This window comes from Vibrio sp. S9_S30 (genome assembly GCF_014694455.1).
GTDB lineage: Bacteria > Pseudomonadota > Gammaproteobacteria > Enterobacterales > Vibrionaceae > Vibrio.
Genome location: NZ_JAAUWT010000017.1, coordinates 57,672 through 115,342, shown reverse-complemented (window position 1 = coordinate 115,342; position 57,671 = coordinate 57,672). Strand labels below are relative to the sequence as shown.

Annotated in this window: 51 protein-coding genes (2 of these 51 cut by a window edge); 27 read left to right on the top strand and 24 right to left on the bottom strand. The window is 46.6% G+C overall.

What is annotated here, in order from left to right:
* The 25 genes from csrD to tldD form a co-directional block, all read left to right on the top strand.
* On the top strand, positions 1-10 hold the end of the coding sequence (gene csrD / locus HC752_RS18740; RefSeq protein WP_190336705.1) for an RNase E specificity factor CsrD. Its footprint begins 1,976 nt before the window's first position; only the last 10 of its 1,986 coding nucleotides appear in the window; its start codon lies beyond the left edge, outside the window; the stop codon is at positions 8-10.
* A 10-nt stretch (positions 11-20) separates the two neighbouring features.
* Positions 21-1,451, top strand: coding sequence for an MSHA biogenesis protein MshI (locus HC752_RS18735; RefSeq protein ID WP_190336704.1), 1,431 nt, complete (start codon positions 21-23; stop codon positions 1,449-1,451).
* A gap of 2 nt (positions 1,452-1,453) precedes the next feature.
* Complete coding sequence (gene pilO / locus HC752_RS18730) at positions 1,454-2,098, top strand: type 4a pilus biogenesis protein PilO (RefSeq protein ID WP_190336703.1); 645 nt, start codon at positions 1,454-1,456, stop codon at positions 2,096-2,098.
* Position 2,099: 1 nt separating this feature from the next.
* The gene (locus HC752_RS18725) at positions 2,100-2,420 is read left to right on the top strand and encodes an MSHA biogenesis protein MshK (protein WP_190336702.1); all 321 of its coding nucleotides are present in this window, start codon (positions 2,100-2,102) and stop codon (positions 2,418-2,420) included.
* A 15-nt stretch (positions 2,421-2,435) separates the two neighbouring features.
* Positions 2,436-4,055: a pilus (MSHA type) biogenesis protein MshL gene (gene mshL / locus HC752_RS18720; protein WP_190336701.1), complete on the top strand. Its 1,620-nt coding sequence runs from the start codon at positions 2,436-2,438 to the stop codon at positions 4,053-4,055.
* A 2-nt stretch (positions 4,056-4,057) separates the two neighbouring features.
* Positions 4,058-4,903: an ExeA family protein gene (locus HC752_RS18715; protein WP_190336700.1), complete on the top strand. Its 846-nt coding sequence runs from the start codon at positions 4,058-4,060 to the stop codon at positions 4,901-4,903.
* Entirely contained in the window at positions 4,900-6,222 is a 1,323-nt protein-coding gene (locus HC752_RS18710) for a tetratricopeptide repeat protein (RefSeq protein ID WP_190336699.1), read from the top strand. The genes HC752_RS18715 and HC752_RS18710 overlap by 4 nt, the downstream gene beginning before the upstream one ends.
* Complete coding sequence (locus tag HC752_RS18705; RefSeq protein ID WP_190336698.1) at positions 6,212-7,939, top strand: GspE/PulE family protein; 1,728 nt, start codon at positions 6,212-6,214, stop codon at positions 7,937-7,939. Before HC752_RS18710 ends, HC752_RS18705 begins: the two co-directional genes overlap by 11 nt.
* Positions 7,940-7,948: 9 nt before the next feature.
* Positions 7,949-9,172 (top strand): type II secretion system F family protein, encoded by a 1,224-nt coding sequence (locus HC752_RS18700; protein WP_190336697.1) that lies wholly within the window; start codon positions 7,949-7,951, stop codon positions 9,170-9,172.
* A gap of 14 nt (positions 9,173-9,186) precedes the next feature.
* On the top strand, positions 9,187-9,633 hold the full coding sequence (locus HC752_RS18695) for a hypothetical protein (RefSeq protein ID WP_190336696.1): 447 nt from the start codon (positions 9,187-9,189) through the stop codon (positions 9,631-9,633).
* An 89-nt stretch (positions 9,634-9,722) separates the two neighbouring features.
* Positions 9,723-10,292, top strand: coding sequence for a prepilin-type N-terminal cleavage/methylation domain-containing protein (locus HC752_RS18690; protein ID WP_190336695.1), 570 nt, complete (start codon positions 9,723-9,725; stop codon positions 10,290-10,292).
* Positions 10,293-10,338: 46 nt separating this feature from the next.
* Entirely contained in the window at positions 10,339-10,794 is a 456-nt protein-coding gene (locus tag HC752_RS18685; protein ID WP_190336694.1) for a type II secretion system protein, read from the top strand.
* A 53-nt stretch (positions 10,795-10,847) separates the two neighbouring features.
* Complete coding sequence (locus tag HC752_RS18680) at positions 10,848-11,396, top strand: prepilin-type N-terminal cleavage/methylation domain-containing protein (protein ID WP_190336693.1); 549 nt, start codon at positions 10,848-10,850, stop codon at positions 11,394-11,396.
* Positions 11,386-11,952, top strand: a complete 567-nt coding sequence (locus tag HC752_RS18675) for a type IV pilus modification PilV family protein (RefSeq protein WP_190336692.1) — start codon at positions 11,386-11,388, stop codon at positions 11,950-11,952. Before HC752_RS18680 ends, HC752_RS18675 begins: the two co-directional genes overlap by 11 nt.
* Complete coding sequence (locus tag HC752_RS18670; RefSeq protein WP_190336691.1) at positions 11,952-12,695, top strand: PilW family protein; 744 nt, start codon at positions 11,952-11,954, stop codon at positions 12,693-12,695. The genes HC752_RS18675 and HC752_RS18670 overlap by 1 nt, the downstream gene beginning before the upstream one ends.
* Complete coding sequence (locus HC752_RS18665) at positions 12,685-13,131, top strand: hypothetical protein (RefSeq protein ID WP_190336690.1); 447 nt, start codon at positions 12,685-12,687, stop codon at positions 13,129-13,131. The genes HC752_RS18670 and HC752_RS18665 overlap by 11 nt, the downstream gene beginning before the upstream one ends.
* Positions 13,132-13,136: 5 nt before the next feature.
* Entirely contained in the window at positions 13,137-17,135 is a 3,999-nt protein-coding gene (locus HC752_RS18660) for a DUF6701 domain-containing protein (RefSeq protein WP_190336689.1), read from the top strand.
* 172 nt (positions 17,136-17,307) lie between these two features.
* The gene (locus tag HC752_RS18655) at positions 17,308-18,351 is read left to right on the top strand and encodes a rod shape-determining protein (RefSeq protein ID WP_190336688.1); all 1,044 of its coding nucleotides are present in this window, start codon (positions 17,308-17,310) and stop codon (positions 18,349-18,351) included.
* Between the two features lie 32 nt (positions 18,352-18,383).
* Positions 18,384-19,277: a rod shape-determining protein MreC gene (gene mreC / locus HC752_RS18650; RefSeq protein WP_190336687.1), complete on the top strand. Its 894-nt coding sequence runs from the start codon at positions 18,384-18,386 to the stop codon at positions 19,275-19,277.
* Positions 19,267-19,755 (top strand): rod shape-determining protein MreD, encoded by a 489-nt coding sequence (gene mreD, locus HC752_RS18645; RefSeq protein ID WP_190336686.1) that lies wholly within the window; start codon positions 19,267-19,269, stop codon positions 19,753-19,755. The genes mreC and mreD overlap by 11 nt, the downstream gene beginning before the upstream one ends.
* A gap of 17 nt (positions 19,756-19,772) precedes the next feature.
* Positions 19,773-20,345 carry a Maf family protein gene (locus HC752_RS18640; protein ID WP_238930562.1) on the top strand — a complete coding sequence of 191 codons (573 nt, stop codon included), beginning with the start codon at positions 19,773-19,775 and terminating at the stop codon, positions 20,343-20,345.
* 19 nt (positions 20,346-20,364) lie between these two features.
* Positions 20,365-21,834, top strand: a complete 1,470-nt coding sequence (rng, locus tag HC752_RS18635) for a ribonuclease G (RefSeq protein WP_190336684.1) — start codon at positions 20,365-20,367, stop codon at positions 21,832-21,834.
* An 11-nt stretch (positions 21,835-21,845) separates the two neighbouring features.
* A complete protein-coding gene (locus HC752_RS18630) occupies positions 21,846-25,718 on the top strand; it encodes a YhdP family protein (RefSeq protein WP_342029492.1) in 3,873 nt (1,290 codons plus the stop codon).
* Positions 25,719-25,755: 37 nt separating this feature from the next.
* The gene (locus HC752_RS18625) at positions 25,756-26,583 is read left to right on the top strand and encodes a carbon-nitrogen hydrolase family protein (RefSeq protein WP_190336683.1); all 828 of its coding nucleotides are present in this window, start codon (positions 25,756-25,758) and stop codon (positions 26,581-26,583) included.
* Positions 26,580-28,025: a metalloprotease TldD gene (tldD, locus tag HC752_RS18620; RefSeq protein WP_190336682.1), complete on the top strand. Its 1,446-nt coding sequence runs from the start codon at positions 26,580-26,582 to the stop codon at positions 28,023-28,025. Before HC752_RS18625 ends, tldD begins: the two co-directional genes overlap by 4 nt.
* A gap of 49 nt (positions 28,026-28,074) precedes the next feature.
* On the opposite strand, the gene yjgA is transcribed toward tldD, so the two are convergent.
* Positions 28,075-28,602: a ribosome biogenesis factor YjgA gene (gene yjgA, locus HC752_RS18615; protein WP_190336681.1), complete on the bottom strand. Its 528-nt coding sequence runs from the start codon at positions 28,600-28,602 to the stop codon at positions 28,075-28,077.
* Between the two features lie 120 nt (positions 28,603-28,722).
* Between yjgA and pmbA the strand changes: the two genes are divergently transcribed.
* Both pmbA and HC752_RS18605 read left to right on the top strand, forming a co-directional pair.
* Positions 28,723-30,066, top strand: a complete 1,344-nt coding sequence (gene pmbA / locus HC752_RS18610; RefSeq protein ID WP_190336712.1) for a metalloprotease PmbA — start codon at positions 28,723-28,725, stop codon at positions 30,064-30,066.
* Between the two features lie 202 nt (positions 30,067-30,268).
* On the top strand, positions 30,269-31,279 hold the full coding sequence (locus HC752_RS18605; RefSeq protein ID WP_190336680.1) for a DNA cytosine methyltransferase: 1,011 nt from the start codon (positions 30,269-30,271) through the stop codon (positions 31,277-31,279).
* Positions 31,280-31,405: 126 nt separating this feature from the next.
* Here the strand turns inward: HC752_RS18605 and HC752_RS18600 are convergent, their stop codons facing one another.
* From HC752_RS18600 to HC752_RS18495, 23 genes are all read right to left on the bottom strand, one after another.
* Positions 31,406-32,221, bottom strand: coding sequence for a hypothetical protein (locus tag HC752_RS18600; protein WP_190336679.1), 816 nt, complete (start codon positions 32,219-32,221; stop codon positions 31,406-31,408).
* Positions 32,222-32,642: 421 nt separating this feature from the next.
* Complete coding sequence (locus tag HC752_RS18595; protein WP_190336678.1) at positions 32,643-33,056, bottom strand: hypothetical protein; 414 nt, start codon at positions 33,054-33,056, stop codon at positions 32,643-32,645.
* Entirely contained in the window at positions 33,046-33,966 is a 921-nt protein-coding gene (locus HC752_RS18590; protein WP_190336677.1) for a hypothetical protein, read from the bottom strand. Before HC752_RS18590 ends, HC752_RS18595 begins: the two co-directional genes overlap by 11 nt.
* A gap of 144 nt (positions 33,967-34,110) precedes the next feature.
* Positions 34,111-35,019 carry a pseudouridine-5'-phosphate glycosidase gene (locus HC752_RS18585; protein WP_190336676.1) on the bottom strand — a complete coding sequence of 303 codons (909 nt, stop codon included), beginning with the start codon at positions 35,017-35,019 and terminating at the stop codon, positions 34,111-34,113.
* Positions 35,020-35,029: 10 nt separating this feature from the next.
* Complete coding sequence (locus HC752_RS18580; RefSeq protein ID WP_190336675.1) at positions 35,030-36,121, bottom strand: PfkB family carbohydrate kinase; 1,092 nt, start codon at positions 36,119-36,121, stop codon at positions 35,030-35,032.
* A gap of 110 nt (positions 36,122-36,231) precedes the next feature.
* Positions 36,232-37,683, bottom strand: coding sequence for a molybdate ABC transporter ATP-binding protein ModF (modF, locus tag HC752_RS18575; RefSeq protein WP_190336674.1), 1,452 nt, complete (start codon positions 37,681-37,683; stop codon positions 36,232-36,234).
* Between the two features lie 102 nt (positions 37,684-37,785).
* The gene (locus HC752_RS18570; protein ID WP_190336673.1) at positions 37,786-38,796 is read right to left on the bottom strand and encodes a hypothetical protein; all 1,011 of its coding nucleotides are present in this window, start codon (positions 38,794-38,796) and stop codon (positions 37,786-37,788) included.
* Between the two features lie 134 nt (positions 38,797-38,930).
* Positions 38,931-39,974 carry a lactonase family protein gene (locus HC752_RS18565; RefSeq protein WP_190336672.1) on the bottom strand — a complete coding sequence of 348 codons (1,044 nt, stop codon included), beginning with the start codon at positions 39,972-39,974 and terminating at the stop codon, positions 38,931-38,933.
* 8 nt (positions 39,975-39,982) lie between these two features.
* Positions 39,983-40,666, bottom strand: coding sequence for an RraA family protein (locus HC752_RS18560; protein ID WP_190336671.1), 684 nt, complete (start codon positions 40,664-40,666; stop codon positions 39,983-39,985).
* A 106-nt stretch (positions 40,667-40,772) separates the two neighbouring features.
* Complete coding sequence (locus HC752_RS18555; protein ID WP_190336670.1) at positions 40,773-41,534, bottom strand: IclR family transcriptional regulator; 762 nt, start codon at positions 41,532-41,534, stop codon at positions 40,773-40,775.
* Between the two features lie 29 nt (positions 41,535-41,563).
* Positions 41,564-43,318 (bottom strand): CoA-transferase, encoded by a 1,755-nt coding sequence (locus HC752_RS18550; protein WP_190336669.1) that lies wholly within the window; start codon positions 43,316-43,318, stop codon positions 41,564-41,566.
* Positions 43,319-43,345: 27 nt separating this feature from the next.
* Positions 43,346-44,140, bottom strand: a complete 795-nt coding sequence (locus HC752_RS18545) for an SDR family NAD(P)-dependent oxidoreductase (RefSeq protein ID WP_190336668.1) — start codon at positions 44,138-44,140, stop codon at positions 43,346-43,348.
* An 8-nt stretch (positions 44,141-44,148) separates the two neighbouring features.
* Positions 44,149-45,123 carry an ABC transporter permease gene (locus HC752_RS18540; protein WP_190336667.1) on the bottom strand — a complete coding sequence of 325 codons (975 nt, stop codon included), beginning with the start codon at positions 45,121-45,123 and terminating at the stop codon, positions 44,149-44,151.
* Positions 45,107-46,597 carry a sugar ABC transporter ATP-binding protein gene (locus tag HC752_RS18535; RefSeq protein WP_190336666.1) on the bottom strand — a complete coding sequence of 497 codons (1,491 nt, stop codon included), beginning with the start codon at positions 46,595-46,597 and terminating at the stop codon, positions 45,107-45,109. The genes HC752_RS18540 and HC752_RS18535 overlap by 17 nt, the downstream gene beginning before the upstream one ends.
* Positions 46,590-47,558 (bottom strand): ABC transporter permease, encoded by a 969-nt coding sequence (locus tag HC752_RS18530; protein ID WP_190336665.1) that lies wholly within the window; start codon positions 47,556-47,558, stop codon positions 46,590-46,592. Before HC752_RS18530 ends, HC752_RS18535 begins: the two co-directional genes overlap by 8 nt.
* A 74-nt stretch (positions 47,559-47,632) precedes the next feature.
* The gene (locus tag HC752_RS18525) at positions 47,633-48,667 is read right to left on the bottom strand and encodes a sugar ABC transporter substrate-binding protein (protein WP_190336664.1); all 1,035 of its coding nucleotides are present in this window, start codon (positions 48,665-48,667) and stop codon (positions 47,633-47,635) included.
* Between the two features lie 124 nt (positions 48,668-48,791).
* Positions 48,792-50,012 carry a CaiB/BaiF CoA transferase family protein gene (locus HC752_RS18520; RefSeq protein WP_190336663.1) on the bottom strand — a complete coding sequence of 407 codons (1,221 nt, stop codon included), beginning with the start codon at positions 50,010-50,012 and terminating at the stop codon, positions 48,792-48,794.
* Positions 50,009-51,211 carry an ABC transporter substrate-binding protein gene (locus HC752_RS18515; protein WP_190336662.1) on the bottom strand — a complete coding sequence of 401 codons (1,203 nt, stop codon included), beginning with the start codon at positions 51,209-51,211 and terminating at the stop codon, positions 50,009-50,011. Before HC752_RS18515 ends, HC752_RS18520 begins: the two co-directional genes overlap by 4 nt.
* Positions 51,212-51,471: 260 nt before the next feature.
* Complete coding sequence (ovoA, locus tag HC752_RS18510; protein WP_190336661.1) at positions 51,472-53,586, bottom strand: 5-histidylcysteine sulfoxide synthase; 2,115 nt, start codon at positions 53,584-53,586, stop codon at positions 51,472-51,474.
* A 224-nt stretch (positions 53,587-53,810) separates the two neighbouring features.
* On the bottom strand, positions 53,811-53,939 hold the full coding sequence (locus HC752_RS25150; protein WP_274602151.1) for a hypothetical protein: 129 nt from the start codon (positions 53,937-53,939) through the stop codon (positions 53,811-53,813).
* A 13-nt stretch (positions 53,940-53,952) separates the two neighbouring features.
* Positions 53,953-55,167: an aromatic amino acid transporter gene (locus HC752_RS18505; protein WP_190336660.1), complete on the bottom strand. Its 1,215-nt coding sequence runs from the start codon at positions 55,165-55,167 to the stop codon at positions 53,953-53,955.
* 107 nt (positions 55,168-55,274) lie between these two features.
* Positions 55,275-56,735, bottom strand: coding sequence for a tryptophanase (tnaA, locus tag HC752_RS18500; protein ID WP_190336659.1), 1,461 nt, complete (start codon positions 56,733-56,735; stop codon positions 55,275-55,277).
* A gap of 692 nt (positions 56,736-57,427) precedes the next feature.
* Positions 57,428-57,671: the 3' portion of a flavodoxin family protein gene (locus HC752_RS18495; RefSeq protein ID WP_190336658.1), read on the bottom strand. Its footprint extends 323 nt past the window's final position; 244 of the gene's 567 nt are visible here — the last part of the coding sequence; its start codon lies beyond the right edge, outside the window — the gene reads right to left on this strand; it ends in the stop codon at positions 57,428-57,430.

The window sequence follows — 57,671 nt, the reverse complement described above, 5'->3', positions numbered from 1 at the left end:
GAAAATATGAGCAGTAAGTAATGAATAAAATGGTTTCTTTGCTAGAACGCTGTAAAGGAAAAAGTTCCAGTACAAAAAAGGTGAGTCTAGCTCTCCTTGAAGATGCCGTTTACTGCTTATTAGATAATAAGGTCGAATCATACTCAGTCAAAGAGACCGGCTGGGAAAAAACGCTTCTCAAGCTTTTGGCTGAAGAGCAATATGTGAATTCCAGTGTCGTGATTGTATTGGGTTCTCATCATTATCAAACGTATCAGATTGAACGACCTGAGCTACCCGCAGAAGAATGGTCGGTTGCCCTTCCTTTTTTACTCAAAGACCTGATCACAGAGCGAATATCAGACATCGTGGCTGATGGTATCGCTTTACCCAATAGTAATAAGATTCAAGCGTACGTACTGAGTAAGAGAACGTTGACGCCTTTGCTGACCATACTAGAAAAATGCCAAGTGAAGCTGGAAAGAATTCTGCCTGAAGATGAAGTTTGGGGGCAGACTCATCAGCAAGCAGAAGATTTTTTGTTACTCCATCAAAGTGCACAAAGCAACTTTAAAATCAATGCCTATGTTGGAAGAAATATATGTTTTCACCGGACCATTCGTGGCGTGTCGGCTCCTCTTACTGGGCCTCAAGCGAGCAGCCTTCAGGTTGATGGTCTTGCATTGGAAATGCAACGGTCGGTCGATTATCTCAGTTCCCAAATCAAACAGGCGCAATTCCATAAACTCTTTATTTGTTGTGATGACGAAGTCGATGAGGAGCTGACTTCGGCTTTAGAAGAAAGGCTTAGTGTTAAAGTTGAAACGCTGATGGAAGAAGATCAACGTTGTGGGGAAGTGCTTTCTCTTTATGCCCTTACACATGAATATCATGTCAATTTATACCCAGATCATCTTAAGCCGAAGAAAGAATTCTTCACTCTGCCGGTGGTTGCGTTAAGTTGGCTGATAGTTGGGGCAGTAATGCTGAGTTACTACGGTTTTAATGAGTATCAAATTCTTACCGAAAAAACGAAAATTTCACGCTTATCAGAGCAATCGAAATTGCTTAAAACTCAGTTAGTGGAACTGCAAGCAATGTTAGGTGAGCATAAGCCATCTCCAAATAAATTAGATGCTGTCGTTAGAATCGAAGAAGAAATCAAATCAAAAGAAGCCTCCCTTAATGCCGTCGGGCAATTTGATAACCAAAAACAAGCCGGCTATTCAGGCATTATGGGGGCGTTATCTCGATTAGGTAGAAATGACATATCACTCAGTAGAATAACCATTAGCCAAAACACACTTAACGTATCAGGGTTAGCCCGAACGCCAAGTGCCGTTCCGAGCTGGATAAAACAATTTAGAAACGAGTTGGATTTAGTTGGACGTAATTTTGAGCAATTTAATATCGGTAGAAATGACAGCGATATCGTGACCTTTGAACTGCAAGCGAAACGAGGGAGTGAATAACGATGGCACTTCTTCAAAGCCTCAGTGAAAAATTTTCGGCGCTTTCCAGTAGAGAGAAGTGGTTGATTACGGTTGCTGGATGGGTGGCGATATTTTTCATCACATTAACTGTTCTTTTGGAGCCATCATTTAAAGTGAAAGCTTCTCTAAGCGCTGAATATACCTCTTTAACTCAATCCATTAATACCACTAACGCCACGATGGCGATGGTCAGTAAACAGCTCAAATCTGACCCTAACAAAGACATCGATGAAAAGCTTGCCCGTTTGAAGATGCGCAGTCAGCAGTTGTCTGAACAACTGGGGCTGGTGGTTGAATCTTTGGTGACACCGAGTCAGATGGCGGAGTTGTTAGAAAATGTCCTCATCAGTAGCAAAGGATTAAAGTTAGAAAGCCTAAGCTCTTTACCAGCTGAGTCTATTATTGCTAATGGAAAATCTCAAACAGTTGGGTATTACATACATCCTGTCAAAATTGAAATTACGGGAAGCTATTTTGATATAAAAAATTATTTGATTGAACTGGAAAGCATGCCGACGACATATTTCTGGCGTAGTTACCAATATCAAGTTGAAGATTATCCGTCAGCCCGATTGGTTCTTATTGTTTATACGTTAGGCACGGGGCAGGAGTTTATCGGTGGTTAGAATGTTTTTCGCTTTAGCAATCATATTGAGCTCTTTTGGGTACGCTAACCAAGATCCTACCGCACCACTTGGCTGGCAAGCACCAAAAACAACGACACAAAACCAATCTAAGAGAAAAGCGGTCGTGCCAGTACCAAAACTGCAATCCATTATTTGTACGGAAGGTGCGTCATGCTATGCCATCATAGACGATACAGTTGTAGAGAAAGGGAAATATATGCAAGGGTATCTGGTCAACAGGATCGAACCAGAGTTTGTGGATTTGATAAAAAGCGGGAAGCGATGGCGATTAGAGTTGTTTCCTTCTGACATTAAACAGTAAGGTTTCATAGACATTATGCGTAATATTGTAGTAGCAATCATCATCGTGTCACTAACGGCTTGTTCTATGGGACATCGTGATCCTGTCGAGGTCAAAGAAGCGCTTAATGACGTGATCAATGAAGCGAGCAGTAAAAGCTTAGAAGATCTTCCCGCTTCTGTACAAGCTGATTTAATGCCAGATCTAGAGAGCGAAGAGTTTGTCGTTTCACCAACATTGAAACGTTTTCGAGTGCAAGCAAATGGTGTAGAGGCAAAAACTTTTTTTGCCGGTCTTGTCAAAGGGACAGACTACAGTACGGCCATCCACCCTGATGTCGCCGGTCGTATAACCATGAACCTGACCGATGTAACGCTAGATGAAGTGCTTAAAGTTGTACGCGATCTTTACGGTTTTGAAGTGGTTCAAAGCGGAAAACTCATTCAGATTTATCCGGCGGGGTTACGCACAGAAACCATTCCTGTTGACTATCTTCAGTTCAAAAGGCTGGGGCGTTCATTGACCTCCATTGCAACAGGAACCATTACCAGTAAAGATGACGAAAGCAGCACGAGTTCTTCTGGAACATCCAGCGGTTCCAGCTCCTCTTCAACGGGTGGGACTGAGATAGAAACCATCAGTGAAAGTGATTTTTGGGTTCAATTAGAAAAAGCAGTCCAGACACTTATAGGGAGTGGGGAGGGTCGGAATGTGGTTGTATCTCCTCAAGCCAGTGTGCTAACAATTCGAGCCTATCCTGATGAAATTCGAGAGATCAGACAATTCCTCGGTGTGTCGCAGCAGCGCATGCAGCGACAGGTCATTCTAGAAGCTAAGATCCTCGAGGTGACGTTGTCTGATGGTTATCAGCAAGGGATCAATTGGAGCGGTCTAACGTCGACATTTGGCAATGCAAATGTTTTGATCGGGCGGGGTTTAATTCCTGCCGACGGAAGTGCCCCCATTTTGCCAGGGCTAGATGCGATTGGTTCATTACTTGGTGGGCAGACCAATGTCACGATTAAGAATGGAGATTTCGCTGGCGTGCTGAGTTTTGTCGGCACCCAAGGTGATTTAAATGTTTTGTCTAGCCCACGAGTGACCGCAGCGAATAACCAGAAAGCGGTCATAAAAGTCGGTTCTGATGAGTATTTCGTCACGAACATTTCCAGTGTGGTCGGCAGCGGTGACAATGCGAATACGGCGCCAAACATTGAGCTAACGCCATTTTTCTCTGGAATTTCCTTGGATGTGACTCCACAAATTGATGATGAAGGTTTTGTCCTGCTTCATGTTCACCCAGCCGTTATTGATGTTCAAACACAGACAAAAGTCATCAACCTTGAAGGGAAAAAGTACGAAGTACCTCTGGCCAAAAGTTCAATCCGCGAATCAGATTCAGTCATCCGAGCTCGAGATGGCGATGTGGTTGTGATCGGTGGTCTGATGAAATCCAATACCATTGATCAGGTCTCCAAAATTCCATTCTTAGGTGATGTGCCTGGTTTGGGGCATTTATTCCGAAACGTAACTAAGCTGACGCAAAAAACAGAACTCGTTATTTTATTAAGACCAACAGTTGTGGGTGTTAACACATGGCAGCAAGAGCTGGAACGTTCACGAGACTTATTGCAAGAGTGGTTCCCTGAAGAATAATTATGTATCAGACATTTTTTGGATTTAAACAAGCGCCTTTTTCGTTAACTCCCAACACTGAATTGTTTCAGGGGTTAGTGCCGCATTATGAGGCGATCCAAACCGTTTTGTCTGCTATTGAAATGGGTGAGGGCGTTATCAAAGTATCCGGTGAAGTGGGCACGGGAAAAACCATGGTGTGCCGGATGCTCATTAATCAGCTAGTCGATGATGTGTCGCTGGTGTATTTGCCTAACCCCCAACTTACTGGTGAAGAGCTAAAAATTGCGATAGCAAAAGAGCTTGAAGTCGAAATTAGAAACAGCGATAGCTTGGTTGATGACATTCACGCAAAATTACTCAAATTACACTTAAACGAGAAGCGTGTTGTGGCGTTGATTGATGAAGCTCAGGGCTTGAGTGATGAAGCGCTTGAAGCGATCCGATTGTTTGGAAACCTTGAAACGGAACAGGCCAAGCTGATGCAGATCGTCTTGTTAGGTCAGCCAGAGCTGGATGCCCGTTTGGAGCAGCACCACCTTAGACAGTTACGTCAACGTATTTCTTTCAGTGCAACGTTAAGACCCCTTTCTATTGAAGAAGCTTTTGCGTATATCGATCATCGAGTACAGGTGAGTGGTGGAAATGTTAACTTGTTTGAGGCAAAAGTAAAAAAAGCGATTTGGAAAGCGTCACGAGGTATCCCTCGCTTAATTAATCAAGTTTGCCATAAAGCACTGCTACTGGCGTTTACTTCGAACGCGACTCACATTCACATGGTTCACGTCTATAACGCGATTAATGATACGCTAGATACTGTCAAACCCAGATTTAAAAAGCCATTCTTGTGGGGGTGGGGGGTATCATGAGCGTGATCAACAAAGCATTATCTGAAATGTCAGCGAATAAATCGTCATCAGGGCGTATTGAACGAGTGGAGGTTTCTCCTTTAAAAAAGCGTTCGCAAGCTATGTGGATTGTGATGCTTGTTGTTATATCGGTGGCTGGTGGGGCTTGGTTGATGTTAGGGCAACCAACCAGCGATTCTGAAAGCGTTCAAATATCCGACAGCGTGCCAGTATCCGAAAACGTTAAACCCAATCGTTCCTCAAACGCTGCGAAACCAGTGACCACTGTTGTTATGATGGAAGCGACTCCACCAACACAGCAAACGGTGTCAGAGTCAGTGACGAACATATACTCAGATCAAGTCACGAAAGATGATGAAGCATCACCAAGTTTCGTGGCATCCTCGGTATCTGATGGTGTTCACGTTACAAACGTTGAGTCAGAAAAAAGCCGCGCCGCCCCTCAATCATCCCCGACGTCGATAGAAGAGCCAGTTCAAGTAGAGAAAAGCCCAGTTATTAAAAAAACAGAAGCTCCTACATTACAAGCGGCAAAGGAAACAAAACCTAAGACACAGGCACTTGCTTCTCAGAAAGAAGGCAAGACTGAAAAGGCGAATGTTATTTCTGAAAAAGCCTCTCAGGTTCCAGTGGCAAAAACCTCTTCAGTGGCAGAAATAGATCAATATGAACTACGTCAGCAACCTATAACCAATGGCGAAATGTCGATTCAACAGGTTGAACTTACCCCAAAGCAGTTAGCGGATAAAGCGTTGTCTCGGGCAAAAAAATCGTTAGATGCCAATGATTTCGATGGTGCGATAAAAGGGTATCAAACGGCCCTTCGTTATGTTCCCAAAGATGATGTGGTCCGTAAAAAATTGGCAGCGCTTTATTATGGGCGCGGCAATGTACGCCAGTCTCTAGAGATATTGCAAAAAGGCATCGTGCTTGATCGAGATAACCAAGTGCTGAGGCTAGCCGCAATGAATATTTTAGTAAAAGAAGGGATCAATGAAGCCGCACTGGGTGTTCTTGAGCACTTACCGCCTCGCCCAGAACAAGATTACCTCGCTGCAAGGGCAGGACTAGCGCAGCAACTCAAAAACTATCCGATTGCACTTGAAAGCTATCAGATGTTAGTACAGCAAGATCAGGAAAACGGTAAGTGGTGGCTAGGATTAGGAATACAACAAGAGCGAAGCGCTCAGTATTCCCAAGCAAAAGTGTCATACCAAAAAGCACTGAATCGCGTTGGGTTGTCGGTGCAAACCAACCGCTTTATCCGTGAACGCATTGCATACATTAACGACAGAGAGGCGTCTTCAAATGCAGATTAAACTACGTAAACGTCTTGGCGATCTGTTGGTTGAAGAAGGCATCATCTCAGAACATCAAGTTGAAGAAGCGCTAAGTCACCAAAAGAGAACGGGCAGAAAGCTTGGGGATACCTTAATACAACTTGGCTTCTTAACCGAAGCGCAAATGCTCACTTTCCTGTCGCAACAACTTAATGTGCCTCTCATCGATCTTGGTCGAGCCAATGTGGACGTTGAGGCTGTCCAGATATTACCCGAGGTACATGCCCGTCGATTGAGGGCGTTAGTGGTTGGTCGGCAGGGAGACACACTGCGTGTCGCGATGAGTGATCCTGCTGACTTATTTGCTCAGGAATCTTTGTTGAGTCAACTTCAGCAATACGAGCTTGATTTTGTTATCGCCCCAGAAAAGCAGTTAGTAGAAGGTTTTGATCGCTATTATCGCCGAACGAAAGAAATCGCCTCGTTTGCCGAACAGCTTCAGGCCGAGCATCAGGTCACTAATACGTTCGATTTTTCTTTTGGTGATGATGAAGACAGCGAAGAGGTGACGGTTGTAAAGCTGGTCAACTCTCTGTTTGAAGATGCCATTCAAGTTGGCGCATCCGATATTCACATCGAACCTGACTCTAATGTATTGAGGCTTAGACAGCGTGTTGATGGCGTGCTTCATGAGACGCTGTTGAACGAAGTCAATATCGCTTCAGCATTGGTACTGAGGCTTAAATTGATGGCGAATTTGGATATTTCGGAAAAACGCTTACCTCAAGATGGTCGCTTCAATATTCGTGTGAAAGGTCAGTCTATTGATATTCGTATGTCCACGATGCCTGTCCAGCACGGTGAATCTGTGGTTATGCGACTGCTTAACCAATCTGCTGGCGTAAGAAAGCTCGATGAATCGGGGTTGCCCGAAGACTTATTGGTAAGGTTACGAAGGCAACTCAGACGGCCTCATGGCATGATCTTAGTCACGGGACCAACCGGTTCGGGGAAAACAACAACGCTTTATGGGGCACTGTCTGAATTAAATGAACCGAGCAAGAAAATCATTACAGTAGAAGATCCCGTGGAGTACCGTCTGGAGCGTGTTAACCAAGTTCAAGTCAATACGAAGATTGATCTTGGGTTCTCTACGATTTTGAGAACGTTCTTACGTCAAGACCCAGACATTATATTGGTGGGGGAGATGCGTGATCAAGAAACGGTGGAAATTGGGTTAAGAGCCGCATTAACAGGTCACCTAGTATTAAGTACTTTGCACACCAACGATGCCATCGACAGTGCACTGCGCATGATGGATATGGGGGCGCCTGGATATTTGGTAGCCAGTGCAGTAAGAGCCGTTTTGGCACAAAGACTTGTGCGAAAAATTTGCCCAGATTGCCGTACTCACGATGATGTCGATGAATCTCGAAAACAATGGCTTGGTAGCCGATTTCCTAACCAAATCGGTGCCCCCTTCTTCAAAGGGAAAGGGTGCCAAAATTGTAATTTAACAGGGTATCGAGGCCGAGTCGGAGTATTTGAATTACTAGAGCTTGAACTGAATATGATGGATGCGCTTCGTTCAGGTGATGCGGTTGAATTTGCCAAACAAGCACGCAGAGCTGAGGGATACAAACCTTTACTGGCTTCTGCTATGGAGCTGGCTTTGAAAGGTGTGGTGAGTTTGAATGAAGTCATGAACCTCGGTGAAGGTGATTCTTCGGCAACGATTGAACCGATTCTGCTCTAAGGTGATAACATGGCGACTTATCAGTACCAAGGCAGAGATATACAAGGCAGCAAGGTGGCAGGTCAAGTTGATGCCCCAACAGAGGAACTTGCCGCTGAAGCACTGATCAATAAAGGAGTAATACCAACTTCGATCAGCAAAGAGAAAAGTGCGGGAGAGGGCATCAGCTTCGATGTTGCTGCTCTGTTTACACCATCGATTCCGCTGGAAGTGTTCGTTATATTTTGTCGACAGCTGTATAGCTTAACGAAAGCAGGTGTCCCCATCCTACGAGCAATCAAAGGGTTGGTTCAAAATTGTGGGAACAAGCAACTCAAGCATGCCTTGGAAGAAGTTGGAAATGAGCTAACCAATGGTCGAAATTTGTCTTCGTCCATGCAGCAATACCCCCAAGTATTCAGCTCGCTGTTCATTTCAATGATCAATGTTGGGGAGAATACGGGGCGTTTAGACCAAGCCTTGCTTCAGCTTTCTCAATATTATGAGCAAGAATTGGAAACGCAGAAAAGAATAAAAACAGCGATGAGATACCCCATTTTCGTATTGAGCTTTATTTCAATTGCAATGATCGTGTTGAATGTTAAAGTCATTCCGCAATTTGCATCAATGTTTGCAAAGTTTGGCGTCGACTTACCTTTGCCGACAAGGATTTTAATTAGTACGTCCAACTTTTTTGTGAATTACTGGGTTTGGTTGATCATTGCCTTTTTTGCCTTTTTATTTGGTATGAAAGCTTGGATCGGAACGGCGGATGGCAGAGAGAAGTGGGATAAGTTTAGGTTAAGAATTCCGATTGTGGGAGATATTGTTAATCGAGCTCAACTGTCACGATTTTCAAGAACGTTTGCACTGATGCTGAAATCGGGGGTTCCGCTAAACCAATCTTTGGTTTTGTCGGGGGAAGCGCTTGGTAATCGATTTTTAGAGCTCAGAATTTTGGAAATGAAATCGGCAATTGAAGCGGGAAGTACCGTGTCGTCAACCGCCATTCAGAGCCAAATTTTCACCCCTTTGGTTATTCAGATGATTTCTGTCGGAGAGGAAACAGGACGAATAGACGAACTGTTGCTCGAAGTGTCAGACTTTTACGATCGCGAAGTGGATTATGATCTGAAAACGTTAACGGCGAGAATAGAACCGCTATTACTGACGATTGTGGCTGGGATGGTGTTGATTTTGGCTATGGGTATTTTCTTGCCGATGTGGGGCATGCTGGATGCGATTCAAAAATAAATGGGTGCTTTAACATGAACGGCAAAATCGTTCCTGCATTTGCCATTTGGATATTCTTAGTAGGCATTCTATTAGCGACGTTGGTTATCAATTGGCAAAAAATTGACGATGAAGCATCCGATACCACTTTTTTGATGTTAGAAAACCAGATTACAGAGCGAGCTAATGCCTTTAGGCAGCAATGGGTTATCAGTAAGAAGCCTAGTGTTATTGAGTATGAAGGTGAAAAAATTCAATTGGATGGTAACGGGTGGGTATTGCCCTTGCTTGATAATAAAGTGAACTGTAAGTGGTGGTTAGAAACCTTGTATCCTAGGTTAGGGAACACGTATCTTGCTGATCCAGAAATTACGATGATATCTGGTTATCCGACTTATCACTGCCAATATGAATTTAAGCAAAAAAAGGTATTGGACTTGGTTTTGAGTGAGAAGACGCTCTCAATAAGTACTATTAAATAGGCAGTTAAACCTCTTAAATCATAGTTTTACTTGTTGGTGTTCGATATAATTAAATTACTCAGGAATGAGAAAAAAACATAGGTGAAGAAATGAAAAAGCAGCTCGGTTTTTCATTAGTAGAACTGGTTGTGGTGATTGTTATTCTTGGTTTGCTAGCCGCCGCTGCATTGCCCAAGTTTTTAGATGTCACCGATGAAGCCAAAAAAGCCAGCATTGAGGCTGTTGCCGGGGGGTATGCCACAGGTGTCCTTTCGGCAAGAGCGCAGTGGGAGGCAAAAGGAAGACCTGGGATAGGTACTGGAAATAGCAAACAACATTACATTGAGTATGATGGTGTGGAGTTTTGGTTAACTCGCTCTTTTAGTGATGATGGGAGTGACAGTTCATTTAGAGACGGCTACCCGATTGCGTTAAGAACTACTGGGCAAACGTCTGCTCCATCAACGATATCGTCATCTGATTGTGTCAATCTGATGGAAAACTTGCTGCAAAACTCACCTAAAGTAGGCGATGCAGCAAGCAGCAACCTATCCGATTTAAAATACACAGCTGAAGCCAATAGTTCTGAGAGCACTTGTTCATATGTGCAGCAAGAAGGCAGTGATCATAAGTTTGTGTATGAAATAAAAACTGGTCGTGTGACCGTAGAATTGCAGTAACTGAGTTGGTTGCAGCGTTAATATCTAAACATAGAGAGAAGTGACTATGAAAAGACAAGGCGGTTTCACGCTAATTGAATTAGTGGTGGTAATTGTTATTTTGGGTATTCTGGCAGTAACCGCTGCACCTAAGTTTTTGAATATACAAGATGATGCTAGAAAGGCAACCTTAGAGGGGTTAGTTGGTGCCATTAAAGGGTCTGCCAGTCTGGTCTATGGGAAGGCAGCGATCGCAGGGCTTGAAGGCACATCTGGTGGAGTTTCTGTTGCTGGCACAACGGTGCAAACGACTTACGGCTACCCCAATGCTACTTCGACCGCTATAACTGCCATTGTGGATGGTATTGGTACTGACTTTAAATTTATTAAATCAGTCACTGGTAATCCTCCTGCAGTGTTTTTCGGTATCTCTGGATATACGGGTAACTGTGTTAAGTATACTCAGGCTGAAAATGCAACCACTCCAGCGAAAGCTGCAGTCGTCAGCACTAACTGCTCGTAAAGAAACGGTAGAGGGGCACCGGTTGCCCCTCATTTGGGTATTACGAGTTGAGCATGAGTAAATTTATCTATTGGGTAAAGCATGAAACTTATAATCCTATTTCCTATAAGGCGGTACGTTTTACTCGTCAATCAGGTTTTACCCTTACAGAGCTTATCGTAGTTATTCTTCTGTTAGGCATTATATCCACTTATGCTACCAGTAAATATGTGGGCGTTTCTGGTTTTTCAACTTTCGCTGCTCAAGAACAAGCCATTTCCATTATTCGACAAATTCAACTCGGTCGAATGCAATCCAATCTCCCTTCCCTCGATTACTCTGGCAATCAAAGCCAATACCGCTTAGTGGTTTCAGGCAATTGTTTAGGCTCGGGTACTGGTTGTACTGCAGACAATCGAAGCAACTATGTCTTCATTGATGACCAAACCTTCTCTTTTACACCCGCAAGCATGATCGTTGAGTTTGACCTGTTAGGTGTACCAACGTGTATTTCTGGTTGTACCACACCTAGTGCTGGGGGCAACATTACTGTTGGTATTTCTAATGGGGTAGAGTCGGCTCGCGTTTGCATTAACAGTGAAGGGTTTGTGTATGGCTGTTAAGCAACGCGGTTTTACACTGGTTGAAAGCATTGTTGCCATCATTGTTTTAGGCATTTCGATGTCGGTATTGCTCTCCATTCTCTTTCCTCGTGTTCAGAATTCTGCACAGTCACAATACGACGTTCGAGCGTCTATTTTGGCGCAAAGCATCATGACAGAAATGCTAGCAAGAGGGTTTGATCATGAAAGTGATCCAAATGGCAGTATTATCCGGTGTGATGAAACAGGCGCTCCAGCTTGTACTGTGACGTTAGGCCCGGAAGTGGGAGAAACGACAGCCACGTTTAATGATGTTGACGATTACATCGGATGTTGGCATACCAATGATAATGTGTCGGACTGTGTACTGAGTGCACGCGGTAGCCTCAACGATATTTTTGGCTCTGATATTGCTAACGACTACCCAAATTTTAGAACTGAGATTGCCGTGGTTTACATCCCGAGCAGTGACCTTGGTTTTACGGACTCTTTACAACGATATAAGCGGATTACCTTAACGGTGGTAGCTGGTCAGTATGGGGAATTCCGATTCAGTGCTTATAAGGGGAACTACTAATGAAAAAATTAGGGTTCACTTTGGTGGAAATGATTGTCACGATACTGATCGTCTCCATCATGTTTATCGGCATTGCAGGGTTTGTGAAAATTGGTGCTCAGGGGTATGCCGATACGACTCGAAGGCAAGCGCTGCATAATCAAGCGCGGTTTGTGATTGAGAAAATGTCCCGTGAAATTAGGCACGCCGTACCTAATAGTTTGACGGCTTCAAACGGTGGTTCTTGTGTATCCTTCTATCCCATTCGGTATTCTGGCTTTTACAAAATGATCGATTCGATAAGCGGAGGCAGTGATACGCTGCAGTTTATTGTGGGTAACGACGGCTTTACCCAAGCTGATATGAGTGCAGCAATCAGTGCTGGAGCCCGATTGGTGATTAATCCAAGCCAAGTATCGGACTTGGTCGATCCTTCCTCCGCTTCTGTGTTATTGACTGGGGTAAGTTTAAGCGGTGCAATCTACAGCATGTCGGCTTCCTTTCCGAGCAATTCAATTGCGAATCGACATTATATTTATATTCCCTCAGAGCAAGTGGAATACTGCGTGAATGTGGGAACGGGGCAAATCACTCGAGACGAAGGGACGGTGGTCCCAGTCGGTGAAAATGCCGCCAGCGCCGCATTTACCGTCAGTGGAATGTCATTACAACGTGGTGGTTTAGTGCACATGGATATACTATTCGAAAGTGATGGTGAGCAAAGTCACTACAATCATGATGTGCAGGTGCTTAATGTCCCATAAAAAGAGCCAGACAGGCAGCGTGCTAATTATTGCCATTTTTATTATTGTCGTGATGGGCATGCTTGGGCTTACTTTGGTTCGATTAGAATGGTCGAATCAAGATATCCTGACTCGTGAAGTACTCGGTACGCAAGCGTGGTTTTTGGCGCATTCAGGCAATGAATGGGGGTTGACGTATATGTACCCATTAAATGAAAGTGCAGGGGCGCCACAATTATCGGCTCGGTGTACCAGCTTAAATGTTGCTGCTAATGCGGCTGAAGATGCGTTACGAGCCAATTCTAATGTTCCTTGCTCAACATTGAAGATCACTTGTGATGAACGTGGATCGGGTGATTTAACATTCTATAGAATCAGTTCCGTTGCGGTTTGCGGCGGAAGCAATACCTTTGAAGTTAGCCGAGAACAGGAAGTTTGGGCTAAAGCCATGGAATAAGCCAAATGAAAGTGACTCTAAATGAGTTTGTTGTATTTTTTTGTGTTTGTTTGTTTGTCTTCCCATTTTCTGTCAATGCCCATTATTTTCAAGATGCACGTTATGAATTCGGGAAGCTTGAAAAGGCAGATTGTCGAAGTTCATGCCGTATTACTTTCAGTAAAAGTTATCGAGTCACACCGCTGGTGTTCGTTACCCCTACGATTGCAACGGTGGATCCTGATGGGCAGAAACCCGCTCAATTAGTGATTACTTCCGTCAGCTCACAGGATTTTATTGTGAGACAAACGAGTGCGCCTATTAGTACTCAATATCAAGACCTGAATGAACCGATAATGACCTCTATCAGCTATTTTGTTGTGGAGCCTGGGGTTGCCGAACTTCAAGGTGGGCATTCGATAGTGGCAGGGTATGTTGATACCAATCAATACCGTGGCTTTAACATGTCACATCCTACACAAATCCCTGCTGGTTCAATCACGAGTAGTGATCCCGGTCATCAACTGGCTTTGTTCTCAGACTTTGGCTATGTACGCAATGGCTACGAAAACAGTGTGTTGATTACTCAGATACAAACAAATACGAATAACCGTTGGATGAGTGCGGGGGTGTATGAATCTGAGAATGATTACGCTCAGCTTTACCTAGAACTCAGCCGATATGATTCCGAGATACCTGTGCAGCACAAAGAGCGGATTGCCTATATCGCTTCAAGGCGTTTTGCTGGTGAGACTCAGGGAGTCCGTTACGAGTTTAATAGCGTAGAGCTCAACGGTACTATTGGAGAAAGCGCTCCTTTACGACGTCAGTGTGATCAACGGTTTCTACTTTCTCATCAATACACCAAGCAACCAGCGCTTATTGCCAGCAGGCAGTCCCGTGAAGGCCATCAAGGTGGGTGGGCTAGGCGTTGCTTTCTATCCAATCAGAGAGTGAGCTTTGTCATTGATGAAGATTTGGCCATAAATGATTCACTGCGGCATCGCAGTCACACAGAAGAAGATATCGGGTACTTTGCATTTTCAGACAAGCTAGATATCAACTTACCCAATGAATTACCTACTTGTGATACTTTCCCTTCTGCCGTTCAAGGACGGGCGAATAGCGGCAGTCAAATGGATATGTCTAATGGCTCCTCTGTTGTGAATGCCAAGCTCGCCAATGGTCTACGATATGTTGGCTTTGAGAGTGCGTACTTTGCAAACGGTAGCCATTGCGATGGAATGCCTTGCACCAATGACCCCTCTTTGCAAATTTCCAAAGACAAGCTGAACGACTTTTACATCGTCGATCAATTACCCGATATCACATCCCAGCAAGTCACCTTATCGCCATTGTCATCCAAAAGACTGTCGATCAGCGACTCAACAGTATTGCTGACGGAAGGGGATTACTATTTTGATTATTTGGATATCTCTCACCGCTCAACGATCAATATCCGTGGGGATGTCAGAATACATGTGAAACGCCTAGAACTCTCTAACGATTCTTCTTTCAACCATACTGGTGAGGCAGACAGTTTGCTGATCGTGGGTTATGATCCTAGCCTTCAGAATACGAACATGAGTGAACAAAGTTGTCCATATGGCGTATGCCAACTAAACCTTGCTAGCAATGACAAAATAAAGGCGTTGATTTACTCCGAATCAACCGTTTATCTTTCCAATTATGCGGAGATCTATGGTTCAGTAACCGCCAACAGAGTGTCGATGTCGGGGTACTCAAAAATAACGGGCGAAAGCCGATGTTTCTCTGAACCAGAGTTGGTGATGACCCCCTCCACGACAACAGGGCTTACATGTGATGGCCTAGCCGTGACGTTTAAGTTGGTCGATAAAGCAACAAGGCAGTTGCTGAATAATTATTCGGGGACACTTCGCGTCGACATTCCCAATAATTCAACAGGGCAATCTTGTTGGCTTTCCGACTCCGAACCCGCGCGTTGTACCACACCTTTCCAACACGAATTTGTCGCAGGGCAGGATGCGATAGTGACGAAAAAATTGTCCAGCACCTCTTTATTGCCCGTCCATATTCGAGGGAGTCTGCTCCAAAATACTAATGTGTCGGTGGATGCCGGTCCGTATCAATTTGTTCCGTATGGATTTAAAGTTACCGATGAACATCGTGTCGACGGGAATAAAGGGCAAGTGGCCAACCGTCCTTTTAGCATTAAAGTGTCCGCCGTTGCATCAAATGCAGCGAACCCTAGGCAATGTCAGACGATTGAAGATTATACCGGTATGCAATCGTTGGATATGGCCTATGAGCTGATGGAACCAACGCTTATCGGCAATAACAACACGCTAGTCGTACACAACACCATCCTTCCTAAAGGAACTGATCCACTGACCGGAGTAACCATACCCAATGTCCCGTTTGATAACGGTGTCGCGGTCTTAAACAGTGTTTATTCCTCGGCTGGCCAGTTTAAGCTTCGTGTGGCTGATGCGAAATGGCAACCACCACAGGCTGGCTTACCTTCGTGGTCAGGCTTAGCAGGCAATGCTACCGTAAACAGCCGTCCTTTCGCGTTGTCTATTTGTCACGAACCACAAGATGGTGCTTATCAGTTGTTCCCTTCTGGTACAGCGAGTGGGGGCAGCAAACTTGTGGGCTCAGGTAAATTTGTCGATGCTCGGCTAAGCGCTTTACGTTGGTATCCAAGCGCCGATAGCGATAATGATGGCGTGCCTGATAGTGGTTATATGAACCAGCTATTGTGCCTCGAAGAGAGTGTGACGGGTTTTGAGGTGTCCGCTGATGTGTATTTTGACCTCCATACCCCTTCTTCAGGGCATAAGGGGAAACTTGAGATGGCGAATCAAATGAGCCACTTAAGTAACGGTTATTCACCAATATCCGTGAATTTCAATGAATGGGGGGTCTCCGATCAACGCTTTAGGTGGTCTGAAGCTGGCAGCATTCAGATGTGGGTGGAAAAAAACAGCTACTTGAATGGCATGTCTGTACCGTTTATTAAGTATTCCATTGGTCGCTTTTACCCGTCTTATTTCTCATTGGAAAAAGCGGCGTTTACGTATCCCACAGGACAAAATAATTTCGTCTACATGAACCAGCCTTTCAATGAGGTGGCGTTTGAAGTGAAAGCGTTGTCTGCCATGACGGAAAGCTCTGTCATCACAGAAAAAGACGAGCCTCTCCCGACATTAAATTATGGCGAACACTACAGCCAACAGTTAAAGGCCTCCTTCTCGTTAGTGGGGGAACATGCAGACCGGCTTTCAATCAAGGATTCCGATCTTGGAAATGGATTGTGGCAAAGCGATGCAGTTTGGCGCTTCAATCCAACGGAAGAGGTGATTTGGTCTCGTTTAATGGTGAGTCGCACTCAATCTTATCCAGATAAATTGTTTAATTACTCCGGAATCTTAACGGATCTTGATTCAACAGCGACAGAGATAGATTTGAAAATCAGTGGTGTGGACCCTGTGAGCTTTTCTGTTAACACGCATGAAGAACGTATGCGTTTACCTCAACAGCCAGACGTACGATACGGACGAATGATTTTGGAAGATCTGGGCACACAATCGAATGGTCGAGTTTCTGTGCCCATGCGTACTGAATTTTGGAGTGGTGAAGAATTTGTTGTCAACCTGGATGACAACGAAAGCCACTTTCTTGGAAACCAATTCTGCCGCCAAAGCTTATGGAACAGTGCTGGTAGTGCGTCTTCAGCGGCGAGTTTCAATGGATCTGGTGGGGTGTCTAATGGTGAGACAGATGAGCTCATTGCGAAGCAAAACGCCACGATAAGAGAACAAGTGCGCTTGTGGTTAAGAATTGGTACTGGGGAGATAGGAAAAGTCAATCCAACGGATAACGATATAGAATGTTGGAGTTCCTCAGGAAACCAAGATTGGTTGAAATACAATTGGAGAGGGGTTGGGGATGAAATACCCTCGGCAGTTATCACTTTTGGAACATACCGTGGAAATGATCGGATCATTTATCGGGGAGAGCCAAGAATTACCGAACGATAAAACGGAGGTTTTCATCGTTTAACATTAAAAATGAGGGATTAAGTAAAGAATCTACAAGAAAAAGCGAGATTCAGCCCATGTTTACATGTCAATGCCTTGCTGATAACGCAAGGCATTGGTACATTTAGTGCAATTTTATGTCTTCTTAATGCTTGCAGGATGAACGAAGAATATGTTTAAAAAACTTCGTGGCATGTTTTCAAACGATCTCTCTATCGATTTAGGTACAGCCAATACTCTTATCTACGTAAAAGGTCAGGGCATTGTCCTTGACGAACCTTCCGTTGTGGCCATTCGACAAGACCGCGCTGGTAGCGCAAAAAGTGTCGCCGCTGTAGGGCACGAAGCAAAACAAATGTTGGGTCGTACTCCGGGGAATATTTCAGCAATCCGCCCAATGAAAGATGGTGTTATTGCGGACTTTTACGTGACCGAAAAAATGCTTCAGCACTTCATTAAGCAAGTGCATGACAACAGCGTGTTGAAGCCAAGCCCTCGTGTTTTGGTTTGTGTACCGTGCGGCTCTACTCAAGTTGAGCGCCGAGCCATCCGAGAATCCGCACTGGGTGCGGGTGCGCGTGAGGTCTATCTGATTGATGAGCCTATGGCGGCCGCCATTGGCGCAGGCTTACGTGTATCAGAGCCGACAGGCTCAATGGTGGTTGATATCGGCGGCGGTACAACAGAGGTTGCCGTGATTTCGCTTAATGGTGTGGTCTACTCCTCTTCGGTTCGAATCGGTGGTGACCGATTTGATGAGGCTATTATCAATTATGTTCGTCGAAACTACGGCAGCTTGATTGGTGAAGCGACCGCAGAAAAAATTAAGCACGAAATCGGTTCCGCTTACCCTGGTGATGAAGTCGAAGAAATCGAAGTGCGTGGTCGAAATTTAGCAGAAGGTGTCCCCCGCAGCTTTACACTGAATTCCAACGAAATCCTTGAAGCACTTCAAGAGCCTCTAACTGGTATCGTTTCAGCCGTCATGGTTGCACTGGAACAGTGTCCGCCAGAATTGGCCTCCGACATTTCTGAAAATGGCATGGTGCTTACTGGTGGTGGTGCACTACTGAAAGATTTGGATCGCCTTCTGACAGAAGAAACAGGTATTCCTGTTGTTGTGGCTGAAGAACCCCTGACTTGTGTTGCTCGTGGTGGCGGTAAAGCGCTAGAGATGATCGACATGCACGGCGGCGATCTGTTTAGCGAAGAGTAAGCCTTGCTGCTTTTAACTTCGGGTAAACAGCGATGAAACCGATATTTGGCAGGGGACCATCCCTGCAACTGCGTTTATTTTTTGCCGTCACACTATCAGCCAGCCTTATGCTGGCTGATAGTCGTTTAGACACATTTTCCAGCGTACGTTATTTTTTGAACAGTTCCGTTGCGCCAATCCAATATTTGGCGAATTTACCTCGTACCATGTTTGATGGCATGTACGAGAGAATGAATACGCGCGAAACCCTACTCACGTCTAATCAAGCGTTGAAGCGTGAAGTGCTCAGGCTCAAAAGTAATTTGACCCTACTGGATCAGTACCGTGAAGAAAACCAACGCTTAAGAAAGTTGTTGGGCTCTCCTTTTATTCGAGATGAAAGGAAAGTAGTCACGGAAGTGATGGCCGTGGATTCTTCTCCGTATCGTCATCAAGTGGTGATCGACAAAGGGCAAATTGATGGGGTGTATGTTGGTCAGCCTGTGATCAACGAGAAAGGGATTGTTGGTCAAGTAACGTTTGTTGCTGCTCACAATAGCCGCGTATTACTGATTACTGATGCCAACAGCTCCATTCCCGTCCAGGTAGTGCGAAATGACATTCGAGTGATAGCTTCTGGCAATGGGAGCATCAATACCATACAACTTGAATATGTCCCAAGCAGCACGGAAATTGAAGAGGGTGACTTATTGGTCACTTCTGGTCTTGGTGATCGATACCCTGAAGGCTACCCAGTGGCTTACGTCACAACCGTTGAGCGAGACAATCGACGCCCGTTTGCGTCGATCACGGCTGAGCCTGTCGTGGCATTTGACCGATTACGTTATCTATTGCTTGTTTGGCCAAGTGAAAATAGACAAGACGCTCAGCCACTAGACAATGAAAATGCCAGCGAATCTGCCAGAGAGGGAAGTGATGGCGAATAGTGTTCTAAAAGGACGAATGGTCATTTGGGCTACCTTTCTTATCGCTTTAGTTTTTCAATCCATTCCTTGGCCCGGTATGTTTGAAATATTTCGGCCTGCCTGGTTGCTGCTCATCGTATGTTATTGGGTACTGGCTTTGCCGCACCGAGTCAATGTCGGCACTGCGTTAATACTTGGGCTGATTTGGGATTTGCTATTGGGCTCCACTCTGGGTATACGTGGCATGATGATGTCGATCGTTGTCTATTTAGTGGCGATGAACTTCCTTGTTTTAAGAAACATGGCACTGTGGCAGCAAGCTATCATTATAGGTGCACTGACGATATTAGCTGGCTTGCTGGAGTTTTTTGGTGAATACCTCATTCAGGACGTAACGTTTAACCCATTGTCACTTTGGGCGGCGGTAGTGAACTGTATTTTATGGCCATGGATATTCCTATTACTGCGTCGAGTGAGACGCCATTGGCATATTCGGTAATGGATAAGGAAAAAGGTATGTCCCAGATTGAGCGCAGGTTAACCTTAGCGTCTAGCTCACCAAGACGAAAAGAGCTGCTTGGTCAGTTGGGCTACCCATTTGACACCGTTTCTCCAGATATCATAGAAGAAAAAAACGCCAGCGAATCCGTATCTCAATATGTGGTTCGGTTGGCGACAGAAAAAGCGCAAGCCGGTCTATTGATGACCGAGCAAGCCGATATTGTGATTGGCTCTGATACCATTGTTGTGGTCGATGGTGATGTGCTAGAGAAACCAGAAAATTTTGAACGCTCACGAACTATGTTGAGCCGCTTGTCAGGACGCAGTCATCAGGTGTTCACCGCTGTGACCGTATTAGACAAAACTCGCAGTGAGTCTGTACTAGTTGAAACAAACGTATGGTTTAAATCCCTGTCAGAACAAGAAATAACAAGTTACTGGGAAACAGGCGAACCGTGCGATAAAGCTGGCAGTTATGGAATTCAGGGGATTGGTGGGAAATTTATCTCTCGCATTGAAGGGAGCTACCATGCCGTTGTGGGGCTCCCATTGATGGAAACTGACCAGCTCTTGCGCAAGTTTTTCTAATTTAATTTGAGGCACACGAATGAGTGCAGAGTTGTTGATAAACGTTACACCGAGCGAAACTCGGGTGGCGATGATTGTAGGTGGCATCCTACAAGAAGTGCATATTGAACGTGAATCGAAAAGAGGCATTGTAGGCAATATTTACAAAGGGCGTGTGAGCCGTGTCTTGCCGGGAATGCAAGCGGCCTTTGTTGATATTGGTTTGGAAAAAGCCGCTTTTCTTCACGCTTCCGATATCGTTCCGCATACAGAATGTGTTGCTGAAAATGAAAAGCAGCAATTCCAAGTCAGAGACATTTCTGAGCTGGTTCGCCAAGGGCAAGATATTGTTGTGCAAGTGGTTAAAGATCCGCTTGGCACAAAAGGTGCTCGCCTAACCACTGACATCACGCTTCCTTCTCGTTACTTGGTCTTTATGCCGGGTGCGAGCCACGTGGGCGTATCTCAACGCATAGAAAGTGAAGATGAACGCGAACGATTGAAGGCAACGGTATCCAGCTATTGTGATGAGCACGGTGGGTTCATCATTCGCACTGCTGCGGAAGGTGCGGATGAACAGGAGTTGTCCCAAGACGCGGCTTTCCTGAAGCGTTTGTGGATGAAAGTCATCGAGCGCCGTAAAAAATACAAAACGCGCTCAACCTTGTACGGTGAATTAGGGTTAGCGCAAAGAATCCTCCGAGATTTTGTCGGAACCGAACTCGATAGCATTCAAGTCGACTCAAGATTGGTATACGAAAACCTTAGAGAGTTTGTATCGGAGTTTGTCCCCGAGCTACACGAAAAACTGAAGCTTTACGAAGGCGATAAACCCATTTTCGATATGTATGATACCGAGAATGAGATTCAACGTTCTTTAGACAGAAAAGTCGAGCTTAAATCCGGTGGCTACCTTATCATCGATCAGACTGAAGCGATGACCACCGTCGATATAAACACAGGCGCATTTGTCGGTCGCAGAAATCTAGAAGAAACCATATTCAATACGAATATTGAAGCGACTCAAGCGATTGCTCGTCAGCTCAGGCTACGCAATCTTGGGGGCATCATTATTATTGATTTCATCGACATGATGTCAGATGAACACCGTAAGCGAGTGATTACTTCACTGGAATTGGCGCTTGCCCATGACAGAGTGAAAACGAACATCAACGGATTTACCCAGTTGGGTTTGGTTGAAATGACGCGTAAGCGAACTCGCGAAAGTATTGAACATGTTCTGTGCTCTGAGTGTCCAACCTGTAAAGGTCGTGGTTCAGTGAAAACGGTCGAATCGGTGTGTTACGAGATCCTGCGTGAAGTGACTCGTGTCAACCGCGCTTATGATGCGGATAAGTTCGTTGTGTATGCCTCTCCTGCCGTTTCAGATACCTTGAGTGGCGAAGAGTCGCATGCACTGGCAGAGCTTGAAGTCTTTATTGGAAAAGAAGTGAAAATTCAACCTGAACCACTGTATGTCCAGGAACAATTTGATGTCGTTATGATGTAAATGGAGCAACAGTGAAGTTTCTGCCATCCCTACTTTGCCGTACGCTCATTTGGAGTTTAGTGACCATAATGGTGATCCTTGCGATCACCGTTACTGTTTTGCGTGTCTCTCTTCCTCGTTTAGAACAATATCAATCCGATATCGAAACGTGGATATCGCAATCTACGGGCATAGAATTTCAAAGTGAAAAAGTCAGTGGTTATTGGAAAAATACCCACCCTTTCATTGCATTAGAAAACCTTCAAGCCATCCTTCCTGATGAAGATAAAACCAAAATTCTCATCCGCAAAGCGGAAGTAGAATTAGACATTCTTGCCTCTCTTCGCCGCTTAACCCCTGTGGTCTCAACGCTACGTGTTGATGGGCTGAGTTTGGATATTCAGCACATAAAATGGTTGAAGGAGAACAACCAAGCCATTGGCAAACCCGAGGTATCTTCTCCATCATCCGAAAGCGTTTTGAACGACATTGAGTACCTGCTTCTTCGGCAATTGAATGATTTTTCGATTGCCAATTCCAGCGTGACCTATCAGACGTTCACGGGGGACGTCAAAACGTTGGAGATTGAGTATTTAAAGTGGCAGAACTTTGAAAACCGACATCGAGCTGATGGGGTGATTGGCATTTCGGATGACAACATCAATAGTCTAACGGTGAAAGCGGATTTCAGCGAGTCGGGAGATTTGTCTCAGATCAGCGGCGATTTCTTCGTTAGTGCTGAAAATCTTCAGGTAACGCCTTGGCTGACGAAGTACTTGAAAGATAAGGTGGGCATTGCTCAGGGGAATGTGAGCTTTAATTCTTGGATTACGTTAGCGCAAGGGCGACCTAAAAATGCGTATTTAGAAATCCTACCCAGTGACCTCCGTTGGAATAAAGAAGCGCAGCATAGCTTAACGCTTGAACGCGGAATATTAAGCATGGCTCCGTCAGATTCAGGGTGGCAAGTGAATGCTCACTCACTTAGACTCCGCACAGATGAGACACCTTGGCCGTTGTTCGATGCTGCGTTCAAATTTAACAAAGAAAAATGGCAGTTGAATGTGTCGGAAGTGGACGTGGCTGCTTTAACACCATTTGCTCATTTGATGCCTGAGTCGGATGAATTAACGAAGTGGCTGGATGAGGTTCAGCTTGGCGGTCGAGTCGAAGACATTCGCATTTCTATGGGGAAAGATCCGTCGAGCATGCGCTTTTCAGCCAATCTCGATAACGGGGCAATGAAACAGTGGGACCTGTTGCCTGAATTGCATCATCTCAGTGCGCAAGTGTCGGGGTCGCTGGATCAGATCAATGCTCGTGTCTCTCTGATTGATGATGAATTGCCATATGGTGATGTATTTCAAGCCCCGCTTAACATTCGTCAGGCACAGGTGGACATCACATGGAAAGATTATGGTGACTGGGGGTGGAGCCTATGGGCTGATAAGGTCACCGCTGCAACACCTGATCTCCAAGTCTTGGGGGCCTTTAAATTGGACTTCCCGAAAGAGAAAAGCCCATTTCTTTCTTTTTATGCCGAAACTGATGTGTTTAATGCCGGTGAAACGTGGCGTTATCTTCCAAAGCTGGCATTAGGCACGGAACTGACCGATTACCTTTCAACCGCAATCCAAGCCGGTAAAGCGACCACATCTAAGGTGCTTTGGTATGGCAGTTTGGACCAATTCCCATACTCGAATAATGATGGCATGTTCCAAGCGTTAGTGAATTTGAAGCAGTCTCAGTTCAGCTTTGACACGGCCTGGCCGCCACTGAAGAACCTTCAGCTTGATTTGCTATTCCAAAATCAATCCATGTATATGGACTCTCGAAGCGCGACACTCATGGACGTGAAGGCAAGCCGAATTACAGGAAGAATCTCTTCGTTGTCAGAAAATGGGTATATAGAAATTGAAGCGACAGCGGAAGGTGAAGGCGATGCCGTTCGAGATTATATGATGGCAACCCCTTTGGTGGATTCCGTTGGAGCCGCTCTCACTGCGGTTCGAGTTAAAGGCTTGGTCGACGCCGATTTTCAGCTAACTATCCCTTTTGATGGCAGTGATACTCGGGCTAGGGGTTGGGCAAAGCTGCCAGATAATCAAGTTAAGATTAAAACGCCCTCTATGACCTTAAGTAATGCGTCTGGTTTAATTGAATTTGATAATGATGTGGTTCGATCCGCAGGGCTATCTGCGGAATTGTTAGGGCAACCCATTTCGCTCGACTTTTTAGGACAAACGCAAAACAAGAATTACAACGTGAATATCGATGTGCTTGGGGATTGGGATGTACAACCCTTAGTGCCCTATGTAGGTGAAACGTGGTTGAAGCGTGTGCAAGGTCATGCGCCGTGGAACATGGATGTTGATTTGCAAATCAACGACGTCGGTTTTACCTATCAGGTCGACGTGAAAGCGGAAACCCAATTTATTGCCAGTCAATATCCCGAGCCTCTCGGTAAAGCATTGGGTGAGAAAGGCAGCGCAAGATTACAAGCTTCTGGTAACCAAGAAACCATTTCTGCACGTTTGCAGCTCCCAGAGTTTAAGTATCAAGCTGAAATCGATATTCGCCAAAAAAGACCGGAATTTAATGCGTCTTATCTAGTGATCGGACGCGGGGCATTCCGAGTCAGTCCCATTGCGGGTCACAGTGCCGTTGTGCGCCGCGATAACTTCGATCTCGATCAATGGTTAGATCTCTTTTTAGGACCCGTCACTGGTCCTCAGCCTTTAGTCAGTGAATTGGATGTGCCTAAAATTCCAATTCCAGAAAGCGTAAAAATGGAAAGCAAAGCGCTGACATTGGCCGGAGTGGAGTGGAATGACTTAAATTTCAGCGCTCGCAAGAAGGGGCTTGGCTGGAAAATGGACGTGGAGGGAGCGGAGATATCCGGTCAAGCGAGCTATATTGAGCCGTATGATTTAACGGTTTCACTGGATAGGCTCCAACTCTATATCCCAGGTTTTGATGAATCGACCGAACCTGAACCCCTCGCGTTAGATGATGAAAAACCGCAGCCTTTGATTCGACCTTTTGACCGAGTGTTTCATGATGCGGTCCCTAACCTCACACTGGCGATAGAGGATTTTTGGCTGCAAGGTTACAAGATTGGAAAGGTTAATGTGGATCTCTTAAGGCAAGGTGATCGTCTTGAATGGAAAGACATTTCTTTTTCAAGTGGTGACAACAAATTCAAGGCGTCGGGGTGGTGGAAGCTCCAACAAAACCAAAGCCGATCCAAATTTAAAATGGCGATGTCTGGTAAGAACAATACGGAAGTTATGGAACGTTTTGGTATTACTTCCGGTATTCAAAAGGCACCATTTGACGTGGAGACCGATCTAGAATGGGATGGGGCACCATGGTTGCCTCAAATGACCACTATGAATGGCACAATATCTTCCAAACTTGGGAGAGGCGTTATTTCCGACGTCAGTGGTGCAGCACGCCTTCTAGGGTTATTCAGTTTAGATTCCATCATTCGCAAAATGCAGCTCGACTTTAGCGATGTGTTTGATGACGGGATGGCGTTCAATAGCATTACTGGCTCTGGTGAAGTGAAAAACGGCATTTTTGTTACCAACGACATTGAGATGGATGCCGTTGCAGGGCGCATGTCGATTAAAGGGCTGGCAAACTTAGAAACACAAATCGTGGATGCCGAAGTGGAGTTTGTGCCCGATCTTACCTCGGGGATCCCTGTGATCACCGCGTTTGCCGTCGCCCCACAAACCGCGATTGTGGTGTTTGCGATAACAACGGCGTTGTCGCCAGTCGTTGAGGTCTTTACCAAAGTAAACTATGCCGTTCAAGGGGCGTTGGATAACCCAAGCGTAACCGAGATTTCGAGAAGTAAGGGCGAGTATGCTGTGCCCGACAACGCCACTCAAAACTAAATTTGGAGTTTGAGGTTGGAGATTTAAGGAGAAGGACATGCGAGTAGGACTGATTCAAATGACTTCAAACGCTTTGCCTCAACATAACTTAGACGTTATTGAGCAAGGTATTGAATCCTTGGTTAAGCAAGGGGCAGAGCTTATTTCTACCCCTGAAAATGCACTGGTATTTGGTTGTCGTGAAGAGTACCACTCCGTTGCGGAGCAGCTCGGTGAAGGTAGATTTCAACAGGCTTTTCAACACATGGCACAAAGGTATGGTGTTTGGTTGCATATTGGCAGTTTTCCTATCCAACAAGCCAAAGGGGTAACAACAACGTCATTACTTTATAGCCCAAAAGGCGAGTGCGTTGCCCATTACGACAAACTTCATTTGTTTGATGTAGACGTTGCCGATAAACAGGGGAGTTATCGCGAATCCGATACCTTTGCTTACGGTAACAAGATTTCGCTAGTTGATACGCCCTCTGCTACACTTGGTCTAACAATTTGTTATGACTTAAGATTCCCCTCCCTATTTAGCGAACTTAGAAGCCAAGGTGCTGATATTATCTTTGTGCCCGCCGCATTCACAGCCGTTACTGGTCAGGCGCACTGGGAAATTCTGTTAAGAGCGAGAGCCATAGAAACTCAGTGTTTTATCATTGCTGTCAACCAAGGCGGAGCACATGCGTGTGGTCGTGAAACTTGGGGGCATTCTATGGTGGTTAATCCTTGGGGCGAAGTCATCGCTTCATTGGAACAAGAATCAGGAACATTATTGGTCGAGTTGGATTTAAACCAGCTTACCTCCATCAGAAAGAATATGCCGTTGATAGAGCACAATCGCTTTAGCAACGTAATGAAGAAAGAGCCGATCAAATGACAATAAATCAAATTGAACAAGAACTACTGGCACCTACCGGTCTGACAGAAAAAGATCTTGCAGAGACATTAAGTCTTATTGCTAGCCGAGATGTAGATTATGCCGATCTGTACTTTCAATCGAGCTGGCATGAATCTTTGGTTTTGGAAGACAGTATTATAAAAGATGGCTCTTTTAATATTGATCGCGGTGTGGGCGTTCGTGCCATCACCGGAGAGAAAACAGGATTTGCCTATTCTGATCAAATCGATCTAACGGGCTTAAAGCAAAGTGCAATTGCTGCTCGAGGTATTGCTTCCCAAGGGAAAACGGGATCGGTGAAAGCGTTCTCTCGCAGTCAGGCTCCGGAATACTATCGTTCAGTCAACCCGTTGGAAAGTTTGCAAAAACAGCAAAAAATAGAGCTGCTGAAGCAACTTGATGCGTACATTCGTACCAAAGAGCCCTTGATACAAGAAGTTTCGGTTAGCCTGAGCGGCGTATACGAGCAGATGCTGGTTGCCGCGACAGACGGCACGTATGCTGGCGACATTCGACCGCTTGTTCGATTGTCGATCAGTGTATTGGCGAAGAAAGGCGATCGTCGAGAACGTGGCAGTTCTGGTGGTGGTGGTCGATACGGCTATGAGTTTTTCCTGCAAGAAGAAGGCGGACGAAAGCGCGCTTTTGATTTTGCCGATGAAGCCATTCGTCAAGCGATGGTTAACCTAGAAGCGGATGCGGCTCCTGCTGGCACCATGCCTGTGGTTTTAGGGGCTGGTTGGCCTGGGGTGCTTCTGCATGAAGCGGTTGGTCATGGATTGGAAGGCGATTTTAATCGGAAAGCGTCCTCGGTATTTTCGGGGAAAGTGGGTGAACAAGTGACCTCTAAGCACTGCACTATTGTGGATGATGGCACCTTACCCGATCTGCGTGGTTCTTTGAATGTTGATGACGAGGGCGTTGCCGGAAAATACAACACTCTGATTGAAAATGGGGTATTGAAAGGCTACATGCAAGACAAACACAATGCCAAATTAATGGGAGTCGCTCCGACAGGTAATGGCCGTCGTGAATCATATGCGCATCTTCCTATGCCTCGTATGACCAACACCTACATGCTGGCGGGCGAGCACTCTCCTGAAGAAATCATCTCAACCGTGAAAAATGGTCTTTATGCGCCTAATTTTGGTGGCGGACAAGTGGATATTACGTCGGGTAAATTTGTGTTTTCCACTTCGGAAGCCTATTTAATTGAAGACGGCAAAGTGACTCGACCAGTTAAAGGGGCCACGCTGATTGGTTCAGGCATCGAAGCAATGCAGCAGGTTTCGATGGTGGGGAATGATCTTGCGCTAGATCGAGGGGTCGGTGTGTGTGGTAAAGCTGGTCAAAGTGTGCCTGTGGGTGTTGGTCAACCGACACTCAAACTGGACTCTATTACGGTGGGCGGCACGGAATAAGCTTCTCACGACATGAAAAAAGCTGCCGAGGCAGCTTTTTTTTGTATTTTTACTCTGCGTCTTCGTAAAGCGCTTTCAGCGTTTGGAAGATTTCTCTCGAGGATTTTGGCGGTTTGTTGTTCTGCTTTTCCCTTTTCGCTTGGCGAGAAAGCTGACGTAAGCGTTGCCTGTCTGCTGATGGGAAACGCTCCAAAACTTCCGCAATGGCGGCATCGCCTTCTTCAATTACGCGATCTCTCAGCTTCTCCAACTTATGCAATTCCGCTGTGGCTTGGGAGTGTTTGTTCCGAACTTTATCCAGTGCCACTTGAATCGGCTCAGGATCCTCTGCGCGCATCAACTTTCCAATGTACTGGAGCTGACGTCGTTTGGCTTCGTTTTTGAACCGTTGCGCGTCGGCAATGGCGTCTCTCAGGTCCTCACTGAGTGGAAACTTTTCCAAGACAGCCGGTTTTAGTTCCACCAGCTCTTCCCCCAGTTTTTGCAGTGCTTCCATATCCTGCTTCATCTCGGTTTTGCTTACCCAGATGATTTCTTCTTCCTCTTCCCACGGCGCTTTTTGGTTTTTACGTGCCATTTTGTCTGCCTACTTCGATATCAGTGTTCAATTATCGCTTATTTTAACAAGAATTATGGGGTGAAAGCGAAAACCTTGTTATCCTTAATCAATAATCCCTTTAACAACAGTTATTTCGGTATGGACGTAAAAGCGCAAATCGCACAACAAAAGTTGGAATTAGAGAAAGCTGTCGCCAAAGCATTGGATATTGCGACAGGAACAGCAGACGCTGCTGAAGTCGCTATCAGCAAAAGTACAGGCATCAGTGTATCAACCCGCATGTGTGAAGTTGAAAATGTCGAATTTAACAGTGACGGTGCGTTGGGTATCACCGTGTATCGTGGTCAGCGTAAAGGCAGTGCATCAACGTCTGATCTGAGTGAAAAAGCGATTCAGCAGACCGTTATGGCAGCGCTCGATATTGCAAACTACACGTCTGAAGACCCATGTGCTGGACCAGCGCCGAAAGAATTAATGGTGAAGACTATCCCTGACTTGGATCTTTTTCATCCAGATGAGCCAGAGCCCGACCAAGCCGCTAAGCTTGCCATAGCAGCCGAAGAAGTGGCACTCAGCTACAGCGACAAAATCAAACAGAGTGATGGTGCAAGCTACGATAGCCATTATGGGCTAAAAGTGTATGGCAACAGCCATGGTCTGCTGGCAAGTTATGCGTCGAGCCGACACAGCATGAGTTGCTGTGTGATTGGTTCGGGTGCAAATGGCGATATGGAGCGGGACTACAGCTACACCGTTTCGCGTCGCAAAGAAGATTTATGGTCACCTGAAACGGTGGGATTAAAAGCCGCTGAAAAAACCGTAAGCCGTTTAGATGCGCAACGCCTGCCTACGGGGAAAATGCCAGTGATGTTTGCTGCGGATGTCGCGACAGGCTTGATAGGTCACCTTGTTATGGCCATCAGTGGCGGGAATCTTTACAGAAAATCGTCGTTCTTATTGGACAAATTAGGCGATCAGATTCTGCCATCTTGGTTTAATATTCACGAAAAGCCGCATGTGCTTCGTGGTTTGGCTTCCAGCCCATTTGATAACGAAGGTGTCTTCACTCAAGACAAGCAAATTATTACAGATGGTGTCCTATCGACCTACCTATTGACAAGCTATGCCGCCCGTAAGATGAATATGACACCCACAGGGCACGCAGGTGGTATTCATAACTGGTTTGTAGAATCCACGGGTCAAAGCTTTGAAGCCATGCTTAAAGAGTTAGGTACAGGCTTTTTAGTGACAGAGCTTATGGGGCAGGGGGTGAACTCGGTAACGGGCGATTACTCTCGTGGTGCAGCGGGTTTCTACGTCGAGAACGGAGAAGTGAAATACCCAGTATCAGAAGTCACGATTGCTGGAAATCTCATTGACATGTACCAGCAAATCGTTGCGGTGGGTAACGATGTAGAAACGCGCTCTCAAATTCAGACGGGTTCTATATTAATTGAGTCCATGAAGATTGCTGGCGAGTAAAAATACACCTCCAATTGAGCTTGAGTGCTGATGAGAAAACGCCGATGGATCGATTGGCGTTTTTTTGTTTTTACCTTTGTCTATGTTTCCATTGTTCCTCACAAAAATGAATGTATATGGTATAATCCTCGCCCTTTTTACTGACGTTTTGTACAGTGAAATGCTTTAATCTTGTCATAACCGATAGCAAACGAGTGCATCAATGAAATTAACGGTCGCTTCTTTTTTCAGTGGAGCTGGTGGCTTAGATCTTGGCTTTGAAAAAGCGGGGTTCCATATCCCTTTTGCCAATGAGTACGATAAGCAGATCTGGGATACGTACGAGCACAATCACCCATCAACTGAGTTGGATCGCCGAAGTATCGTTCATATTGCGAGTGAAGACGTGCCAGATTGCGATGGCATCATAGGTGGTCCACCATGCCAGAGCTGGAGTGAAGCGGGCAGCAAACGTGGGATCGACGATCATCGAGGGCAGTTATTTTACGAGTTTATCCGCATTCTTACAGACAAGAGACCGAAGTTCTTTCTAGCCGAAAACGTCAGTGGTATGTTGGCGCCTAGGCATAAACAGGCGCTCGAAAACATTAAAGACACTTTTCGTGAAGCAGGGTATGACCTTCACTTTAAGTTGATGAATGCCGCCGACTACGGTGTTCCCCAAGATAGAAAGCGGGTGATATTCATCGGCTTTCGCTCTGATCTCAATATCGAGTATCACTTTCCCGAGCCTCAAGAATATAAACCTAGTTTGAGAGACTGCCTTAAAGACTTAGATGGATTAGCCGTCCCTGCGTTAGCAAAGTCTAAGCCTAACCCTGAAGCTTCGATTCCCAATCATGAATACATGACGGGAGGCTTTTCAAGCATGTACATGAGCCGGAATCGAGTTCGAACTTGGGATGAGCCCTCGTTTACGATTCAAGCGGGTGGGCGCCATGCACCGTTACACCCGAGCGCCCCGAAAATGCAGAAAGTCGAAACCGACAAATTTGTCTTTGTGGAAGGGCATGAGTATCGCCGATTAAGTGTTCGAGAGTGTGCTCGAATCCAAGGTTTCCCTGATAGCTTTGAGTTTATTTATCAGGATCTTGGGGCGGGTTACAAAATGATTGGCAATGCGGTTGCAGTGAATTTTGCCGCTGCAATTGCGGAAAGTATTAAAGAGGCACTGGCTCATTCTGGCGCGATTGATAAATCGCAAGCTGCGTAATAAAAGAGAGTTGTTTACTGTCCTGCTGTTTAAAGGCTTTTGTTCGATTCTTCGCCTGCATTTTCGTCTCAACCCAAAAAACCTCAGTGATCTCGTCGGGAAACTGAGGTTTTTTGTATCAAGTACTCACCTTTTGGTGGGAATATCGATATTAAAGGCTTTCAAGCTTTGGATCAGGCGGTTATGGTTTAAGCCATTAGGAGAAACGATCTCGAATGTGCCAAGTTTGATCAGGTCTTGCAGGGTTTCGACTTTTGTCATCTTGCTCAAGCGTTTTGTCGGTCGAAATTGAGTGTAGGTGCACTTCCCACGGTTGCTGCCTTCCGTCTTTGGATTAATCGGACGGTAAACGACTTTAAAATTGCGACTTAATGTTTGTATTACTTCATTGTTTATTGGTTGAAGCGTTTGTATGAGTTCGAGTAAGTTGTTGGGGACTTTATTGCTTACTAACAGACAATTCGCAACCGAATGTCCTTTACCTACTCCTGCTACGATCTTCACGATATCTTGATAGTCAAACACTTGGGTAAACTCTCGAGCGGTTTCCCCCGAGCGTTTGCCAAAGCAGATACTGACACCGACGAAGAACGATGCGGACGGGCTTTTTGCCCATTGCTTTGCCCATTGAGTGCAATCTTTTGTCAGGTTATTAAAGGCCCTGACTCCAAAATCTCGAAGAATTCGATCGTGAGAATACCAGTTACCAAAGTAATGGGCGCTGCTCATTTTTGCTGAAATTTTAATAGGGGAGCCGTTCGACAGTTTTATAAGGATATCTGTTTTGCCGCCGGTCGCCCCTTGCGCTTGAACGCTAGTGACTTTTGCTCCGGCTTGTACACCGATATCTTTCATCCAAGACGGTAAGTCGTTTGGTAGCGAGTCACCGATATTCACACTGGCAGCAACGTCTTTTTCAAATAGATCGGTTTTCTTGGACATGTTTCCCTCTAAATATCATCAGCAAGTGTTGAGATAAGGGTATTATGCATGCATGCGGTTAGTGCATGTATTGAGTTATGCCGTTATTACCGTAATTGCGAGCAGCCAAGATAATTCAGGCAATTGATAACAAGCTAATTTTCTTTATTAGAAATAAGTGGGGGGGTTTTATTGGTTAACAATATAGATTTTAAGGGATGAACTATTCAAGAGTTGATAGATATCCTGCGTGCAGGTACCACCTACCATCGATCTTTTTAAACTCCAAATCCCCTATACTTGCATATTCACCTTGGCATACAGAATGCTGTCCTTTTGTTGGGGTGGCTTTTAGAAGTATTTGATACGTGGTTGTTACTTTAGAGTCAAAAGCATCAGAGCCCGCTGAATGAGCGGGCTTTTTGTTGCGATTAATGTATCTCTATTTTCCGAAATTTAAATTAAAAAAATAACTGAGTAAACTTTGATATTGGCGACTTTGATATAAGAACACACAAGACGCTGCTATAAATGTTCCACAAGAAGCGAGCAGCACCCCTTGTTCTGAAATAAAGAAGTGGATTGAGCTGGTTAGCAGTATTACCGAAATAGTTACAATATTGACTTTTGATAGAATGCTCAAACCTTTACGTATTGTTAAGATATTCGGTACGCAGACAACCATAGAACCTACAATTCCGCTGATTAATAGGTACGTATCAAGACCAACTGATTCTGAAAAGCCAAACCAATCATCAAGGATTGTTACTGTCACCCCAACCCCAATAGTGAGTAAAAGAAAGAGTGCAATAGTTACTATTACCGCTGTCAATGATAGGCTTTTATTAATATTCAACGCTTAACTCCTCATAGATGCCTACCGCTAAAGATTTTACTTCGCCAGAATAAGCACTTCCTGTAATTGCTATAGCTGCGCCAACAGCATCCGTAATCTGTATTGCAACCGAACTAGAAATTACTTTTGAGCTGTATCTTTTCGTGGTTAATCCGGCTCGAACTAGCTGCTTATATGCTTTATTTGAAATATTCGGAAGATTTTTTCTAGCGATTTCTCTAGTGAGCATGGCTCTTTCTTGCCTACTTAGTCCTTTTAAAACTTCTCGAATACTCTTTCCAGTAGTTGCGTTAAGTGACTTAATCATTTTCATTGTCTGATAGCCTGAAGTCGCGGCACCAGCGAGTGATATATAATCAAGGGCAGTCATCGTGTTTTGATACCACTCATTGTCATTTAAGGCATCGAGCTTTTTAGGGTTTTCTTTAGCTAAAGCGACGCGAGTAACACCTGTTAAACATTGGGCTGTCGACGCTAGGGTCGCTGCATGAGTAACATATGTCATTGTAACTCCAACCGGCCCCGTTAAAGGTACCGTTGCTCCAGAAGCGATAACACCGAACCAGCCTATAGCTGCTCCAGCGCAGCTCAATGACATCGAAAGTAGTTCGCGATGAAATACTGATGAGGTTGTTTCATTCCGGATTTTTTCAGTAAAAGAGTTCGTGCTTTGACTTTTTAAAGGCTCTCGAAGGAAAATGTTAATAGGGTTAATTCGGCAGGTAGCTTTAAACTTTCTCAATACTACTATGGTTAAATTACTGTCGATGTAAATAACACCAGCGCCAGAAGTTTCAGGGTGACGATCTATAGCGTTGAAAAGTTTCTTTTTATCAAGGGTGTAGTCTAATTTGGCAATTAATGATTTTTTCTTAATATCTAAAAGAGGATCTTTAATGAGTGATTGCACAATGTTTTCCTTGTTGCATATTGCCAATTACACCGCAAAATTCCGTCTAAATTAAATGGGATAGAGATTCTTTAGAAGCAGCTCAAGGTTTGAGTATTAGAAGTAGATAAAGGTGCTCCCAAAGTACAGAGCACCTTCTAGGGTTTATAAATTCACAGCCACCTCTGCCGCCAATTTCGCGTTGTTAAACACCAGCTGAATATTGGAAGCGAGGCTGTTTCCTGCGGTTTTTTCAGCCACTTTGGCGAGCAAGAATGGTGTGGAATCTTTTCCTTTAATGCCTTTGGCATCCATTTCTTCGATGGCGCTTGCTATGACCTGATCGATCTCCGCTTTATTCATTGCGTATTGCTCTGGAATGGGGTTGGCGATCACAGCGCCACCGTTTAATCCCAAGTCCCATTTTGCTTTTAAGGCGGTCGCGATTTGTGCGGGGGAATCTAGGCGATAGTCGACTTTGAACTCGCTGTCTCGGGTATAAAATGCAGGGAGGGTTTCTGTTTGGTATCCAATGACGGGCACGCCATGTGTTTCTAAGTATTCCAGTGTTAAACCGATATCCAAAATGGATTTTGCCCCCGCGCACACCACAGCGACGTTGGTATTGGCAAGCTCTTGAAGATCGGCAGAGACATCAAAAGTGGTTTCGGCACCACGGTGCACGCCGCCAATGCCGCCTGTTGCGAACACTTTGATGCCGGCCATTGCTGCTAGGATCATGGTGGAGGCGACGGTGGTTGCCCCATCTTCTCCTTTGGCAACAATAAACGGAATATCTCGGCGGCTGGTTTTGATCACGTTTTGCCCTGCTTTGCCTAAATACTCGATTTCTTCTTGGGACATCCCAACTTTCAGTCGCCCTTTTAGAATGGCAATGGTGGCAGGAATGGCGCCATTGTCGCGAACCGTTTGTTCCACTTTAAGCGCGGTTTCGACGTTTTGAGGATAGGGCATACCATGAGAAATGATGGTCGATTCCAACGCAACAACAGGCTGACCTGATTTAAGCGCTTGGGCGACTTCTGGCGTGACATCCAAATACTGAGCTAACATACTGTGTCCTTTAACATTCGGTTTCATTCAATACGCGCTGAATGGCGCTGTCTGAAAAATTGGGATTGATGGTGGCGACATCAGAAAGCGCAACACTGGCGGCGGCCATAGCGTACTCGCCACTTTTTTCGACCGACCATTTATGGATGAAGCTGTGGGCTAACCCAGCCAAGAAGGCATCCCCTGCGCCATTGGCATTTTCAATATGAGTGCTTACGGTTGGGAAAAGTTGGGCACGTTGATGATCTTTATAGAACACCCCATCCGCCCCAAGGCTTAAAAAGATTCGCTGTGTCCCTTGATGGAGGAACCAGTCGGCGATCGCACTGAGATCGTCTTGATTGTGATAAGGCAGATCAGACAAAGACTGCGCTTCTTTGATGTTGGGTTTGAGTGTGTGGATTTGGTTTAAATAGGGTTTGATTTTGACCGCTTTGGTGCTCGATACCGTATCGACAAAAATGGGCTTATTGGAAAACTGACTGAAGATATATTCGAGCAATGATTCACTCAAGTTAGTATCAATCACAATCACTTCTGCACGCTTAATGGTTTCTAGGTGAGGTTCGAGTGATTCAATGGTCAACCGTTCTAGAATAGACATGTCTGAAACCGCAACCTGCATGTCGCCGTCTTCATTGAGCAAAGAAAGGTACGTGGAAGTGGCGCCATCCGAAAGCTTTAGCACAGACGAGACATCAACACCCGCTTGGCGTGTTTTATCTAATATTAATTGCCCATAGGTGTCGTTGCCGACGACCGATATCAAACGCACTTCGGTACCAAGCCTTGCGATGTTTTCGGCTATGTTTCTGCCCACACCACCTGGCGAACAAGAAACCACTCCGGGGTTGGAATCCCCTTGGTGCATGGCTTGCTGAGGTTGACCTAAAATATCCATATTCGCGCCGCCGATCACCACGACGTATTGAGATTCCGACAAAATGTACCCCTTCCCTAGGATGATGCCTTTGTTTGTCATATTCATGATATGCCCAGCTACGGCACTTCGGCTGATCCCAAGTTTTTCAGCGATGTCTTGCTGGGGGAGCATGGGATCTTGTTTAATCAATTGAAAGATTTGCTGCTCACGTTCCGTCATAAGAAACCCTAACAAAAGTTTGATTAACTAACTTTTGTTAGGTTGCTGTGTGGTTAAAAAAACGTCAACACCTTTGTTTGGTGAGTTGTGCATTATGTGAGCAATGACACCTATTGAGTGATTTCGACAACATAACCCTCACCGTCTTCGCAGGGCACAAAATCCACGAAATGATGAATGCTTTCAATGGCATCTTCTTCATAATGAGAGACAAAAAGCAGTTGGCTAAGTTGATGTTTCGCAATCAATTCAAGCGAATTGACAACGAGTCTTCTCCCCAAAAAATCCAGTCCTTGATAGGGTTCGTCTAATATGAGAAGTGCAGGGCGTTTGATTAAGGCGCGGGCAATCAGCAACAACCGCTGCTGCCCGTATTCCAGCGTTTTGAAAGGCTGGTTAGCCATATCGCTCATTTGGAAAATGGCGAGCCACTCTTTTGCGGTTTCAATTTGCTGTTTGCTTGGGGATTCATACAGGCCGATAGAGTCGTAAAACCCCGATAAAACGACTTCAATCGCTTTGCAGCTAACACGGTATTGTAAGTGCAGCGCTGACGACACCATCCCGATGTGTTTCTTGATGTCCCAAACCGTTTCACCGTTGCCACGCTTCATGTCAAATAAGCGAATATCGTTGCTATAACATTGTGGATGATCACCAAATATCAGCCCCAGCAGCGTACTTTTTCCGCAACCGTTGGGCCCTCGAACTTGCCAATGCTGGTGGTGTCTTATCTGCCAATTGACGCCACTGAATATCTTTTGATCGGTGTATTCCACTTTGCCATTCACCAGTTCCACCAGCGGGTCAGAGAAGGTGACTTGATGCTGATACTTACTGTACAAGTCCAGAACTTTTGTACTTTGGGCTTCGGTTTGCGCATTGATCTGAGCGATGATGGGGTGAGTTAGCCATTCCTCTCTGGAGAGCGTTTGGGTCAGTTTTCCATTTTCGAACAAAGCGATGTGTTCTATCCACTCGGGCAGTTCGTTTTCCCGCGACACCAAAATGACGAGTTGTACCTTTTGGCTGAGGCGGTTAAGAAAGTGAGCCAACGCTTCACGGTGCGCTTTATCTAATCCGGTATAGGGCTCATCTAAGATAAGAAGGTCGGGTTGTTCAAGCAGTGCTCTCGCCAGCATTAACCGCCGTGTTTCTCCGGTCGACAGCAAACGAAAGCCGCGATCAAGCAAATGGTCTAAATCCAATTGTTCGACAAGAAGAGCTATGTCTTTTTCAGGTTGACCGGATACCGACAACAATTCGTGCACGGTTGACCCGTTATCGAACTTATCCATAAAGTCGGTATCGTCATCGGCGAGCTCTTGCTCCAGTAGCGCTTGCTGTTGGCTTAATGATACGTACGCGATCTTCAACAATGGTGCATCACAATGGCCACTTTTCAGTTCAATGGATCGAGTGAGCACTTGATGAAGTTGTTCGCCAATATCCCCTTTTGCACAGAAAATCCCCCAGTTTTGATTTTCCTGAATGGTCCAGTTAGGGATAGAAAGTGGGTGAGAATGGGGTTGAGTAACGACGTCTGTGAATATTATGGGCATATGGCTTCCTTGCCTAGTGAACGGCTTTTTTACAGAGTAAAAAAGCCGCGGAGAAAAGTAAATAAGACTTGGGTCGTGGGTAGGGTAGTGTTCGCTTTAGTATCAACCAAGGGATTCGAGTGCTATCTGGTAGCGTATGGTAAGGGGAGCGTCTGGCGTGAATGAAACCACTGTAGGAACGCCAGATGCGGCGATAGGGTTATTCTGACGTGCGGTATTTGGAGATAGCCCAAAGGGTGAGCAAATGGGTTCTATGCCAATGCATAAGTTTCTTCCTCTCCAAGGAGGCGCTAAGCGACCGTAATTGGAGTACCACAGCAGCACGCTAGGAAGCGTGTCGGCATCCCACGTTAGTGTGGCTTTGTATTGCTCGGCGACGTTGCTGATTGATACCGTCCCTTCTGTGCCTTCGAGCTGGAGCAATTCTTCTGCTGGAAAGGGGAAAGGTACGCGCGCGGCATTGAGTGTTCTTCCGTCGAGTGCAGGGACCGCAGTTAAATCGTGGAAAACCTGATGGGGTGAAAACACGTGTGCTTCTGGTGCGACAACGGCAGGGTGAGTGCGTCCTAGCGTCATTTTTTGGGTGTGAATCTCAGCCATCTTTTCCGTATTGGGCAATTTGAAACAGGTGTGCAATGCAATGGGTTGTCTCGTTGCTCTTCTCACTTCCACCGTTAATTGAATGTTCAAGGTTGGGCTGTTGGGATCGGGTTGGATGATACGGGTCAATCGTTTCACAGGGTGTGCTGTGGGGTAGTCGATATACAGTGAGATGTGGTCACCAGAAGGAGGATGAAAGTGCCATGGGTGATTCGAGCTGTATCCATGGACATGCTCTATCTTTTCGTCTTCGTTCATGACTTGTTGCCACTCGTCTGGGAAGCCTTGAGGCGACATAGGGTACCCAAACGGTACGCAGGGCCATTCTCCCCTTAACGATGCCGTCAGCGCATCCATGTTTGGCGTTTTAGGTTCGCTGTGCCATGGTGCCAAATAAAAGGGGGAAACCTGCTGACCATTCGGTAAGGCAAACACCGTCGGCCCTATCATTCCGCCCATCGCATCCACTCGCACCGTACCGTACTTCCAGCTCAGTGATTGGGACTGTGTCATCCTTCACTCTCCTTCTGGTTATTGCTTTTCGAATGATTACTTTTCGCCTGCATGATTGCTTTTCGCATGATTACTTTTCGCCTGATTGCTTTCCGAATGATGGCCTTCCGTGCTACCGAATGAGACCCCGCTCGTTAACTGTTGGGAATTTCGATGATGGCAACGGGCGTTCCAATATCGACTTTCCCCGATGGGGGGCTCGGTTTGCCCGTTTCTTGGTTCAACCGCATGCTGACGACTTGGTTACTGTATTGATTGCCTATCAATAGCCACTGCCCATCGTGGGTAAGAATAAAATCTCGTGGGCATTCTCCGCCGGTTTCAAAGGTGCCGTCTCGGGTTGGGAGTTGTGTGTGAGCGTCTATCGTGAAGTGAGCAATGCGCGATTGTCGTCTTCCCGATACATACAAATGCCGCCCGTTTGGCGAAAGACGAATGGCGGAAACCGATCCTTCTGTCTCTTTATCGCAGTCAAAAGCGTGCAATTGAGAGTGAAAATGCCACCCAAGACCTGATCGGGTAAGCACCAGTAAGGTTTCATCCAGTTCGCAGCAGACATAGGCGAAACGTTCATCTGGGCTGACGACCATGTGCCTTGGTCCACAACCAGAAGGCACGTCGCAAGATGCACTGTTAAGAATTTGTCCTGAATCGTCCAGCTCATAACTCCAGATCGTATCGGCTCCTAAGTCGGTAGAATGCAGATGATAACCGCCATTTGTGAAGGTAGAATAATGGGCGTGAGGCCCTTCCTGACGGTTGGTATTTGGCCCTGTACCATGATGCTCTAGATGACGAATGAGCTGAGCATTTCCCTGTTCGCTGTACTGAAACAGAGAGATTTCTCCCGTCCAGTACTGAGCGGTGGTGATCCAATTGGGATTGTCGTGCAAGGCGATATGGCAAGGCAGTTCACCTTGAACGTTCCACTCTCTGTGGGGGGCATCGGAATGCAGGTGGATCATTGCGGGGTGCTTTTGCTGAAACACTTCACGCACTGTGTACAGGTTTTGCCCGTCGGATGAGACAGCAAGTGCTGTGGGGTTATCGCATTTCAAATGCAAATGTGCCTGCCCAAATTGCCCTGTTTTGGGGTCAAAGCTGACTTTGTAGAGGCCTTTTCCATTTGCTTCGACCCCTTCAAGAGGGCTCGAATAGCTGCCAATATAGAGTTCCATTTCTCACCTCACATGATCCCAAATCGTTCGAATGCGTCTACGGTGCTCATTCCATTTTCAAGCGCCTTTCGGACTTCACTTTCGCCGCGTACTTTCTCTAGTGCTTTGGAAATGACGTCCTCTTCGATTTCTTTAGGAATGCACAGCACGCCATCACAGTCACCAAAAATGATATCGCCGGGTTGGATTTTGACTGCCCCCACCCTCAAAGGAACGTTGTAGTTGATGACTTTCCCTCTAGGTCCTTGATCTTGGGCGTAGCATCCGCGACTGGCGACAGGAAAACCGAGTGAGAGAATTTCATTGCTGTCACGGAGATAACCATCCAACACGGCCCCCGCCGCACCAAGCTTGAGGGCTCGGGTCGACATGAGCCCGCCCCATAGTGCGTAATCCGGTGATGATCCTGTACAGATGTAGACGTCGTTGGGTTTTAAGCTATCTAACGCTTCAAACATTAACCCGAACGGTTGAGCCATGGCTGGGTTGGGGCTTTCGGAGGAGGCTTCTTCAAATACGTCGGCTTCCAGTACCGTCATTGCTCTGCCCGCAATCACCATGTCTCGTTGTAATGTGTTGAGATAAGGAGGTAAAAATTGTTGCGTGTACCCCATTTTATCCATGACATCGCCAAGGACCGCGGTGAATAACTCTTCCCTGATTTTGGTAAACAAGATGTTGTCTGATGACATGATTACCTCCTATTATCGTCCGTTGATAGAGCTCGGGTATCCCCGAGTGTGAGTATGGTGCCTTATGTGCCTTATGTGCTTTATGTGCTTTATGTGTTTTATGTGCCTAAGGGTTCGGGTAACCTAAGTTACGGGAAATCGTCTTGCAGGCCTCTTTCAGCATGCTGAGTGCTTCTTCTGGATTGGTTTCCTGAGCGTATTTTTGTGATAAGAAAGGCACCGTTGCCACGCCAACCACTCTGTTGCGGTAGTCAAACAGAGGAACCGATAAATTAAGAATGCCGGCCACCACTTCCGACTCCATCCTCTCGTGTCCTAAGCGAATGATGTTATCCAGCCTTTTCTTGAGCGCGTGCTTTTCGGTGTCTGAAGGTAAAGCGTCGTAAAACGGTTGCTGAACTTCTTGCTCAGAGTAAGCAATTATCACCGCACCAGAACTGGTTTCAAGGGCAGGGTAGCGGCTGCCCGTTGCGACGGAGTAATGGGTTCCCAGAGGGGGATCTTGCTGGTGGATGATGATGATCTCCTGACCGTTGAGCAGGGCGATGTGGCAGCTTTGAAGTGTGGCTTTGCATACCGATTTGATTTCCACGTGGGCGGCTTCCACCAGAGTTTGCACTGGGTAGTGGCGATTGGCCACCTCAAACATTTTCAAAGACAGATGATAGGTGGATTTCGGTCCTGTGGAATAGATGTACCCTTTCTCCTCAAGGACCTGAATCACCCGATACAAACTGGTGATGGAGCGGTCAAGCCGACGCGCAATTTCGGTTTGGGTTGCGCCGTCTGGGGATTCAGATAGCAGCTCTAATACACTGAGCGCTTTATCGACTGCCGGAACGGAATATTTACTTTCACTATTTGCCATTGTGTACCTGTGCGAAATGTCTTTTATGCCTAAGCCAGTCGTCTAAGCAGTGCCGTGACTAATTGACGATCTTGGCGAATGATGCGGCTGAGTAACGTTTGTCGTTCCTTAGCACTCACAAACTCTAACCTTCTTATGCCCAGCGGATCCACTTCACGTCTTAATCGTGTTAACTCCTCGTCTCGTACCGGATCCATTTCGTGACACTGCTCAGAGAAAATGACACGAAAACCCGTTTGCGCCTCAATGGTTTGCCTGCTCACATTTGGCATGGTTTCGACAACAACCAGTTGACCTGCGTTTTCGTCGAATTCAAACAAACACAGATTCGTGATTAGGACGATTTTGCCAGAGCGATAGCCATACTTTTTACGATCCTCTTCCGATACGAGCAAACGCCCCGCACTGCATAGTTCAACGTGTTCAACCAGCGCCTGAGGGCTGTGACGCGGCACATAAACCATAAAATGTTGGTGCATGTTTGCGACATCCGCCATGCCGCCTTGCCCAGGTAAACGAACGATGCCGCCGCTGGGTTTAGAAATAGACAAGGTGTTTGTCATGCCCTTGGCGTCAATTTGTGCGGTGCCCACAATTTCGTGAGTGACCAAGCTCCCTTGGTACGCTGTCCAGTAGGTGTCTTCCCCTCCGGTATGCCCAGCGGCGCTTTGTGTGTCCATGGATTCCAATAGCGTTAGGCTCATGGTGCCCGCTTGGATATCAACCGTGCCGCCACTCAAGGTGGTGAACATCATGTCGGGGGCATGGCTGGCTTTGGCCAAACGGGAAGCCACATTAGCCAAGGGGGAGACTGCCCCTGCGCTGGCGTAGCTGTTGTTGTCCAGCATTCGTGCTACCCGAATGGTCATGATATCGGCGGCGGTTGCCGGTAACTCGTTGTCGACAATGGGTAAAACTGTGTACGAAGACAAAAGATCATTCAAAGGGAGTGTTGCCGCTTGCCGGATGAGTGTTGGCACGTCGCGCAGTGGCAATAGGGATGCCAGAGGTTGTGTGCTTTGGGTTATCTCCATCAATCGCTGGTAGTCTGTGGTGTAATAAGGGAGGCAAGAACAAGGGTACGCCCCGCCTTTGACTTCCGCGATTGCGCTGATCTTATTGCGAGGAAGAATGGTGTTCCTCAATCCGTTTTGTAAGGTGCCGTTCGGCACGATTTCTTCCACGGTCACCAGCACCTGCTTGGCCGCACCTGCCACCAGTTTGTCCAGTGAATGAGCGCCATAAAGCTCGACATTGCCGGATTCGTCAGCCCGAGGGGCATGCAGCAACAATACGTCGGTCGTTTGGGCTTGGACAAGTGACAGCGTTTGTTGGCTTGCTTCATCGAAATAAGGGGTGAGGGCAGGGCAGGTTTTGTTGAGATCGGAACCGACAGGGCTTTGCATCGGGAGAAAGGGCAGATTCTGCTCGGCGGCTCTCAGGCCTTGAATCAAGGCCAACGCCGGCCAGTCCGTCATGGGAATGCCCTGTTTTTCGACGGCATGGCGAAATTTAGGCGCCAGCCCAAAGACATCGAGGCTAGAAAAACAGATATCGATACGCTCGACAGCATTCGCTTCCAGCAACATTTCCAGCGGCAAGCCTCCAGCCCAATTGAAATAGCGCAAGCCAGTGACGCGTTGCTGACAGACTTCTCTTATTAAGGCGATGGGCAACCGCGCAAAATGGTGCCCCCCTACAGAGAGTCGGCTTCCACTTTCTACCCGTTTGGCAAGCGCTTTCAATGACGTTATTTCAGGTCGGTTGGCTTTCACTAAACTCATGGTGGCTTTTCCCCTGCTTAACACACTCTAGTACCAGTTGTCTGGCTTGTAGCGAGCCGTAATGCACAGCCCGCCATCAACCCGAATGTCTGTCCCCGTAGTAAAGCCAGAGGCATCGGAGGCTAGGTAGACCGCCGTTTCCGCCACTTCTTCTGGTTTACCAATGCGCCCAATGGGGTGCATGTCCACAAACGATTGCATAATGGCTTCACCGTCTTCACTTTCTCGGATCACCTGTTCCACCATAGGAGTGCTGATGGTGCCCGGTGAAATGGTGTTGACGCGAATATTGTTTGGACCAAATTCCACGGCGAGCTGTTTGCTCAACGCAATGATCCCCCCTTTAATGCCAGCGTATGCGCTCCAGCCTTGTAATCCATTGTGCGCCTGAGCCGACGCCATATTGATGATGGAGCCAGAGCCGTTCTTGATCATGTGCGGAATCGCGAACTTGCAGCCTCGAAACACACTGCTGAAATTGATGGCTACGATGTCTTGCCATTGTTGCTCAGTCATGTCGTATATCGGCATGCCACCAATGGCGACGGCGGCATTGTTCACTAAAATATCGAGTTTTCCGTAGTGCTGAACGGCTTTATCCAACAACGACTGCATGTCCTTTTCTTGGCTGACATCGGTTTGAACGAATAGGGCTGAACCGCCAGACGCCACCATATCTTGGGTAGCCTTTTGCCCTTTCTCTTCCTGAATATCGGCAAGGATGACAGAGGCGCCTTCCTTTGCCATTGTCGAGGCAATCACTCGACCAATACCGTCGGCAGCGCCCGTGACTACCGCGACTTTTCCTTTGAGTCTACTCATTGTGTCACCTATTGTTTTTTCATTGAATCGAGTGTAACCGCAATGATGATCACAATACCGGTTACCACCAATTGCCATTCTGTTGGCGCGCCGAGCATACCTAAGCCGTTAGAGACAAACGCCAGAATCAATACCCCAAGTAGCACACCAACCAAGCTGCCAATGCCTCCGGCCAAGCTGATCCCGCCCAGTACGGCGGCCGCGACAGCTTGAAATTCGTACCCCAGCCCAGCTAAGTGCACGGCGGACCCTAGCCGTGATGCCAAGAGTATTCCTCCCACCGTGGACACTAACGCACAGAGCACAAAGCAGGTGAATTTCACTCGTTGTACGTTATACCCAGCAAGCCGAGCGACTTTAGCGTCGCCTCCAATGGCGTAAACTTTGCGCCCAAAGCGGGTATGCCTTAAGACAAAAGCGAGCAACGCCACCATGATCCCAGCAATCAGGGCAGGATACGGGAGCACATCCATGAAGCGCCCATTGCCAAGTTGGAAGAAGGGTTCTAAATAGACTTCATCGGCAATGGCTTTTTTCCCAGTGTAGAGGTAAACCCCACCCCGAATAATGAACAAGGTGCCAAGCGTGACAATAAGGGAATTGATCCTGAGGTAGACGACCAAGTACCCATTGATTACGCCGATAATCAACCCACAGACGAGTGCGCCGACAATGCCCAACATCATCGATTCGGTGTAGTTCATTATTTCAATCAGTGGAATGGCGACGGCAGCGACCAGCGATCCGACGGAAATGTCGACCTCCCCCGAGATAAAGACCAGACTGACACCAAGAGATAGAGTGAGAATAATGGCGGCTTGCCCCAATACGTTAGTGAGGTTTCTCACACTGAAGAAATGTTCCGAAAGTAGTGAGAACATCAGAATGATCACCAAAAGCGATAACGCCAGCGCAAACTCGTTGTGTTTGATGAGCCACCCCCAAGCCGAAGTGGATGAATTGGAACTATTGGATTGCTGCATCAAGTACCTTCTCCTGTGTTGCTTCACAGCGAGGATATTCTGCCGTGATCCTTCCCTGAGACATGACGTAGATGCGATCGCACAACCCTAATAATTCGGGCATCTCCGAGGTCATGACGATGACGCACATGCCCTGTTGAGCCAGTGAATCGATCAACGCGTATATCTCGGACTTTGCACCTACATCAATGCCCCGCGTAGGCTCGTCAACCACCAGCACCGATAACCCGTACATTAGCCAGCGAGACAACATCACTTTTTGCTGATTTCCACCGGATAAGGTGCCGGAAAGCTGCGACAACGAGGTGATTTTGATTTTGAATCGGTCGACGTATTCATCACAGGACTGCACCTCTTGCTTATCATTGATGAAGCCGACTTGAGTGAATTTTTCGAGCGAGGCAAGGCTCATATTATTTTGCACATCGGCTTCCAGCATCAACCCTTCCTCTTTACGATCTTCACTCATCAGCCCAATCCCCAGCGATTTCGCCTTGGAGGTATCGTGGGGGGTGAGCGGTTCACCATTGATGCGGATTTCGCCTTCGCTGATGGGGTCGTACCCTACCAGTACCTTGGCCAGCTCTGTTCGCCCCGCTCCGACTAAGCCAAAAAAGCCGACCACTTCGCCGGATCGTGCATGGAAATCGATGTGCTTCAGTTTTTGCCCAGCGTTCACCCCTTTCACTTCCAATCGCGTTTCTTTGGTTTCGTGTACGGTTTTCGGGAAGAGATCGCTGATCTCTCTGCCCACCATGTCTTTTATCAAGGTGTCATGCGTATGATCGGACATGGCTTTGGTGGAGACATGACAGCCATCTCGCAAGACCACACAGCGCTGCGCGATTTCAAATAACTCATCGAGTTTATGGCTCACATAGATCACCGCAATGCCCATGGCTTTAAGCTTGTTGATGACCACAAAGAGGTTTTTGATTTCGGCTGGGCTGAGTGACGACGTGGGTTCATCCATGACCACCACTTTCGCTTCTGAGCTGATGGCTCTGGAAATTTCCACAAGTTGCTGCTGGCTGATGGGCAAGTCCGCGACTTTGGCATCCGGATCTAAATCAAACCCCAGTTGTTCAAATAACTCAGCGGCGTGTTGTCGAATGCTTTTCCAGCCAATGGTTCCGAACGACGTGAGCGGATGATGCTCCATAAAGATATTTTCCGCCACGGTGAATTCAGGGATAAGTGCAATCTCCTGAAAAACGGGTTTGATCCCAGCGTTGAGCGCATCGGAAGGGGATTGAAAATGCATCACCTTTCCATCTAACGTAATGCTGCCTTCATCGGCGGGAAATACCCCGCACAGGATCTTTATCAGCGTGGATTTTCCTGCGCCGTTTTCGCCAATCAGCGCTAAGACTTCACCGGAGAAGAGCTCCAGAGACACACTATCCAATGCTTTTACGCCAGGAAAAGATTTAGAGAGAGTATCGATTTTAATGATGGGATTCTGCTCATTCATAAGAAGGCTTCCTCCTCACGATGTCGAGGTAGACGGCGAGAATCAGAAACACGCCCGGAATGATGATTTGCCAGTCTTGATTCCAACCAAGAATGATGATGCCGTTATCGATGATTTTTAAGATCATCACCGCCAATACCGTCCCGATGATGGAACCACTGCCACCAAACAGACTGGTGCCACCCAACAACACCGCCGCAATCACAATCAGCTCAAAGCCCTTTCCGGCAGTTGGCTGACCGGCATTCAGAAGGGATGCCAGAATGACAGCCGCAATCCCTGTTAATGCTCCTAAGAGAACAAATGCGGTTATTTTGACTTTACTGGGGGAGATGCCCGAGAGTTTCGCCGCATTGGGGTTGGCCCCCACGGCACTGATCAGGCGACCTTGACGGGTTCGAGATAGGAGCACTCCGCCAATAACGACCACAAAAGCGGCGATGATGACTGGGACGGGGATCCCCAACCAGTAGCCCGTCGCAATACTTGAAAATGCAGGCAGTTGATGGTGGTTTTGGATAGCCTCACGGGTATACAAAAAAACGCCCCCCTGCAAAATCATCATGGTTGCGATGGTGCCAATCAGTGAGTTCACCTTTAAACGAGTGGTGATCAATCCATTGAAGATGCCTACCACGACGCCAAATAGAATCCCAGCCAGAATGCCAGCCAGCAAGCTACGGGTGGTATTGAGGACATCCATGACGACGCAAGAAGCAAAGCCCATTGTGGCGCCCACCGAGATATCGACTTCGCCACTGATCAATAGCAATGTCATGCCTACGGCAACGATGAGCACCAGTGACGATTGGTGCAATACGGCGACGGCATTTGCTGGGGTCAGAAATCGATCGGACGCAATGCTCAATCCAATGATTAACGCCGCCAACAAAATCACCAGAAAGAGCGATTTTGAGTGAATAATCTTCCGCCAGAACGGAGGCGAAGACGGCTTATCCATAGCCTTACTCCTACTAATTTATGCGAGTAGGCGACAACGAACGCCGTTGCCGCCAAATATGACGAGAGCGCTCCCTATAGATCAGACGCGTACTTCATGCATTTTTTCGCAGGGGTCAAGCTGTTGACGGTGTCCCACTGGATCTGACGAGACTTGCCGTCGTAAGAGTAGTATTGGCTGTAGTTGGCTAAGGTGAGCGTTGTGGTTGGGCTTACAACATGCTCCGGCAAGCTTTCCTCTTTAAAGAGCGCCACCGCCGTATCCATGGTAGTAAAGCCGACTTTTTCTGGGAACATCGCCGCTTCCAGTTTCAGCGGGCTGTTTTCTTTCGACATTTCGTTTAAGAACGCCAAACCTTCACCGCCCGTACCAACAACGATCAGCTGATCTTCCGATAGCCCCGCCGCTCGCCAAGCTTGCAACCCTCCTAACGCTGATGAATCGTTGATGCCGTAAATCACGTTGATTTTGGCGTCGGCCGCCAGTGCCGCAGAAGAGACTTCTTGCGAACGATCTGGGTTACCGCCTCCGTCTAGGTCATGCACCATCGTGGCGTCTGGAAGAATGGTTTGTAGACCGTCCATAAACCCTTGGCTACGTAGCACGGTTGCGGAAAGCAAAGGCAAGCCCACGTTCATGACTCGAACTTGTCCTTCGATGGTGTCTTTCGCGAGCTTGCCTGTTTCGACCCCCGCGTTGTAGCCCGTGTCGTAATCACAGATCGCGACTAAGGTTTGCATGCCTTTGGCTGGGCTGCCTTCCAGTACGACGGGAATGCCATTCGCTTTGGCGCGACGAAGAATGGGGACCACACCTTGTTCGTTTACGGGGGTGATGATCAGTACGTCTATGTTTCTGGCCATAAAATCTTCGGCCGCCGACACCTGCTTGGCGATGTCGAGGTTGGCATCGATCACTTCCAGTTTTACGCCCAGTTCTTTACCGCGCTGTTCCATCCCTTTGATCACGTTCTGATACCATTCATGGGTGGCGTAGTTCACGATATATCCGGCCGTTTTCGGCCCTTCCGACGCGACAGCAACGCCTGCCGTCATTATGGAGACAGAGAGTAAGACCAGATGGCTTGTTTTAGTGATGAATCCTTTCATTAGTTGTTTCTCCTAGATGGTGTTTACCTCATGGTGAGGAATGCATCCGACAGCAATATGGCATGGCAATTAAGATCACCGGATCTTAGTGCTCATGTCGTATGGTGCTCATTGGGTATGGTGCTCATTGGGTATGGTTCTCATGTCGTATTTGCACCGTTATATCTTCTGATTGCGTCAATTTTTCAATCCATTCTTCGTCGATTCCATGCTCGCGAAGGATCTCGATACTGTGTTGCCCCACTAAAGGCGCGGGACGGTCAATCGTAGGGGGCGTTTCACTCATTTTTACTGCGGGCGCGACCACTTTTACCTTACCCGCGGTCGGGTGCTGATATTCCGTGATCATGCCAAGGTGGGTGACTTGTGGATCCTTGCTTGCCTGACGAAAATCTTTGATTTCGCCGCACCATACGTCGGCTTCCAGCAGACGTTGCATCAGTTCGGATTGAGTGAATGTTTGTGTCTCTTTATTGATGGCTGCCCAAATTTCGTCCCGCTTATCAAAGAGAGTCTGGGGATCGTCGTAAACGGAAAGGTGGTGGGCACCAAGCACATCAATGAGGGTTGAAAATGGGCTCATAGCGATACTGACAAAACCATCGCTGCATTGATACACCCCAAAAGGTGCGTCCATTCCCGGGTGGCCAATCCCTGAATCTGGGCGTTCGAAGTCCTGATCTAAATTGAGTACGGTGAGGTATTCTTGCCCTAGGTGCGCCATCATTCCCGCCAGCAAGTTGATTTCTAATTTTTGTCCTTTCCCTGTTTTTTCGCGGTAATACAATGCCGACAAAATGGCATAGACCATGTTCATTGCACCAATTTGGTCGGCAATCCCTGCGCCCGTTGGCACGGGAGGTTGACTGGCACGCCCTGTGTTGGACGCCAGCCCCGTCAAGCCCTGCACCAACATGTCTTGTCCCGGCCGGTTCAGATAAGGACCACTCTCTCCGTAACCGGAACCCGAACAGTAGATAATGCGGTCATTCACTGCTTTGAAATCGTCATAGCCGTAGCCCAATTTGTCCAACACACCGGGGCGAAAATTTTGAACCACCACATCAGCCGTTTTGGCGATTTCCATAATGCATTGGTGTACGTCTGGGCTCTTTAGGTTGACCGCCAAAGAACGTTTATTGCGGTTCCAAGCCAAAAAGCTCGGGCTTTCACTTCCGCCCACCCATTGATTGAAAAAGGTGATGCTGCGAAATAAATCCCCCTTTCCATGGCGTTCTATTTTAATAATGTCTGCGCCCATATCGCCTAGCATTTGGGTGGCAAAAGGACCTTGAAGGAGGTGACTGAAATCCAATACTTTGACGCCGTTGAGTGCTTTGTTCATGCTAGAGATCCTTCATGGTCTTGGTTTGGAGATGGCTGGCATGTTGCGAATCGTTCAGATAACTCTTTCCAAACTTGGGAGGTGTTGCTGGTGTCGCTGGTCACAAGGCTGGCAATCACAGGCATGGCGCTGCGAAAGAACGTCATGAACCCTGAAAATCTTGGGCGCAGGTAAGCGTGTTCCGTTGCTTCGAGGGTTTGAGAAAAGAAATGCCCGAATTGCTCATCGGCCTTTTGGTTACGCCAAGCCGCCCCGAAAGCCGGTTGCCCCCCCGCAAAGATATAGCCTGAACTTTGATAGTCAGGAGAGCAAAGAAAGGCGAGGTATTTCGCGGCTTCTTCTGGGTTGTCGCTGTGTTTGCTGATGGCGATGCCCGCCCCACCCAATAAGCCACAACGAGCTGGCAATGTATTGTTGAAAGCCACAATGTTGTGAAAACTGAGTGGCGTCGAACAGGCTGTGGAGGAGTAATTCAAATAGCCGAACCCTAAGGGGCTGTAGGGGACATCATCATGTTCAATCATGTAGTCGTAGCACTGAATGGGGTTCCACGACAGAGCGTTTGGGTGAGCATAGGAAAGCATTGCTTTGAGCATGCTTATGGTTTTAGAGAATGTCGTGAAATCGGTAAATGCCCCTTCCTCTTTCAATGGGGAACCCAGCGCCGCACTGATGGTGAGGTAACTGCACATGATGTCTATTTCGGCGGCAGGGTAGCCAATGTAAAGCCCTTTTTTCTGTACTTTTTTACTCAGTGCTATGAGTTCTTGATAGGTCTTTGGGCTTTGCCAGCCGTGCGATGCCATCACATCAGGACGGCTGACCGCGACTTGAGAGGCCGCATCAATAGGCAAAGCCAGCAATTGATCATGGTGGCAATAAGATTGGAAAGAGGGACCAACGGCGTCACGGCGATGGGCGTCGATCAATTCATGAGGCAGTAAGCGCTTCAAATCGTGAAAGTAGCGGCCTTCTTTGGCTTCACCAATAAAAGGGTGATCGATGATAAGCAAATCGTATTGCTGCAACATTTGGTTCAGATCGCCTTCACCGAAGGCGCTGAGTGGTTGCTTATCCCACTGAATGTCAATATGTGGGTTGTCCTTTTTAAACAAAGGGATGCTGGCATCAAGTGGACCGCAGCAGCGCTCATGATCCCAAGCGAGCCCTTTTATCGTTGTCGATTGTTCGTATGACATGTCGGTTGCTACCATCCAATGGTTGATGACAATTTACTTTCCTATATAAATATTGTTTTTATATATGAATAAAGTAAAGTTTCATTACTGAGAATGGGTGGTTGTTTTTTGAACAGTGCGGTTTGGGTTTTTAAGCGAGGGAACCTGAATGTGAGTGTGAAGATGAACTGAATATCAACATAATCAAAGTGATAAAAAGTTGGGGGGCTTATGTGTAGCCCCCCAATGTTCAGATTGTCAGCATGCAATAAGCGTTTAAGTTAGCGTTTTTTCCAAATGCTCATTTCTGATAACGTATGCTGAAACTTGCGCTGGGTTTCGCGAATCACAAAAGGCACGTCTTTCACTGCGATGAGTTCGAATTCACCCATCAGTGCTTCGGTTAGCCCATCCAGCGTGGTGTGGTTTTCACCGTTCACTTTGATTCCCCCCAACCAATTTTCCTTATCTGTGTAGTCCTCTAACCAAGTATAGGGTGACGCGATCACTAGGTAACCGCCTTGGTTTAGGCGCTGGCTTATGCTGCTAAGAAAGGACTGAGGATCCGACAATCTGTCGATCAGGTTTGATGCGTAAACCAAGTCATAATGGGTGTATTGAGGTTTGAGGTTACACGCATCGCCTTGCATGAAGCTCACTTTATCTTTGAGGTGGGTATACCCTAGGCTTTCGAGCGTCACGCTCTTGAATTCAACCAGATCCCCTTCGGTGCGTATGGTGTAGCGTTTTTCTCCTTGCTCGGTCAATGCGTAGGCTTGCTGGATAAATCGTGCCGAGAAATCGATGCCATCCACATGATCGAAATGCTTCGCGAGTTCAAACGTCGCCCGCCCAACGGAGCAACCAATGTCTAACGCACGGGTATGATGTGTAACCTGAATGGTTTTCATCACCTGCTCGATACCGTTCACACAGAAATTGGGTACATTGAAGTATTCGCTCCCGTAATGGAATTCAAGGTATTGAGAGATCAGTTCATCGGTTTCATAAATGTTCATGGAGACCATATCTTGAGGATTTTGATCCGATTCGACATAACGAAACCCTGCGTGCTGATAGAAATGGCGACGAAACGCATAGCGAGATGAACGAATGGCTTCATTGCCGGTTGATATCCAAGATCCTCCTTTAATTAGGTTGTGTTTGCCATCAAAGGTAGGGGTGGAGAAGTCGTCATAAAGTGGATGAACTTCAAAGCCACTGAACCCGTCGATTGGGGTTTCGGTGTGCTGCCAAACATTGCCTACCACGTCAAATAATCCGTTATGTCCAAAGCGATTGACTGGGCAAGATGACGCATAAAATGAAAGCAGCAAGTTGCCGGGAATTTCGTGCCAAATCGGGGAATCTTGATCAATATTATCGCGTAATAATTGCCATTCAGGCTCTGTTAACAGCCGAATGTTTGACTGAGTTTGTTCGGCTTTCCAGTTACAGAAGGCCTTTGCTTCCAGCTGGTTCACTTCGACTGGCCAATCCAAAGGCAGAGGAATGTTTTCGGTCAGGTTGCGTTGCCAATACGTGCCTTCTTTGAGTCGCCAAAATCGCGGCATGGTGGCTTGGGTGTACTTAAGCCAGCGTTGCCCTTCTTCATTCCAAAAACGCAGCTGCTGATAGCCTTCATCTTTGACAAACGCCATGTATTCTTGGTTCGAAACCAAAAATTTCGACGCCTTAAAATCCGCCACCTGACAGTGTTGAGTGCCAAATTCATTATCCCAACCGTATGTGGCATCTTCAGGTGGTTTCCCCAGTGTCACACTGTTCCCGGCGATGCTTACTAGGCTATTTGTTGGTGCCTTTCCCGTATCTGTGCAGCTTGCCCAAAATGGGTGGGGGGTGACGTCATCGATGGGCAGTTGACGGATGATCACGGATGAGGTTTCTAGGTGGATACGTTCGTGTTCAATCCCCATCAAAATGGCCCAGGCAGGTTGATCTTGAGTGATTGGCAGGCTTAAGGGCATAGAATGAATGGTGCTTTCGATGATCGACTTTACTTGATCACGATAGCGGCGTACTTCTTCAATCGAGGGCCAATCATAATGCGTGTCATCCAGATCATCCCAAGACATTTCGTCCACACCAATGGCAAACATGGATTCGTAATGCGTGTTGATACGTTGATCGATGATCTTACCCAGTTTCAGTTTGTTAATAAAAAACGTAGCGGTGTGACCAAAGTAAAAAATCAGTGGATGGCGTAAGGGCTCGGCTTTTTTGTAGTAAGCCTGATCGTTATTGATCACATCAAATAAAGACTCATACAAGCGCCAAGTTTGATCGAAATAGCGGAGGAGTTCTTCTCGTTTTTCCTGTGTGCTTTTTCCTGTAAGAAGAATGGTTTGATGATCCCTGATCAGGTCGTTTTCCATAATGACATCTCCAAAGTTCAGCGTATCTCGTACCGTTTTATTAAAACTAGTTCATAAAGAGAAAGCTGCAGTGTAAAAACATTACAGACCGAGGAAAGGGCAAAAAGGACACAGGTTCCATGGTAATAGTGTGACTCGTGTCACTTTTTGTTTTGTAATAAAAGCCGCTATTTCAGCGGCTTAGATCGATGATGGGTGAAAGATCGAGTGCGAGTAGGCAGGCGCTAGCGTTGGATAGCGAGCACTTCAATGTCCACCTTGGCGTCTAGCTCTGCCGTTTTGCGTCTCACAAGGGCGTTATGTAAACCTTGTTGGGTTTGCTCAGCGGCGGTGTTGGGGTCGATTTTGTTCATGTGAATTCCTTCATTATCCCGCGAATGTGGGCAGCAAATTAAACATGGAGAGAAAGTGGAAAACAGCGGTTATGACACCAAAGAAGATAACAAGTACCACCATGAATAATCCACCAGGGGCTTGAAAGCCTTCTTGCCCTTCTTTTCGGCGGCGAGACTTCATTACTAATAAACCAGGAATAATGCACGCCCATAGCGTTGCCGCCGCCCCAGCATAGCCAATGGCCACTAGGAAACCGAACGGGAAAAGCAGTGATAGAATGAGGGGAGGGATAAAGGTGACTGCCCACGTTTTTGTGCGACCCTGCTTGCTATCTTCGAATTTGAAAAGGTCGGCGAGGTAGTCGAACACCCCAAGTCCCACGCCAATAAATGAGGACAGGATAGCCGCCATAGAAAATGAGTTAATCGCATTGGACACGCGTTCAGACTCGACAACCGAGCCAAGGGCACTCAAGAGCGAATCGACGTTTCCCCCTTGCTCTAAAATGGGACCGAATTCGCTTCGTGGTAGATTGCCATAGATGCTCATTATCCAAAGGAAGTAGAGAGACATGGCAATGATGGTCCCCCCTAAAATGGCGTATTTTGCGCGTCGCTCGTCACCGTAATAGCTTCTCATACTGGAAACAGAATGATGGTACCCAAAGGAAGTCAGCGCCACGGGTAACATTGCCATGGCATAAGGTGCGTAACGGGTTTCATTACTTGCTTTGTCAAAGAGAATGGACATGTCGATTTTGGCGACCAAACCGGAGACGCCAAACACAAAGCTCAACAGCATGAACGCAATGAGAATCACAGAGATTCGATCGACGGCCTTAGTGGAGTGCCAAACAAAGCCAGAAAAGATAAGCACAAAGAGTATAGAAGCCCATTGGCTACTGATTTTGAGGCTCTCTTGTAAAATAAGCCCAGAGGAAGTGATGTACGCGTAAAGTAATATGCCACCGACAAAATAGACCGCTAAATTGTTTAGCCTATTGATATGGTTGCCTAACATATCTTTCGTCACCGTATTGAAAGAAACTTTGAGATCGTAATGCTTAAATGCCTCAAGTAGCATCCATCCAGACAGTGTCATGATGATCATGGTAAAGGTGATGGCAATGAGCGACCAAGACGTCCAGCCCCCAGCGCCTGCACTGGGAAGTCCAAGCATTCCAGCCCCGACACAGACGCTAGCGATGATGCATGCGCCACCCAAAATAGATGGAGATTTTTTCATAATCGTATCCCTGATTATCGTTTTTTAGGCACAGCAAGACGCCCCCGATACCGAGATATCAGGTGTATGCTGCAAAATTAAGGGCGCTTAAAAAGCGCCCGAATAAGTTAAACTTCGGCCATTGGCACTTCCTGTGCGACCTTCCTTGTTTCTTCTACCTCTTTTAGCTTTGCTGTAAAGTGCCTGAGTACTTCAGGCTCATAGGTGAACTCCAAACCTTTGATGTTTTGAGCATTTTGTTGAACTTTTTCAAATGCCTCAATGATGAAATCCATGTGGGTTTGCGTGTACGTTGCACGAGGTATGGTGAGCCTGAGTAGCTCCGCAGGTGATGGAATTTGTTCGCCTGTAGCCGGATTGCGTCCCAGTAACAGTGAGCCAATTTCTACAGCACGAATGCCAGCGACTTTGTAGAGCTCACATGCCAGAGCGTGTGCGGGGAATTGGTGTGAAGGGATATGAGGGAGCAGCTTTCCGGCGTCAACAAACGCGGCGTGTCCCCCCGCTTGCTGGCACACGATGCCCATTTTTTCTAGCCCGTCAACGAGGTAGTGAATTTGCCCAATGCGATATTCTAGCCATTCCTGACGCATCGCTTCGTAGAGTCCAACCGCTAAGCGCTCCATTGCTCCGCCTTCCAATCCGCCATACGTTGGGAACCCCTCTTGAACGACGCATAATGTTCGGCATTGGTTGTACACGTCTTCAAAGCGATGATCCTTGAAGCACAATAACCCGCCCATTTGAACCATGGCGTCCTTTTTGGCAGACATGGCAAGACCATCGGCGTATTTATAGGATTCACGTGTAATGTCCTCAATACTCCAATCTTTATATCCTGGTTCACGCTGCTGAATAAAATAGGCGTTTTCAGCAAATCGAGCAGAGTCCATGATGACTGGGATGTCGTATTTCTGGGCAATGTCGTACACGGCTTTTAAGTTGGCGATAGAGACTGGTTGTCCGCCAGAGGAATTGCACGTGATGGTGCTGACTATGTACGGGACATTCTGAGCGCCAACTTCTAGTATGGCACTTTCCAATTTTTCTAAATCAAAATTGCCTTTGAAATCAGCGTTGACAGAGGTATCGAAGGCCTCTTCTGTGTACACGTTTCTTGCCACGCAGCAGTTTATTTGGGTGTGCCCTTGTGTGGTATCAAAGAAGTAATTGGACAGGGCAACCATTTTGCTGCGGTCGAGCCCCTTTTCCTTTTCTCTTTTCTTTATCAATACAGGGATGTAAATCTGTTCTGCACCGCGCCCTTGGTGAGTGGGAATGGTGTATTCATAGCCAAAAATATCGTTGACGGCTTTCGATAATGCATAGTAGCTGCGGCTTCCGCTATAAGCTTCATCTCCCATGAGCATCGCGGCTTGCATACTTTGGGTGATGGAGCCCGTTCCACTGTCTGTGAGTAAGTCGATAAATACGTCTTCACTGTCCAGTAAAAATGGGTTCATGCCCGCTTTCAGGATGGCCATTTCGCGGTATTCGCGTGTGGTGCGTTTGACGGGTTCGACGACTCGAATACGAAATGGTTCTGGTAAATGCTTAAAGTTTTCCATAGTAAGACCTTTCTATTTATTTATGATGGAATAAACCCCATCAGATTAATCGTGGATTCAATGTTGAAACGTTAAATTGAAGACATTGAGCAGTGCGAAAATCGTCATAAAACAGGCGTGCATAAACAGAAGGAAAGGAGAGTCCAAAGAACGTAATCACTCTTTAGAAAAACATCCAATAACGTTTATCGCATGGTTTAGATGTGCACTGATTGCTGAGTAGAAAGGTCTTTATTCAGAAGAAAGGTGAAATGAAATCTGATGATCAATAGTGTACCAGTCTAACAGGGTTAGCTGGAATTTAGATTGCCAATAAAGGTACATGTTCATGATATGTTCCTCTGCCAAAAGCAAGAATTACACTTAGATTTAACAGCCCAAACTGTATATTAATCCGATGAAACTTGGTATTCACAAAAAAAGCAAATGTGATTCGTGTATGAGAGTTTTATCGTCATAATTATAAATTAGCAGAAAGCATCACATATTTCACATGTGTGATATGAATCAACTCTCTATTGGGAAAGAGAAGCCTGAGTTTTTTCGAGTAAATGATTTTTATTTCAATACTTTATCGATGATTGCTGCTTTTCCGATCATTACTGTTTTATTGCTAATCACTGTTTTATCAATAATTACTGTGTGATACCCAAGTTACCTATAAGTGGGGGAACTTGGGTATTGATGAGCGTCTAGTTTGTCAGTTTTGCGATGCGTTCACCGAAATAAATGGCGGTTTCGGCGTCATTTGGGTGCACCCGTTCTTCGATATCTTTGTTACAGGCGGTGAGCCCGATATTGGAGCCCAATCGGTTTAACCCTCTGTTGCTGACGTGTTCAGATTCATCCAAGCCCGCCCAAATCATGCCGTGCTGGCAAGCCAATACGAAGAAGGAAAACAGCGTTTGTTCTTGTTCGCCATTCAGGCTTCCTCCG

What these genes read in the sequence shown, in the direction of transcription:
- HC752_RS18725 (WP_190336702.1), top strand. Translation starts at nt 2,100, where the DNA reads ATGTTTTTCGCTTTAGCAATCATATTGAGCTCTTTTGGGTACGCTAAC.
- HC752_RS18525 (WP_190336664.1), bottom strand. Translation starts at nt 48,667, where the DNA reads ATGAAAGGATTCATCACTAAAACAAGCCATCTGGTCTTACTCTCTGTC.
- HC752_RS18570 (WP_190336673.1), bottom strand. Translation starts at nt 38,796, where the DNA reads ATGACACAGTCCCAATCACTGAGCTGGAAGTACGGTACGGTGCGAGTG.
- HC752_RS18545 (WP_190336668.1), bottom strand. Translation starts at nt 44,140, where the DNA reads ATGAGTAGACTCAAAGGAAAAGTCGCGGTAGTCACGGGCGCTGCCGAC.
- mreC (WP_190336687.1), top strand. Translation starts at nt 18,384, where the DNA reads ATGAAACCGATATTTGGCAGGGGACCATCCCTGCAACTGCGTTTATTT.
- HC752_RS18515 (WP_190336662.1), bottom strand. Translation starts at nt 51,211, where the DNA reads ATGTCATACGAACAATCGACAACGATAAAAGGGCTCGCTTGGGATCAT.
- HC752_RS18735 (WP_190336704.1), top strand. Translation starts at nt 21, where the DNA reads ATGAATAAAATGGTTTCTTTGCTAGAACGCTGTAAAGGAAAAAGTTCC.
- ovoA (WP_190336661.1), bottom strand. Translation starts at nt 53,586, where the DNA reads ATGGAAAACGACCTGATCAGGGATCATCAAACCATTCTTCTTACAGGA.
- HC752_RS18565 (WP_190336672.1), bottom strand. Translation starts at nt 39,974, where the DNA reads ATGGAACTCTATATTGGCAGCTATTCGAGCCCTCTTGAAGGGGTCGAA.
- rng (WP_190336684.1), top strand. Translation starts at nt 20,365, where the DNA reads ATGAGTGCAGAGTTGTTGATAAACGTTACACCGAGCGAAACTCGGGTG.
- HC752_RS18715 (WP_190336700.1), top strand. Translation starts at nt 4,058, where the DNA reads ATGTATCAGACATTTTTTGGATTTAAACAAGCGCCTTTTTCGTTAACT.
- HC752_RS18665 (WP_190336690.1), top strand. Translation starts at nt 12,685, where the DNA reads ATGTCCCATAAAAAGAGCCAGACAGGCAGCGTGCTAATTATTGCCATT.
- HC752_RS18605 (WP_190336680.1), top strand. Translation starts at nt 30,269, where the DNA reads ATGAAATTAACGGTCGCTTCTTTTTTCAGTGGAGCTGGTGGCTTAGAT.
- HC752_RS18520 (WP_190336663.1), bottom strand. Translation starts at nt 50,012, where the DNA reads ATGAACAAAGCACTCAACGGCGTCAAAGTATTGGATTTCAGTCACCTC.
- mreD (WP_190336686.1), top strand. Translation starts at nt 19,267, where the DNA reads ATGGCGAATAGTGTTCTAAAAGGACGAATGGTCATTTGGGCTACCTTT.
- HC752_RS18600 (WP_190336679.1), bottom strand. Translation starts at nt 32,221, where the DNA reads ATGTCCAAGAAAACCGATCTATTTGAAAAAGACGTTGCTGCCAGTGTG.
- HC752_RS25150 (WP_274602151.1), bottom strand. Translation starts at nt 53,939, where the DNA reads ATGAACAAAATCGACCCCAACACCGCCGCTGAGCAAACCCAACAAGGT.
- HC752_RS18710 (WP_190336699.1), top strand. Translation starts at nt 4,900, where the DNA reads ATGAGCGTGATCAACAAAGCATTATCTGAAATGTCAGCGAATAAATCG.
- HC752_RS18540 (WP_190336667.1), bottom strand. Translation starts at nt 45,123, where the DNA reads ATGCAGCAATCCAATAGTTCCAATTCATCCACTTCGGCTTGGGGGTGG.
- HC752_RS18505 (WP_190336660.1), bottom strand. Translation starts at nt 55,167, where the DNA reads ATGAAAAAATCTCCATCTATTTTGGGTGGCGCATGCATCATCGCTAGC.
- mshL (WP_190336701.1), top strand. Translation starts at nt 2,436, where the DNA reads ATGCGTAATATTGTAGTAGCAATCATCATCGTGTCACTAACGGCTTGT.
- HC752_RS18555 (WP_190336670.1), bottom strand. Translation starts at nt 41,534, where the DNA reads ATGGCAAATAGTGAAAGTAAATATTCCGTTCCGGCAGTCGATAAAGCG.
- HC752_RS18530 (WP_190336665.1), bottom strand. Translation starts at nt 47,558, where the DNA reads ATGGATAAGCCGTCTTCGCCTCCGTTCTGGCGGAAGATTATTCACTCA.
- HC752_RS18675 (WP_190336692.1), top strand. Translation starts at nt 11,386, where the DNA reads ATGGCTGTTAAGCAACGCGGTTTTACACTGGTTGAAAGCATTGTTGCC.
- tnaA (WP_190336659.1), bottom strand. Translation starts at nt 56,735, where the DNA reads ATGGAAAACTTTAAGCATTTACCAGAACCATTTCGTATTCGAGTCGTC.
- HC752_RS18655 (WP_190336688.1), top strand. Translation starts at nt 17,308, where the DNA reads ATGTTTAAAAAACTTCGTGGCATGTTTTCAAACGATCTCTCTATCGAT.
- HC752_RS18670 (WP_190336691.1), top strand. Translation starts at nt 11,952, where the DNA reads ATGAAAAAATTAGGGTTCACTTTGGTGGAAATGATTGTCACGATACTG.
- modF (WP_190336674.1), bottom strand. Translation starts at nt 37,683, where the DNA reads ATGCCCATAATATTCACAGACGTCGTTACTCAACCCCATTCTCACCCA.
- HC752_RS18660 (WP_190336689.1), top strand. Translation starts at nt 13,137, where the DNA reads ATGAAAGTGACTCTAAATGAGTTTGTTGTATTTTTTTGTGTTTGTTTG.
- HC752_RS18585 (WP_190336676.1), bottom strand. Translation starts at nt 35,019, where the DNA reads ATGTTAGCTCAGTATTTGGATGTCACGCCAGAAGTCGCCCAAGCGCTT.
- HC752_RS18550 (WP_190336669.1), bottom strand. Translation starts at nt 43,318, where the DNA reads ATGAGTTTAGTGAAAGCCAACCGACCTGAAATAACGTCATTGAAAGCG.
- yjgA (WP_190336681.1), bottom strand. Translation starts at nt 28,602, where the DNA reads ATGGCACGTAAAAACCAAAAAGCGCCGTGGGAAGAGGAAGAAGAAATC.
- HC752_RS18695 (WP_190336696.1), top strand. Translation starts at nt 9,187, where the DNA reads ATGAACGGCAAAATCGTTCCTGCATTTGCCATTTGGATATTCTTAGTA.
- tldD (WP_190336682.1), top strand. Translation starts at nt 26,580, where the DNA reads ATGACAATAAATCAAATTGAACAAGAACTACTGGCACCTACCGGTCTG.
- pilO (WP_190336703.1), top strand. Translation starts at nt 1,454, where the DNA reads ATGGCACTTCTTCAAAGCCTCAGTGAAAAATTTTCGGCGCTTTCCAGT.
- HC752_RS18560 (WP_190336671.1), bottom strand. Translation starts at nt 40,666, where the DNA reads ATGTCATCAGACAACATCTTGTTTACCAAAATCAGGGAAGAGTTATTC.
- pmbA (WP_190336712.1), top strand. Translation starts at nt 28,723, where the DNA reads ATGGACGTAAAAGCGCAAATCGCACAACAAAAGTTGGAATTAGAGAAA.
- HC752_RS18680 (WP_190336693.1), top strand. Translation starts at nt 10,848, where the DNA reads ATGAGTAAATTTATCTATTGGGTAAAGCATGAAACTTATAATCCTATT.
- HC752_RS18580 (WP_190336675.1), bottom strand. Translation starts at nt 36,121, where the DNA reads ATGACGGAACGTGAGCAGCAAATCTTTCAATTGATTAAACAAGATCCC.
- HC752_RS18625 (WP_190336683.1), top strand. Translation starts at nt 25,756, where the DNA reads ATGCGAGTAGGACTGATTCAAATGACTTCAAACGCTTTGCCTCAACAT.
- HC752_RS18690 (WP_190336695.1), top strand. Translation starts at nt 9,723, where the DNA reads ATGAAAAAGCAGCTCGGTTTTTCATTAGTAGAACTGGTTGTGGTGATT.
- HC752_RS18535 (WP_190336666.1), bottom strand. Translation starts at nt 46,597, where the DNA reads ATGAATGAGCAGAATCCCATCATTAAAATCGATACTCTCTCTAAATCT.
- HC752_RS18685 (WP_190336694.1), top strand. Translation starts at nt 10,339, where the DNA reads ATGAAAAGACAAGGCGGTTTCACGCTAATTGAATTAGTGGTGGTAATT.
- HC752_RS18640 (WP_238930562.1), top strand. Translation starts at nt 19,773, where the DNA reads ATGTCCCAGATTGAGCGCAGGTTAACCTTAGCGTCTAGCTCACCAAGA.
- HC752_RS18700 (WP_190336697.1), top strand. Translation starts at nt 7,949, where the DNA reads ATGGCGACTTATCAGTACCAAGGCAGAGATATACAAGGCAGCAAGGTG.
- HC752_RS18705 (WP_190336698.1), top strand. Translation starts at nt 6,212, where the DNA reads ATGCAGATTAAACTACGTAAACGTCTTGGCGATCTGTTGGTTGAAGAA.